This window comes from Streptomyces sp. TRM49041, from assembly GCF_008271805.1.
Lineage (GTDB): Bacteria > Actinomycetota > Actinomycetes > Streptomycetales > Streptomycetaceae > Streptomyces.
Genome location: NZ_VSRY01000152.1, coordinates 1 through 57671 on the forward strand (window position 1 = coordinate 1; position 57671 = coordinate 57671).

General features: G+C 70.3%; 47 protein-coding genes and 2 tRNA genes (1 of these 49 running past the window's edge). 39 read left to right on the top strand and 10 right to left on the bottom strand.

Going from position 1 to position 57671, the window contains the following annotated elements; all coding sequences use genetic code 11:
• Window positions 1-263 precede the first annotated feature (263 nt).
• Both FVS66_RS23035 and FVS66_RS23040 read left to right on the top strand, forming a co-directional pair.
• The gene (locus FVS66_RS23035; RefSeq protein ID WP_149180445.1) at window positions 264-1478 is read left to right on the top strand and encodes an IS110 family transposase; all 1215 of its coding nucleotides are present in this window, start codon (window positions 264-266) and stop codon (window positions 1476-1478) included.
• 86 nt (window positions 1479-1564) lie between these two features.
• Window positions 1565-2014: an HD domain-containing protein gene (locus FVS66_RS23040; protein ID WP_149183106.1), complete on the top strand. Its 450-nt coding sequence runs from the start codon at window positions 1565-1567 to the stop codon at window positions 2012-2014.
• Here the strand turns inward: FVS66_RS23040 and FVS66_RS23045 are convergent.
• Entirely contained in the window at window positions 2001-3134 is a 1134-nt protein-coding gene (locus FVS66_RS23045) for an acyltransferase family protein (RefSeq protein WP_399226103.1), read from the bottom strand. The genes FVS66_RS23040 and FVS66_RS23045 overlap by 14 nt on opposite strands.
• A 361-nt stretch (window positions 3135-3495) precedes the next feature.
• Between FVS66_RS23045 and FVS66_RS23050 the strand changes: the two genes are divergently transcribed.
• Window positions 3496-3690, top strand: coding sequence for a hypothetical protein (locus FVS66_RS23050; protein ID WP_149183108.1), 195 nt, complete (start codon window positions 3496-3498; stop codon window positions 3688-3690).
• Window positions 3691-3757: 67 nt separating this feature from the next.
• Here the strand turns inward: FVS66_RS23050 and FVS66_RS23055 are convergent.
• Window positions 3758-3828, bottom strand: a tRNA-Gly gene (locus tag FVS66_RS23055).
• A 138-nt stretch (window positions 3829-3966) separates the two neighbouring features.
• Between FVS66_RS23055 and FVS66_RS23060 the strand changes: the two genes are divergently transcribed.
• The 5 genes from FVS66_RS23060 (at window position 3967) to clpX (ending at window position 8607) form a co-directional block, all read left to right on the top strand.
• A tRNA-Pro gene (locus FVS66_RS23060) sits at window positions 3967-4043 on the top strand.
• Between the two features lie 175 nt (window positions 4044-4218).
• Complete coding sequence (tig, locus tag FVS66_RS23065; protein WP_187645657.1) at window positions 4219-5595, top strand: trigger factor; 1377 nt, start codon at window positions 4219-4221, stop codon at window positions 5593-5595.
• A gap of 237 nt (window positions 5596-5832) precedes the next feature.
• Window positions 5833-6438 (top strand): ATP-dependent Clp protease proteolytic subunit, encoded by a 606-nt coding sequence (locus tag FVS66_RS23070; protein WP_149183410.1) that lies wholly within the window; start codon window positions 5833-5835, stop codon window positions 6436-6438.
• A 66-nt stretch (window positions 6439-6504) separates the two neighbouring features.
• A complete protein-coding gene (locus FVS66_RS23075; RefSeq protein ID WP_149183109.1) occupies window positions 6505-7164 on the top strand; it encodes an ATP-dependent Clp protease proteolytic subunit in 660 nt (219 codons plus the stop codon).
• A gap of 159 nt (window positions 7165-7323) precedes the next feature.
• A complete protein-coding gene (gene clpX / locus FVS66_RS23080) occupies window positions 7324-8607 on the top strand; it encodes an ATP-dependent Clp protease ATP-binding subunit ClpX (RefSeq protein WP_031129255.1) in 1284 nt (427 codons plus the stop codon).
• A 73-nt stretch (window positions 8608-8680) separates the two neighbouring features.
• Here clpX and FVS66_RS23085 read toward each other — a convergent pair whose 3' ends face one another.
• Window positions 8681-9697, bottom strand: coding sequence for a hypothetical protein (locus FVS66_RS23085; protein ID WP_149183411.1), 1017 nt, complete (start codon window positions 9695-9697; stop codon window positions 8681-8683).
• Between the two features lie 137 nt (window positions 9698-9834).
• Between FVS66_RS23085 and FVS66_RS23090 the strand changes: the two genes are divergently transcribed.
• From FVS66_RS23090 to FVS66_RS23160, 15 genes are all read left to right on the top strand, one after another.
• Window positions 9835-12483: a valine--tRNA ligase gene (locus FVS66_RS23090; RefSeq protein ID WP_149183110.1), complete on the top strand. Its 2649-nt coding sequence runs from the start codon at window positions 9835-9837 to the stop codon at window positions 12481-12483.
• Window positions 12484-12594: 111 nt separating this feature from the next.
• Window positions 12595-14157, top strand: a complete 1563-nt coding sequence (locus tag FVS66_RS23095; RefSeq protein ID WP_149183111.1) for a folylpolyglutamate synthase/dihydrofolate synthase family protein — start codon at window positions 12595-12597, stop codon at window positions 14155-14157.
• 4 nt (window positions 14158-14161) lie between these two features.
• A complete protein-coding gene (locus FVS66_RS23100) occupies window positions 14162-14509 on the top strand; it encodes a DUF4233 domain-containing protein (RefSeq protein WP_149183112.1) in 348 nt (115 codons plus the stop codon).
• 88 nt (window positions 14510-14597) lie between these two features.
• Window positions 14598-15011: a nucleoside-diphosphate kinase gene (ndk, locus tag FVS66_RS23105; protein ID WP_149183113.1), complete on the top strand. Its 414-nt coding sequence runs from the start codon at window positions 14598-14600 to the stop codon at window positions 15009-15011.
• 261 nt (window positions 15012-15272) lie between these two features.
• Window positions 15273-16292, top strand: a complete 1020-nt coding sequence (locus FVS66_RS23110; RefSeq protein ID WP_149183114.1) for a rod shape-determining protein — start codon at window positions 15273-15275, stop codon at window positions 16290-16292.
• A 99-nt stretch (window positions 16293-16391) separates the two neighbouring features.
• Window positions 16392-17444, top strand: coding sequence for a rod shape-determining protein MreC (gene mreC / locus FVS66_RS23115; protein ID WP_149183115.1), 1053 nt, complete (start codon window positions 16392-16394; stop codon window positions 17442-17444).
• Between the two features lie 4 nt (window positions 17445-17448).
• Window positions 17449-18129 carry a rod shape-determining protein MreD gene (gene mreD / locus FVS66_RS23120; protein ID WP_149183116.1) on the top strand — a complete coding sequence of 227 codons (681 nt, stop codon included), beginning with the start codon at window positions 17449-17451 and terminating at the stop codon, window positions 18127-18129.
• Between the two features lie 52 nt (window positions 18130-18181).
• Window positions 18182-20374 (top strand): penicillin-binding protein 2, encoded by a 2193-nt coding sequence (gene mrdA / locus FVS66_RS23125; RefSeq protein ID WP_149183117.1) that lies wholly within the window; start codon window positions 18182-18184, stop codon window positions 20372-20374.
• Between the two features lie 11 nt (window positions 20375-20385).
• On the top strand, window positions 20386-21588 hold the full coding sequence (gene rodA, locus FVS66_RS23130) for a rod shape-determining protein RodA (protein ID WP_149183412.1): 1203 nt from the start codon (window positions 20386-20388) through the stop codon (window positions 21586-21588).
• A gap of 24 nt (window positions 21589-21612) precedes the next feature.
• A complete protein-coding gene (locus FVS66_RS23135) occupies window positions 21613-23115 on the top strand; it encodes a CYTH and CHAD domain-containing protein (RefSeq protein WP_149183118.1) in 1503 nt (500 codons plus the stop codon).
• Window positions 23116-23312: 197 nt separating this feature from the next.
• Window positions 23313-25238, top strand: coding sequence for a TIGR03960 family B12-binding radical SAM protein (locus FVS66_RS23140; RefSeq protein ID WP_149183119.1), 1926 nt, complete (start codon window positions 23313-23315; stop codon window positions 25236-25238).
• Window positions 25239-25240: 2 nt separating this feature from the next.
• Window positions 25241-25432: a hypothetical protein gene (locus FVS66_RS23145; protein WP_149183120.1), complete on the top strand. Its 192-nt coding sequence runs from the start codon at window positions 25241-25243 to the stop codon at window positions 25430-25432.
• 167 nt (window positions 25433-25599) lie between these two features.
• Window positions 25600-25809 (top strand): hypothetical protein, encoded by a 210-nt coding sequence (locus tag FVS66_RS23150; RefSeq protein WP_149183121.1) that lies wholly within the window; start codon window positions 25600-25602, stop codon window positions 25807-25809.
• Complete coding sequence (locus tag FVS66_RS23155) at window positions 25793-26290, top strand: DUF6879 family protein (protein WP_149183122.1); 498 nt, start codon at window positions 25793-25795, stop codon at window positions 26288-26290. The genes FVS66_RS23150 and FVS66_RS23155 overlap by 17 nt, the downstream gene beginning before the upstream one ends.
• On the top strand, window positions 26287-27120 hold the full coding sequence (locus FVS66_RS23160) for a helix-turn-helix transcriptional regulator (protein WP_149183123.1): 834 nt from the start codon (window positions 26287-26289) through the stop codon (window positions 27118-27120). The genes FVS66_RS23155 and FVS66_RS23160 overlap by 4 nt, the downstream gene beginning before the upstream one ends.
• A 607-nt stretch (window positions 27121-27727) precedes the next feature.
• Here the strand turns inward: FVS66_RS23160 and FVS66_RS23175 are convergent.
• Together FVS66_RS23175 and FVS66_RS23180 are read right to left on the bottom strand one after the other, a co-directional pair.
• Complete coding sequence (locus tag FVS66_RS23175; protein WP_262387158.1) at window positions 27728-28240, bottom strand: recombinase family protein; 513 nt, start codon at window positions 28238-28240, stop codon at window positions 27728-27730.
• A 302-nt stretch (window positions 28241-28542) separates the two neighbouring features.
• Window positions 28543-29145, bottom strand: coding sequence for a hypothetical protein (locus FVS66_RS23180; RefSeq protein WP_149183126.1), 603 nt, complete (start codon window positions 29143-29145; stop codon window positions 28543-28545).
• Window positions 29146-30023: 878 nt separating this feature from the next.
• Between FVS66_RS23180 and FVS66_RS36210 the strand changes: the two genes are divergently transcribed.
• Complete coding sequence (locus FVS66_RS36210) at window positions 30024-30152, top strand: hypothetical protein (RefSeq protein ID WP_262387159.1); 129 nt, start codon at window positions 30024-30026, stop codon at window positions 30150-30152.
• Between the two features lie 345 nt (window positions 30153-30497).
• Here FVS66_RS36210 and FVS66_RS23190 read toward each other — a convergent pair whose 3' ends face one another.
• A complete protein-coding gene (locus FVS66_RS23190) occupies window positions 30498-32072 on the bottom strand; it encodes a recombinase family protein (RefSeq protein ID WP_149183127.1) in 1575 nt (524 codons plus the stop codon).
• Window positions 32073-32366: 294 nt separating this feature from the next.
• Between FVS66_RS23190 and FVS66_RS23195 the strand changes: the two genes are divergently transcribed.
• The 11 genes from FVS66_RS23195 to galE all read left to right on the top strand — a co-directional run bounded on the left by FVS66_RS23195 (window position 32367) and on the right by galE (window position 47781).
• Window positions 32367-32927 (top strand): nitroreductase family protein, encoded by a 561-nt coding sequence (locus FVS66_RS23195; protein WP_149183128.1) that lies wholly within the window; start codon window positions 32367-32369, stop codon window positions 32925-32927.
• Between the two features lie 621 nt (window positions 32928-33548).
• A complete protein-coding gene (locus FVS66_RS23200; protein ID WP_149183129.1) occupies window positions 33549-33938 on the top strand; it encodes a hypothetical protein in 390 nt (129 codons plus the stop codon).
• Between the two features lie 180 nt (window positions 33939-34118).
• Window positions 34119-34946, top strand: coding sequence for an SAVMC3_10250 family protein (locus tag FVS66_RS23205; protein ID WP_187645658.1), 828 nt, complete (start codon window positions 34119-34121; stop codon window positions 34944-34946).
• A 181-nt stretch (window positions 34947-35127) separates the two neighbouring features.
• Window positions 35128-36051 carry a hypothetical protein gene (locus tag FVS66_RS23210; protein WP_149183130.1) on the top strand — a complete coding sequence of 308 codons (924 nt, stop codon included), beginning with the start codon at window positions 35128-35130 and terminating at the stop codon, window positions 36049-36051.
• Between the two features lie 125 nt (window positions 36052-36176).
• Entirely contained in the window at window positions 36177-36959 is a 783-nt protein-coding gene (locus FVS66_RS23215) for a TIGR03936 family radical SAM-associated protein (protein WP_149183131.1), read from the top strand.
• Window positions 36960-37193: 234 nt separating this feature from the next.
• On the top strand, window positions 37194-41345 hold the full coding sequence (locus FVS66_RS23220) for an Rne/Rng family ribonuclease (protein ID WP_149183132.1): 4152 nt from the start codon (window positions 37194-37196) through the stop codon (window positions 41343-41345).
• A gap of 334 nt (window positions 41346-41679) precedes the next feature.
• Entirely contained in the window at window positions 41680-42798 is a 1119-nt protein-coding gene (locus FVS66_RS23225; protein WP_149183133.1) for a DegT/DnrJ/EryC1/StrS family aminotransferase, read from the top strand.
• The gene (locus FVS66_RS23230; protein WP_149183134.1) at window positions 42795-43805 is read left to right on the top strand and encodes a Gfo/Idh/MocA family protein; all 1011 of its coding nucleotides are present in this window, start codon (window positions 42795-42797) and stop codon (window positions 43803-43805) included. The genes FVS66_RS23225 and FVS66_RS23230 overlap by 4 nt, the downstream gene beginning before the upstream one ends.
• A 12-nt stretch (window positions 43806-43817) precedes the next feature.
• Entirely contained in the window at window positions 43818-45446 is a 1629-nt protein-coding gene (locus tag FVS66_RS23235) for a glycosyltransferase family A protein (protein ID WP_149183135.1), read from the top strand.
• Window positions 45443-46726 (top strand): nucleotide sugar dehydrogenase, encoded by a 1284-nt coding sequence (locus tag FVS66_RS23240; RefSeq protein WP_149183136.1) that lies wholly within the window; start codon window positions 45443-45445, stop codon window positions 46724-46726. The genes FVS66_RS23235 and FVS66_RS23240 overlap by 4 nt, the downstream gene beginning before the upstream one ends.
• An 83-nt stretch (window positions 46727-46809) precedes the next feature.
• A complete protein-coding gene (galE, locus tag FVS66_RS23245) occupies window positions 46810-47781 on the top strand; it encodes a UDP-glucose 4-epimerase GalE (RefSeq protein ID WP_149183137.1) in 972 nt (323 codons plus the stop codon).
• A gap of 81 nt (window positions 47782-47862) precedes the next feature.
• Here the strand turns inward: galE and FVS66_RS23250 are convergent, their stop codons facing one another.
• Window positions 47863-49008, bottom strand: a complete 1146-nt coding sequence (locus tag FVS66_RS23250; RefSeq protein WP_262387160.1) for a hypothetical protein — start codon at window positions 49006-49008, stop codon at window positions 47863-47865.
• Between the two features lie 190 nt (window positions 49009-49198).
• Here FVS66_RS23250 and wecB point away from each other — a divergent pair, with 190 nt between their 5' ends.
• The 4 genes from wecB (at window position 49199) to FVS66_RS23270 (ending at window position 53692) form a co-directional block, all read left to right on the top strand.
• Entirely contained in the window at window positions 49199-50305 is a 1107-nt protein-coding gene (wecB, locus tag FVS66_RS23255) for a non-hydrolyzing UDP-N-acetylglucosamine 2-epimerase (RefSeq protein WP_149183138.1), read from the top strand.
• Between the two features lie 127 nt (window positions 50306-50432).
• Window positions 50433-51638, top strand: a complete 1206-nt coding sequence (locus tag FVS66_RS23260) for a glycosyltransferase (protein ID WP_262387161.1) — start codon at window positions 50433-50435, stop codon at window positions 51636-51638.
• A gap of 9 nt (window positions 51639-51647) precedes the next feature.
• Window positions 51648-52220: a hypothetical protein gene (locus FVS66_RS23265; protein ID WP_149183139.1), complete on the top strand. Its 573-nt coding sequence runs from the start codon at window positions 51648-51650 to the stop codon at window positions 52218-52220.
• Window positions 52221-52237: 17 nt separating this feature from the next.
• Window positions 52238-53692 carry a glycosyltransferase gene (locus tag FVS66_RS23270; protein WP_149183140.1) on the top strand — a complete coding sequence of 485 codons (1455 nt, stop codon included), beginning with the start codon at window positions 52238-52240 and terminating at the stop codon, window positions 53690-53692.
• Between the two features lie 70 nt (window positions 53693-53762).
• Here FVS66_RS23270 and FVS66_RS23275 read toward each other — a convergent pair whose 3' ends face one another.
• From FVS66_RS23275 to FVS66_RS23285, 3 genes are all read right to left on the bottom strand, one after another.
• Window positions 53763-56021: a glycosyltransferase family 4 protein gene (locus tag FVS66_RS23275; protein WP_149183141.1), complete on the bottom strand. Its 2259-nt coding sequence runs from the start codon at window positions 56019-56021 to the stop codon at window positions 53763-53765.
• A 141-nt stretch (window positions 56022-56162) separates the two neighbouring features.
• Window positions 56163-56765: an acyltransferase gene (locus tag FVS66_RS23280; protein WP_149183142.1), complete on the bottom strand. Its 603-nt coding sequence runs from the start codon at window positions 56763-56765 to the stop codon at window positions 56163-56165.
• Between the two features lie 82 nt (window positions 56766-56847).
• Window positions 56848-57671 carry the 3' portion of a glycosyltransferase family 39 protein gene (locus FVS66_RS23285; RefSeq protein ID WP_149183143.1) on the bottom strand. Its footprint extends 424 nt past the window's final position, so the window shows 824 of its 1248 coding nt (coding positions 425-1248); its start codon lies beyond the right edge, outside the window; it ends in the stop codon at window positions 56848-56850.

The window sequence follows — 57671 nt, forward strand, 5'->3', positions numbered from 1 at the left end:
GCCCCGTTATGTTTTTCGCGGTCCTGCAAGAGGGCCGCTGGCCTCCGGGCCCGGCATGACTTTTGCCCCCTGTCGCACGGATGACCGGGGGGGGTGGTGTCACCGGGCCCGGGAGGTGCCGTCGGAGACGCTGATGAGAGGTCCGACCACCGCCTGGCCGGGCGCAATGCCCAGCCATCCGCGGGCGGCAGGTCTGCATAACGTGGATGCGCGAGAACGGCCCCGATGCCCAGGCCAGCACGTAACGAACGAGTGGGGGCACAGTGATCGACACTGACGGCGTGGGCGTCTTCCTCGGCTTGGACGTCGGCAAGAGCACGCATCATGGGCACGGGCTGACCCCGGCCGGGAAGAAGGTCTTCGACAAGCCGCTGCCGAACAGCGAACCGAAACTGCGGGCCGTCTTTGACAAGCTGCGCGACAAGTTCGGCACTGTCCTCGTGGTCGTGGACCAGCCCGCCTCGATCGGCGCCCTCCCGCTCGCGGTGGCCCGTGACGCGGGCTGCCAGGTGGCCTACCTGCCCGGACTGGCCATGCGGCGGATCGCTGACCTCTACCCGGGCGAGGCCAAGACCGACGCGAAGGACGCCGCGGTGATCGCGGACGCCGCCCGCACCATGCCCCACACCCTGCGTTCGCTGGAACTGACCGACGAGATCACCGCCGAGCTGACCGTGCTCGCGGGCTTCGACCAGGACCTCGCAGCCGAGGCCACCCGCACCTCCAACCGGATACGCGGCCTGCTCACCCAGTTCCACCCCAGCCTGGAGCGCGTTCTCGGGCCCCGCCTCGACCACCAGGCCGTCACCTGGCTGCTGGAGCGCCACGGCTCTCCGGCCGCCCTGCGCAAGGCAGGCCGCCGCAGACTCGTCGAACTGATCCGCCCGAAGGCCCCGCGCATGGCCGCCCGGCTCATCGACGACGTATTCGACGCGCTCGACGAACAGACCGTCGTCGTCCCTGGCACCGGCACCCTCGACATCGTGGTCCCCTCCCTGGCCCGCTCGCTCGCGGCGGTCCACGAACAACGCCGGGCCCTGGAAACGCAGATCAACGAACTGCTGGAGGCTCACCCTCTTTCCCCGGTCCTGACGTCGTTGCCCGGCGTCGGCGTCAGGACCGCCGCAGTCCTCCTGGTCACCGTCGGCGACGGCAGCTCGTTCCCGAGCGCCGCCCACCTGGCCTCCTACGCCGGCCTCGCGCCGGCGACCAAGTCGTCCGGGACCTCGATCCACGGCGAACACGCACCCCGAAGCGGAAACCGGCAGCTCAAACGCGCGATGTTCCTCTCCGCGTTCGCCGCTCTGCATGATGCCGCCTCCCGCACCTACTACGACCGCTGCCGAGCCCGTGGCAAGACCCACACCCAGGCACTTCTGCGCCTCGCCCGCCATCGCATCAGCGTCCTGTTCGCCATGCTCCGCGACGGAACCTTCTACGAACCCCGCACACCCGACGACGTCGAACTCGCCGCATAACCTCAGCAAGCACCAACCACCCCAAACCCGACAGGGGCGCCTTGACGAAAGACATAGAGGCACCCCCGGCGGCGTACAGTCGGGCCATGCCGAACCTCTCGCTCGACCAGGTCGAAGCCATCGCTCGCCGGGCACACGCCGGGCAGACGGACAAAGCGGGGCGGCCCTACGTCGAGCACCTTCGGGCCGTGGCCGAAGGGGTGCGGGCGCGGGGCGGCAGCGACGAGCAGATCGCCGCGGCCTGGCTGCACGACGCGATCGAGGACGACGCCCTGTCGCCGCAGTGGCTCGCGGCCGCCGCGCTGCCCCAGCAGGTCAAGGACATCGTCCTCGCCCTGACCAAGCGCCCCGGCGAGGACCTCGCGGCCTACACCGCCCGCATCCTGGCCGTGCCGGGCGCCCGCCTCGTCAAGGAGGCCGATCTCGCGCACAACGCCGATCCGGACCGGCTCGCCGTGCTCGACGAGCCGACCCGGACCCGGCTGACCACCAAGTACGCGCACGTACGGGAGCTGCTGGGCCTCACGTCCGGCTGACGGCCCTCGCCGGCACCGTCTCCGCCGGAGGCTCCGCCCTCGCGGGTGCCGGGTCCGGGTCCGGGGCCGGGGCTGGTGCCGGGGCCGTCCGGCGGAACGCCCACTCCAGGCGAGGCTCCGTCACGCAACGCAGTGCGCGACGCACCGGCGGGGTGCACATCAGGGTCACCGCGACGGCCGCCACCACGGTCAGGCCGACCCGCCCGGCGGGCGTCGCCAGCACCGGGTACGCGTCTACGAGGTTCCAGTACTGGAGTGCCTTCGTCCCGAAGCCGTGCAGCAGATAGCCGCAGATGCTGCCCGCGCCCAGCACCGTGAACCAGGTGCGCCGCCCCGGCACCCACGCCAGGAACACCACCGTCAGCACCAGCGCGCACCCGCCGAGAGCGACCGTCGCGACGGGCCCGGCCCACCACGCGGCCTCCAACTCCTGGGCGCTCTTGTTCCGGTAGAACCAGCCCATCCGCAGTGTCGGCGTGATCGCGTACGCCCCCGCCAGCGCGGCCAGCGCGACCGGCACGGCGAGCACCCGCACTGCCCGCCGCCTGACCAGCTGGAAGTGCTCCTCGCGCAGCGAGAGGCCCAGTACGAAGAACGGCAGGAACTGCAGCACCCGCTGGAGATCCAGGTCCGCCGCGATGCGCGGTGTCAGCGAGGCCAGCGCCGCGACCGCCACCGCCACCGGCACGGGGTACCGCATGGCCTTCCAGAGCGGCGCGGACAGCCGCCACATGAACAGCGCCAGCAGGAACCAGGTCAGATAGAACGGGTCGGTGAGCGAGAAGGCCTGCCACGGCGCGTCCTCGGCCCACCGCCGGTACAGGGTGTACGCCACCTCGAAGGCCAGGTACGGGACGAGGACCCCGCTCACCAGCCGTCTCAGCTGCTCGGGCCGACCGGTGAAGCTCCGTGAGAAGTACCCGGAGATGATCACGAACGCCGGCATGTGGAAGGAGTAGACGACCATGTAGAGCGCCCGCGTGGCACGGCTGCCCTCCATGACCGGCTCCCACGCGTGGGCCACCGCGACGAGCACGATCGCCAGGTACTTGGCGTTGTCGAAGTAGGCGTCCCGCTGCCTCTGCTTTTCTTGGGGTGGGTGGAACATTCGAGGCACCATAGCCCCGCCCCGCGCCTTTCCGGAAACCCGGAAAACCACATCACAGCATTACTTACAGTGCCTGAAATGTAGCGATAAATCCGGGACAAAAGCCGCACATCGCATCGATCGTGCTGATCAATTACCGCCCGCGCGGCCGCCTTGAGAATTTTCTGTGACGGACATGCGCGCGCGGTGAAAGGATCAATGTGAATTCCGTTGCGGAATTACCGCTCGGGCCTCTCCGTTCGGCCCTCGGGCCGTCGGCGATGTGTCACGGGGCAGCACTGACGGGGCGGTTGATGGCACGATGGGCCGAGCGGGGGTGTGCTGGGCCGTGTGCCCCCGGCCGTCCGGGCGGACCGACCTAGAGGTGATCAGCGTGGCCATTTCGTTGTCCGTGGTGGTGCTGTTGGCGATCGTCCTGGTGGTGATGATCCGCGGCGGCTCGGTCAAGGCCGGGCCGGCGATCATCGCCGCCCTCTTCGGGTTCTTCCTGGCGTCCTCGGGTGTCGGCCCGACCCTCACCAAGGTCCTCAACGAGATAGCCGCGTCCATCAGCAAGATCAGCTTTTAAGGACCGAAAAACGACTCCGGCCCGTCCGGGTGAGCAGCTCACCCGGACGGGCCGGAGTCGATCGAAGAGCGGGCGACGGGAATCGAACCCGCGTAGCTAGTTTGGAAGACTAGGGCTCTACCATTGAGCTACGCCCGCGAGCGGCGCACCGCGCGCGTCACCAAGGAGCGACGACCGCGGTACGTGGAGCATCGTAGCGGGTCCGCGCCCCTGGTCGCACACCCCTTGATGTACCGACGCAGCGCCCGCGGCCATGTACCCTACGTGTCGCACCGACGGGGTGTGGCGCAGCTTGGTAGCGCGTCCGCTTTGGGAGCGGAAGGCCGTGGGTTCAAATCCCGCCACCCCGACCATCACAGACCTCCACACGCGCATCCGGCGCATCCAAGATCACGTTGTGGGGCGCGTACTCCTTGCGGTTACTATGCAAGCTACGTGCCCGTGTGTCTCTCGACCGGGCAGATCGGCCGGGCCGCCGCAGTTCGCGCCCCGGCAGAACCCAAGAATCAGCCACAAGGAGACCGAACCGTGAAGAGCGCCGTGGAGACCCTGAACCCGACCCGGGTTCGGCTCACTGTCGAGGTGCCCTTCGAGGAGCTCAAGGACAGCCTCGACGCGGCGTACAAGAAGATCAACCAGCAGGTCACGGTCAAGGGCTTCCGTAAGGGCAAGATCCCGGCCCGAGTGATCGACCAGCGGTTCGGCCGTGGTGCTGTGCTGGAGGAGGCCGTCAACGACGCCCTTCCCAAGCTCTACACCGAGGCGGTCAACGAGGCCGAGGTCAACCCGCTGGGCCAGCCGGAGGTCGACATCACCGAGCTGAAGGACGGCGAGCTGCTGGCCTTCACCGCGGAGGTCGACATCCGCCCGGCGATCGAGATCCCGGACTACTCCGGCATCGAGGTCACCGTCGACGCCGTCGAGGTCACCGACGAGGACGTCGAGAAGTCCGTGGAGCAGCTGCGCGAGCGCTTCGCCTCCACCGACCCGGTCGAGCGCGCCGCCGCCGAGGGCGACGTCGTGACGATCGACCTCGAGGCCAAGGTCGACGGCGAGGTCCTCCCGGACGGCGTCGCCGGCGGCGTGCAGTACACCATCGGCTCCGGCGAGCTGCTGGACGGCATCGACGAGGCCGTGACCGGCCTGGAGGCCGACGGCGAGGCCACCTTCACCTCCACGCTGAAGGGCGGCTCCGCCGAGGGCAAGGAGGCCGAGGTCACCGTCAAGGTCACCGCGGTCGCCGCCCGTGAGCTTCCCGAACTCGACGACGACTTCGCCCAGATGGCGTCCGAGTTCGACACCCTCGAGGAGCTGAAGGCCGACAGCCGCAAGCGCCTCGAGAACATGAAGCAGTACGACCAGGCCACCCAGGCCCAGGAGCGCGTCCTCGACGAGCTGCTGAAGCTGGCGGAGGTCCCGATCCCCGAGAAGCTTCTCGAGGACGAGATCAACACCCGCAAGCACAACCTGGTGAACCACCAGCTCGGCCAGATGGGCCTCGACCTCGCGAAGTACCTGGAGCTCCAGGGCAAGACCGAGGAGGAGTTCGACGCCGAGACCAAGGAGCAGGCCGAGAAGGGCATCAAGACCCAGTTCATCCTCGACGAGCTGGTCTCCACGGAGAAGCTCAACGTCAACCAGGACGAGCTGACCGAGCACCTGATGCGCCGCGCCCAGTCCTCCGGCATGAGCCCGGACCAGTTCGCGCAGGCCGTCGTCCAGGGCAACCAGGTCCCGATGCTCGTCGGCGAGGTCGCCCGCGGCAAGGCCCTGGCGCTGGTCGTCGAGGCCGCCAAGGTCGTCGACACCAACGGTGAGCCCGTCGTCATGGACGACATCGAGGACGAGACGGCCGAGACGGCCGAGGCCGCCGAGGCCGAGACCGAGGAGCGGACCGAGGCCTGATCAGCCTCGCCCTGAGCTCCGCGGCGGGCTCCGGACGCACTGCGCGCCCGGGGCCCGCCGCCGTACTCACGGAACCTTGCGCTCCCAGCGAACAGTTCGGGAACCGGGATGGCGCCCGCCCACCTGCGCGTTAGGGTCCATGAGTACGAGGGCAGGGGTAGTACCCGCCCCCAGTACGACAGACGCTGAGACGGCCGCAGCCGTCAGAGACGAGCAGGTGGATACGTGACGAATCTGATGCCTTACGCCGCGGGTGAGCCGTCCATCGGTGGTGGCCTCGGCGACCATGTGTACAACCGGCTGCTCGGCGAGCGCATCATCTTCCTCGGCCAGCAGGTCGACGACGATATCGCCAACAAGATCACCGCGCAGATGCTGCTCCTTGCCGCCGACCCGGACAAGGACATCTACCTGTACATCAACAGCCCCGGCGGCTCGGTGACGGCCGGCATGGCGATCTACGACACCATGCAGTACATCCCGAACGACGTGGTCACGATCGGCATGGGTATGGCGGCCTCCATGGGCCAGTTCCTGCTGACCGGCGGCTCCCCGGGCAAGCGCTTCGCCCTGCCCAACACCGACATCCTGATGCACCAGGGCTCCGCCGGCATCGGCGGTACCGCATCCGACATCAAGATCCAGGCCGAGTACCTCCTCCGTACGAAGCGGCGGATGGCCGAGATCACCGCGCGCCACTCCGGCCAGACCGTGGAAACGATCATCCGTGACGGTGACCGCGACCGCTGGTTCACCGCCGAGGAGGCCAAGGACTACGGCCTCCTCGACGAGATCATCTCCGCCGCTTCGGGCGTTCCGGGCGGTGGCGGCACCGGCGCCTGAGCCGATGCCCGCCCCCACCAGCCCTCCGCCCAGCCCGCCGAACGCCACCAGGATGGTGAACACCCCATGAGCAACTTCTCCGCGAGCGGCCTCTACACCGGCCCGCAGGTGGACAACCGGTATGTCGTCCCGCGCTTCGTCGAGCGCACCTCCCAGGGCGTGCGCGAGTACGACCCGTACGCGAAGCTCTTCGAGGAGCGTGTGATCTTCCTCGGCGTGCAGATCGACGACGCCTCCGCCAACGACGTCATGGCGCAGCTGCTGTGCCTGGAGTCGATGGACCCGGACCGCGACATCTCCGTCTACATCAACAGCCCCGGTGGTTCCTTCACCGCGCTCACGGCGATCTACGACACGATGCAGTTCGTGAAGCCGGACATCCAGACGGTCTGCATGGGCCAGGCGGCCTCCGCCGCGGCCGTGCTGCTCGCCGCCGGCACGCCCGGCAAGCGGATGGCCCTGCCCAACGCACGCGTGCTGATCCACCAGCCGTCCGGCGGCACCGGCCGTGAGCAGCTCTCCGACCTGGAGATCGCGGCCAACGAGATCCTCCGTATGCGCACGCAGCTGGAGGAGATGCTCGCCAAGCACTCCAACACCCCGATCGAGAAGATCCGCGACGACATCGAGCGCGACAAGATCCTCACGGCCGAGGACGCGCTCGCGTACGGCCTGATCGACCAGATCGTGTCGACCCGCAAGGGCGCGGCGGCCGTGGCGGCCTGACGCTCGACCTTCCCTTGGCACGGCCCACGTCATGGACTTCCGTCCGTGCGAACCGTGCCAAGGGGGGCCCGAACGGGGGGCCCGGCAAGGTACCGTCGGATATGAGGCACCAGGAGTCGGCTGCGAACAAGCCGCTCCCAGGCGAAGGGGAAGCACCTCGTGGCACGCATCGGTGATGGCGGCGACCTGCTCAAGTGCTCGTTCTGCGGAAAGAGCCAGAAGCAGGTGAAGAAGCTCATCGCAGGCCCCGGTGTGTACATCTGCGACGAGTGCATCGACCTCTGCAACGAGATCATCGAAGAGGAACTCGCGGAGACGAGCGAGGTGCGGTGGGAGGAACTCCCCAAGCCCCGCGAGATCTACGAGTTCCTCGAGGGCTATGTCGTCGGCCAGGAGCCGGCGAAGAAGGCCCTCTCCGTCGCGGTGTACAACCACTACAAGCGCGTCCAGGCCGGTGAGAACGGCGGCGCGCAGGGCCGGGACGACGCGATCGAACTCGCCAAGTCCAACATCCTGTTGCTGGGCCCCACGGGCTCCGGCAAGACGCTCCTGGCCCAGACCCTCGCCCGCATGCTGAACGTACCCTTCGCCATCGCCGACGCCACGGCGCTGACGGAGGCCGGCTATGTCGGCGAGGACGTCGAGAACATCCTGCTGAAGCTCATCCAGGCGGCCGACTACGACGTCAAGAAGGCCGAGACGGGCATCATCTACATCGACGAGATCGACAAGGTGGCCCGTAAGAGCGAAAACCCTTCCATCACACGCGATGTGAGCGGTGAGGGCGTCCAGCAGGCCCTGCTCAAGATCCTGGAGGGCACCACGGCGTCGGTCCCGCCCCAGGGCGGCCGTAAGCACCCGCACCAGGAGTTCATCCAGATCGACACGACGAACGTCCTGTTCATCGTGGGCGGTGCCTTCGCCGGCCTGGAGAAGATCATCGAGTCGCGGGCCGGTGCCAAGGGCATCGGCTTCGGCGCGACGATCCGCTCGAAGCGGGAGATCGAGGCGAGCGACCAGTTCCAGGAGGTCATGCCGGAGGACCTGGTGAAGTTCGGGATGATCCCCGAGTTCATCGGCCGCCTCCCGGTCATCACCAGCGTCCACAACCTCGACCGCGAGGCCCTGCTCAAGATCCTGGTGGAACCCCGCAACGCGCTGGTGAAGCAGTATCAGCGCCTCTTCGAACTCGACGGCGTGGAGCTGGACTTCGACCGCCCCGCCCTGGAGGCCATCGCCGACCAGGCCATCCTCCGCGGCACGGGCGCCCGCGGTCTGCGCGCCATCATGGAAGAGGTCCTGATGTCCGTGATGTACGAGGTCCCGTCCCGCAAGGACGTGGCCCGTGTCGTCATCACGGAGGACGTCGTCCACAACAACGTCAACCCGACCCTGGTCCCCAGGGTCGTCAAGGACCAGGGCCGCCACGAGAAGTCGGCCTGACCGCACGTAAGCGACAGGGCCCCCGCCCGGTTCCGTGAACCGGCCGGGGGCCCTGTCGTCGGCTCAGGGCGGCTCAGGCCTTGACGCGGATCTCCTTGCGGAGGTCGGCGGTGATCTTCGCCGCGCCGTCCTTGTCCAGACTCTTCGTCGCCTCGCCGGCGAAGACCGTGGCGATGGTGCTGTAGTCGGACCACACGCAGAACCAGTTGGTCTGCTGCTGCTTCGTCACGGCGTTCGGGCCCTCGATGGACTGGCACTTCATGACGCCGTTGAAGTCGTCCGGGGACACCGCCTCCGGAGACCCGATCAGCTTGAACTTGCTGTCGGTGTCCTTCTTCGCCTCCTCGTTCATCTTGGCGAAGTACGCGTCCAGCGTCTTCTCCGGGTCCGCGATCTTCCCGTACGCGCCGGTGAAAGTGACGGACTTGGCCGTCAGGAGCTCGGGCGAGGACGCGGGGTCGGACAGGTCGATCTTCTTCGGGTCGACCGTCGTGTACGTCCCCCGCACGGGCTTGGCGTCCTGGATACCGGCCTTCTCCATGTCGTCCGCATCGGACGAGTTGCCGGCACCCTCCTTGCTGGTCCGCTTGTACTCGCCGCCCAGCACCGCCTCCGGCGTCGCCAGCTTGTGCGGGCCGTCGTCCTCCAGGCCGCCGCCCAGGCCCGGGCCGAACACGAAGTACGCGCCGACCGCCAGCGCGACCACGCCCGCCGCGACGCCGATGATCAGGCCCGTCTTCTTCTTCGGGGGCTGCGGGGCGGGGGCGCCCGGGTAGCCGCCGGGGGCCGCGCCGTACGGCGGCTGCTGCGGGGGCTGGCCGTACGGGCCGGGCTGCGCGGGCTGGCCGTACGGGTTCGGCTGCTGGGGCTGCTGGGGCTGCTGGGGCTGCTGGGGCTGCTGGGGCTGCTGGGGGTAGCCGTAGCCCGGCTGCTGCTGCGGGGGCGGGGCCTGCTGCGGATAGCCGTAACCGGGCTGGGGCGCCTGCGGGGGCTGGCCGTAGGGGCCGGGCTGCCCGTAGGGACCCGGCTGACCGTACGGCCCGGGCTGCTGAGGCTGTCCGCCGTACGGGCCCGGCTGGTTGTAGCTCATTAAGGGTTCCCCCATCCAGACGTTTATGCGTTCCTCACATACTGGCCGAAGGAACGCTCCCGAGGCGCGGCGGGGGTCACACCATCACGGAAGATTCCCGTTTCAGTACGCGCCTGTGACACCTCTAAACTGGGCCCGTGACCGAGAACACTCAGCAGCAGCCAGCATCCGTCCCCGAACTGCCGACCCAGTACGCGCCGGCCGATGTAGAGGGGAAGCTGTACGAGCGCTGGGTAGAACGCGGTTACTTCACGGCCGACGCGACGAGCGCCAAGCCCCCGTACACCATCGTCATCCCGCCGCCGAACGTCACCGGCAGCCTCCACCTGGGCCACGCCTTCCAGCACACCCTCATGGACGCCCTCACCCGCCGCAAGCGGATGCAGGGCTACGAGGTGCTGTGGCTGCCCGGCATGGACCACGCCGGCATCGCCACCCAGAACAAGGTCGAGCAGCAGCTCGCCGAGGAGGGCAAGTCCCGTCACGACCTGGGCCGCGAGGAGTTCGTCCAGCGCGTCTGGCAGTGGAAGGAGGAGTACGGCGGCAAGATCCTCGGCCAGATGCGCCGCCTCGGCGACGGCGTCGACTGGAGCCGTGAGCGCTTCACCATGGACGAGGGCCTGTCCCGCGCCGTCCAGACCATCTTCAAGCGGCTCTACGACGACGAGCTGATCTACCGCGCCGAGCGCATCATCAACTGGTGCCCCCGCTGCCTCACCGCCATCTCCGACATCGAGGTGGAGTACCAGGAGGACGACGGCGAGCTCGTCTCCATCAAGTACGGCGAGGGCGAGGACACCCTGGTCGTCGCCACCACCCGCGCCGAGACGATGCTCGGTGACACGGCCGTCGCCGTCCACCCCGACGACCCGCGCTACCAGCACCTCGTCGGCAAGCGCATCAAGCTGCCCCTGACGGACCGTACGATCCCGGTCGTCGCCGACACGCACGTCGACCCGGAGTTCGGCACCGGCGCCGTCAAGGTGACCCCGGCCCACGACCCGAACGACTTCGCGATCGGCCGGCGGCACGGCCTCGAGTCCCTGACGATCATGGACGAGCGCGGTGTCATCACCGTCCACGGCCCGTTCCAGGGGCTCGACCGCTACGAGGCCCGCGACGCCGTCGTCGGCGCCCTGCGCTCCCAGGGCCGGATCGTCGCCGAGAAGCGCCCGTACGTCCACTCCGTCGGCCACTGCTCGCGCTGCAAGACGACGGTCGAGCCCCGGCTTTCACTGCAGTGGTGGGTCAACGTCCAGCCGCTGGCGCGGGCCGCCGGCGACGCCGTCCGCGAGGGCCGCGTCGCGATCCATCCCGAGGACATGTCGAAGCGCTACTTCGACTGGGTGGACAACATGCACGACTGGTGCATCTCGCGCCAGCTGTGGTGGGGCCACCGCATCCCCGTCTGGTACGGCCCGAACGGCGAGATCGTCTGTGTCGGACCCGACGAGGAGCCGCCGTCCGGTGAGGGCTGGACGCAGGAGACCGACGTCCTCGACACCTGGTTCTCGTCGGGCCTGTGGCCGTTCTCCACGCTCGGCTGGCCGGAGCAGACCCCGGACCTGCAGAAGTTCTACTCGACCGACGTTCTCCTCACCGGCCACGACATCATCTTCTTCTGGGTCGCCCGGATGATGATGTTCGGCCTGTACGCGATGGACGGCGAGGTCCCGTTCAAGACGATCGCCCTGACGGGCCTCGTCCGCGACGAGCGCGGCAAGAAGATGTCGAAGTCCTTCGGCAACGTCGTGGACCCGCTCGACTGGATGGACGCATACGGCTCCGACGCCGTCCGCTTCACCCTCGCCAAGGGCGCCAACCCCGGCACCGACGTGCCCATCGGCGAGGACTGGGTCCAGGCGTCCCGCAACTTCGCCAACAAGATCTGGAACGCCACCCGCTTCGCGCTGATGAACGGCGCCACCGTGGAGGGCCCGCTGCCGGACGCGTCCCGGCTGTCCGCCGCGGACCGCTGGATCCTGTCCCGCCTCGACAAGACGGTCGCCGAAGTCGACGCGTACTACGAGGACTTCCAGTTCGCCAAGCTCAGCGAGGCGCTCTACCACTTCGCGTGGGACGAGGTCTTCGACTGGTACGTCGAGCTGTCGAAGACCACGTTCTTCGAGGGCGGCGAGCAGGCCGAGGTCTCCGCCCGGGTCCTCGGCGAGGTCCTGGACGTCATGCTGCGGCTGCTGCACCCGGTCGTCCCGTTCGTCACCGACACGCTGTGGACCACCCTGACGGGCGGCGAGTCCCTCGTCGTCGCCGACTGGCCGAAGGCCGTGTCCGTTCCTGGGGCTCACGCCCCGGGCGGATTCCGCGACGACGCCGCCGAGCAGGAGATCGAGCTCGTCCAGCGTGTCGTCACCGAGGTCCGCCGCTTCCGCTCCGACCAGGGCCTCCAGCCCGGCCAGAAGGTCCCGGCCCGCCTGGACCTGGCCGGCACGGCGCTGGCCCCGCACGAGCCGGCCATCCGCCAGCTACTGCGTCTCCAGCCGGAGGGCGAGGGCTTCCACGCCACCGCCTCCCTCCCGGTCGCCGGCGCCACGGTCGCCCTGGACCTGTCGGGCACGATCGACGTCGAGGCGGAGCGCAAGCGCCTGACGAAGGACCTGTCCGTGGCCGAGAAGGAGAAGGCCCAGGCCCAGGCCAAGCTCGGCAACGAGGCGTTCCTGGCCAAGGCGCCCGACCACGTCGTGGAGAAGATCCGCACGCGCCTCACCAAGGCGGACGAGGACATCGCCCGTATCCAGGCGCAGCTCGCGAACCTTCCGCAGGGCTGAGCACACCCGTACGACGTACGACACCCCGAAGGCCCCGGAACCGCCTGGTTCCGGGGCCTTCGGGCCCTCCTGCGCCCGGCCGTGTCAGTGGCGCTCCGTAGACTGGACGGCGTGAGTGAGCAGCCCTCGTCCAGCGACCACAGCGACCACCCAGACAGCGACGGCTTCGACGACCTCGTCGAGGCCGAAACCGACCTCCCCCAAGCTCTCGACTCCGCTCGAGCGGGAGAGACCCCTGCCCCCGACCTGGCGGTGATCGAGGCGGGCAGCCGCACCCTGCGCGCCCAGGCCAGGCCGCCGCAGGCCGACCCCGTGCCGTCGCGGCCCGCCGACCCGGAGGTCGACAAGGCGCTGCGGGAGGTCGAGCAGGAGCTCGCGACCCGCTGGGGCGAGACCAAGCTGGAGCCGTCCGTGCAGCGCATCGCCGCGCTCATGGACGTCCTGGGCGAGCCGCAGCGCGCCTACCCCTCCATCCACATCACCGGCACCAACGGCAAGACCTCCACCGCGCGCATGATCGAGGCGCTGTTCGGCGCGTTCGAGCTGCGCACCGGCCGGTACACCTCGCCGCACGTCCAGACGATCACCGAGCGGATCAGCCTGGACGGCGCCCCGATCAGCGCCGAGCGGTTCATCGAGACGTACCACGACATCAAGCCGTACGTGGAGATGGTCGACACGACGCAGGAATACCGCCTGTCGTTCTTCGAGGTCCTCACCGGCATGGCGTACGCGGCGTTCGCCGACGCGCCGGTCGACGTCGCCGTCGTCGAGGTCGGCATGGGCGGCAGCTGGGACGCGACGAATGTCATCGACGCCTCCGTCGCCGTGATCACGCCCATCTCCCTCGACCACACCGACCGGCTCGGCACGACACCCGCCGAGATCGCCGGCGAGAAGGCCGGGGTCGTCAAGGACGGCGCCACGGTCATCCTGGCGCAGCAGCCGGTGGACGCGGCGCAGGTACTGCTGAAGAAGGCCGTCGAGAAGGACGCGACCGTGGCCCGCGAGGGCATGGAGTTCGGCGTCGTCGCGCGTGAGGTCGCGGTCGGCGGGCAGCTCCTGACGCTGCGCGGCCTCGGCGGCGAGTACGAGGGCGTCTTCCTGCCGCTGTACGGCGCGCACCAGGCGCACAACGCGGCGGTGGCGCTCGCGGCGGTGGAGGCGTTCTTCGGGATCGGCGCCCAGCACGCGCGGCCGCTGGATCTGGACACCGTCCGCAAGGCGTTCGCGACGGTCGCGTCACCGGGCCGCCTGGAGGTCGTACGGCGCAGCCCGACCGTCGTCCTGGACGCCGCGCACAACCCGGCCGGGGCGCGGGCCGCGGCCGAGGGCGTCCAGGAGGCGTTCGACTTCTCGCGGCTGATCGGCGTGGTCGGCGCGAGCGGAGACAAGGACGTGCGAGGTCTCCTGGAGGCGTTCGAGCCGATCTTCGCGGAGGTCGTCGTCACGGCGAACTCCACGCACCGCGCCATGGACCCCGACGAGCTCGCGGCGGTCGCGGTGGAGGTCTTCGGCGACGAGCGCGTGGTCGTCGAGCCGCGCCTCGACGACGCCCTGGAGGCGGCCATCACGCTCGCCGAGGAGGAGGGCGAGTACGGCGGCGCGGGTGTGCTGGTGACAGGTTCGGTGATCACGGTCGGCGAGGCCCGGCTGCTCCTCCGGAAGGGCTGACACGATGCGTACGCTCTGCGCCTCGACACTGATCGGCGAGTTCTTCGTGATCGGCTTCGCCGGTCTTGTCGCGATGAAGGACGACAGCCTGTCCATGGGCACGGTGTGGACGGTCTGCGGCATCGCGATGGCGCTGTCCGTCCTGCTGTGCGGGATGATCACCCGGCCGGGCGGCGTCCAGATGGGCTGGGCGCTCCAGATCGCCCTGATCGCCAGCGGCTTCGTCGTACCGGTGATGTTCTTCCTGGGCGCGGTCTTCGCGGCCCTGTGGTGGGCGTCGATCCACTACGGCCGCAAGATCGACGAGGCCAAGGCGAGGTGGGCGGCCGAGGCCGAGGCCCCGTCCCGGTAGTTCACGGGAGGCGGGTGCCGCGGCGCCCGTCACACCCGGTAACCTCTGGCGGAACCGCACACCCCGGGCCTGCAAGGAGCCGTTCACCATGACCCAGCGCACCCTCGTCCTCCTCAAGCCGGACGCCGTCCGCCGCGGCTTGGTCGGCGAGATCATCGGCCGAATCGAGCGCAAGGCCGGGTGGACCGTCTCCGCGCTGGAGATGCGCACGCTGGACCGGAGCCTGCTGGAGCAGCACTACGCCGAGCACGTCGGGCGCCCCTTCTACGAGCCGCTCGTCGAGTTCATGTCGTCCGGCCCCGTCGTCGCGCTCGTCGTAGAGGGCGAGCGGGTCATCGAGGGTGTGCGCCGGCTCGCCGGCCCGACGGACCCGATCGCCGCGGCCCCCGGCTCCATCCGGGGCGACTACGGCACCATCGTCCGGGAGAACCTGATCCACGCATCGGACTCGGAGGAGTCCGCCATTCGGGAACTGAAAATTTTCTTCCCCGGCCTTTCCTGACCTCATGTCAGCCAAACAGCGCTCTTGACCTGGGGCGACCGATGGAATTTCGGTCGCCCTGCGGCATATGGCGAGGGTCGGCGGGAACGCATCCGTCCGACACCTCGTCACCTATACAGAGGCGGACCACCGCGCCGTGTTCGCGTAGGCGGCACTACGATGGAATCCTCCGCTCCACACGATCCAGCGCGCCGTCCTGAGAAGCCGTCAACGCTCTATTGGGAAGGCCCGACGCTCCTCATGGGAAACAAGGGGAACTCAATGTCGTTCATCGGCCGTGACATGGCTGTCGACCTCGGGACCGCCAACACGCTGGTGTACGTCAGGGGTCGCGGCATCGTCCTCAACGAACCGTCGGTCGTCGCCATCAACACCAACACCGGTGGAATCCTGGCGGTCGGCGCAGAGGCAAAGAAGATGATCGGACGGACCCCCGGCAACATCGTCGCCGTACGGCCGCTGAAGGACGGCGTCATCGCCGACTTCGAGATCACCGAGCGGATGCTCCGCTACTTCATCCTGAAGATCCATAAACGCCGATATCTGGCCCGCCCCCGGGTCGTCGTCTGTGTGCCCTCCGGCATCACCGGCGTCGAGCGCCGCGCCGTCATCGAGGCGTCCACCCAGGCCGGTGCCCGCCAGGTGCACATCATCGAAGAGCCGATGGCGGCGGCGATCGGCTCCGGACTGCCCGTCCACGAGGCCACCGGAAACATGGTGGTCGACATCGGCGGCGGCACCACGGAGGTCGCCGTCATCTCCCTCGGGGGAATCGTCACGGCACAGTCCATCCGCGTCGCCGGCGACGAGCTGGACAACGCGATCATCCAGCACATCAAGAAGGAGTACAGCCTCCTCCTCGGTGAGCGCACCGCCGAACAAATCAAGATCACCATCGGGTCGGCATACGACCACGGCGAGGACGAGCACACCGAGATCCGCGGCCGCGACCTCGTATCCGGTCTCCCCAAGACCGTCGTCATCTCGGCCGCCGAGGTCCGCAAGGCCATCGAGGAGCCCGTCAACGCCATCGTCGACGCCGTCAAGACCACCCTCGACAAGTGCCCGCCGGAGCTGTCCGGCGACGTCATGGACCGCGGCATCGTCCTCACCGGCGGCGGCGCCCTGCTGCGCGGCCTCGACGAGCGGCTGCGGCTCGAGACGGGCATGCCCATCCACATCGCCGAGGACCCGCTCGACTCCGTCGCCCTCGGCTCCGGCAAGTGCGTCGAGGAGTTCGAGGCGCTCCAGCAGGTCCTGGACGCCCAGCCCCGCAGATAGCGCGCATACGATCAGCCGTACGGGTGCTGTCATACCCGTACGGCTGATCGTTGGTATATCGGCACAGACATTCCTACGAGGAAGGCACGGCCGCCCCACGTGAGGGACACGAAAGAGAGCCGGCTGCTCCTGGCGCTGCTGGTCGCCGTGGCGTTCGCGCTGATCACGGTGGACATCCGCGGCGGTGAGGGGTCACCGGTCGACGGAGCCAGGCGGGTCGCCGCCACCGTCTTCGGCCCGGTCGAGAACGGTGTCGCGTCCGCGATCGACCCGATCGGCAACGCGATCGGAGCCGTACGCGACTCGGGCGAGCGCCACAGCCGCATCGCGCAGCTGGAGCGGGAGAACGCCGAGCTGAAGTCCAGGCTCGGCAGCGACGACCGGAACCGCAACCGCGTCCGCGAACTCGACGACCTGCTGAAGAAGGCGGGCGCCGGACAGTACGGCATCAAGGCGGCCGAGGTCATCGCCATAGGAGCCGCGCAGAGCTTCTCCTGGACCATCACCATCGACGCCGGCTCCGACGACGGTATCCGCCGCGACATGACCGTCATCAACGGCGACGGGCTCGTCGGCCGGGTCACCACCGTCGGCCCCTCCACCGCCACGGTGCTCCTCGCCAACGACCCCGACTTCACGGTCGGTACCCGGATAGAGCGGACCAACGAGCTCGGCTTCGCCACCGGCCAGGGTGCCCGCCCGCTCTCCGTGCAGCTCCTCAACGGCAAGGCCAAGGTCAAGCCCGGCGACCGGCTCGTCACCTTCGGCTCCCAGGCGAACCGGCCCTTCGTGCCCGGCGTCCCCGTCGGCGAGGTCATCCGTGTCGACCCGTCCAGCGGCGACCTGACCCGCCGGCTCTTCGTCCGCCCGTACGCCGCGTTCAGCCGCCTCGACATCGTGGGCGTCGTCGTCCAGCCGCCCCGCACGGACCCGCGCGACATGGTCCTGCCCGCCAAGCCCCAGCCCGCCCCGACCGTCACCGTCACCGTCACCCCGTCCCCGGACGCCGACGCGCCGCAGGGCGAGGAGCCCCAGGTCGGACAGCGGGAGCAACTGGCCCCGGGCGAGCCGGTCGAGCAGGGCGAGCGGGAAGGGCAGGCCACGGCCCAGCCCGGCGTGACCGGACGCACCGACGAGCAGGAGCAGGAGTAGTCCCATGCGCTTCAACCGGATCCTGCTCTCCACCACCCTCGTCGTCGTCGCCCTCGTGCTCCAGGTCGCCGTCCTCGCCCGCCTCCAGCTGCCCGGCGCCGTCCCCGACCTGCTCCTGCTGACCGTCCTCGGCCTGGCCTTCGTGTACGGACATGTCAGCGGCGCCCTCATCGGCTTCGGCGCCGGCCTCCTCGCCGACCTCGCCCCGCCCGCCGACCACGCCGTCGGACGCTACGCCCTCGTGCTCTGCGTCATCGGCTACGTCGCCGGGCTCACCAAGCCCGAGAACGGCCGGCTCCGCTCCGCCACCGGCCCCATGGCCATGGTCGTCGCCTCCGCGATCGGCTCCACCCTGCTGTACGCGGGCGTCGGCGCCCTCGTCGGCGACACCGGCGCCCGCCACGTCGGCCTCGTCTCGCTCATCCTCACCGCGGTCGTCTACGACCTGCTGCTCGCGCCCTTCACCGTGCCCTGGATCATGGCCCTGGCCCGGCGCGCCGACCACGACCCGGTCGCCGAGACCGCCGGCTCCGGCGGCGACGTCTCCTCCGGATGGGCGCCCTCCGGCACCGGCCTGCGCGTCGGCAGCCCGCGCGGCGGCGGACTGCGCGGCGGGCTGCGCGCCAAGGCCGCCCGCAGCAGGGCCGCCCGCGCGGTCCGCATCAAGGGGGTCAAGCGCCTGTGAGGCCGACCGGAGCGACCGTCAGCCGCACCCGAGCTACCCAGGGGAGGGCATCGTGAGCAACATTCCCGAGACCGGCCGGACCCCACGCGTCCAGATCCGGCTCATCGCCATCCAGGTACTCGTCTTCTCCCTCCTCCTCACTCTCCTCGGCCGCCTCTGGTACCTCCAGGTCCGCAACGGCGAGGAGTACACGAACGAGGCGAAGAACAACCACGTCCAGCGAGTCGTCCAGCCCGCCGTCCGCGGCGCCATCCTCGACGCCCGCGGCGTCCCCCTCGCCGACAACGAGACCCGCCTCGTCGTCTCCGCCTCCCGCACCGAGCTCATGCGCATGAAGGACCGGGGCGAAGGCGTCCTCACCCGCCTCGCCGGCGTCCTCGGCATGACGCCCAAGGAGGTCATGGACAAGGTCCGGCTCTGCGACTCCAAGACCCCCCAGCCCTGCTGGAACGGCTCCCCCTACCAGCCGATCCCCGTCACCGACGAGGCCACCACCCAGCAGGCCCTGCAGATCCGCGAGCGGGCGGAGGACTTCCCCGGCATCACCGCCGAACCCACCGCCGTACGCCGCTACCCCGCGCCCGGCGACGCGCGGACCTCGCAGGTCCTCGGCTACCTCTCACCCGTCACCGACGAGGAGATCGAGAAGGCCAAGGACACCGACTCGCCGTTCCTCCGCTCCGACCAGGTGGGACGTTCCGGCCTGGAGCGCACCTACGACAAGGTGCTGCGCGGCAAGGCGGGCGTCACGCGCTACGAGGTCGACAACCTCGGCCGTGTCCTCGGCCAGGCCGAGAACGACCCGGCGCGGCCCGGCTCCACCGTCGTCACCAGCATCGACGCCCGGGTCCAGGCCGTCGCCGAGTACGAGCTCCACCAGGCGATGGAGAACGTCCGGAAGGAGACCGACAGGGTCACCGGCCGCCCGTACGAGGCCGACGCGGGCGCCGTCGTCGTCATGGAGTCCAAGACCGGCCGCGTCGTCGCGATGGCCTCCCAGCCCGACTACGACCCCAACGCCTGGGTCGGCGGCATCTCCGCGAAGGAGTACGCCAGGCTCACCGGCAAGAACTCCAACTTCCCGCTCCTCAACCGGGCGATCCAGGGCCAGTCACCCGCCGGCTCCGTCTTCAAGGTGGTGTCGGCGAGCGCGGCCGTGCGGGCCGGCTACCCCTTCGACGGCCGCTACAACTGCAGCAGCTCCTACAGCCTCGGCGGCCGCAGCTTCGCGAACTTCGAGTCCAAGGGGCACGGCCCCATCACCCTCGGAGACGCCCTCAAGTACTCCTGCAACACCGTCTTCTACCGTCTCGGCCACCAGGAGTGGCAGCGCGACGGCGGCCTCAAGCCGAAGAAGAACGCCCACGACTGGTTCTACCGCACCGCCCGTGACTTCGGATTCGGCTCCGAGACCGGCATCGACCTGCCGAACGAGGTCAGCGGCCGCATCCCCGACCGCCAGTGGAAGCAGAGGTTCTGGGAGGCCAACAAGGACTCCTGGTGCAAACAGGGCAAGAAGGGCGGCAGCTACGTCGAGCAGATCGCGTACGAGAGCTGTCTGGAGGGCAACCAGCTGAAGGCGTTCGACAGCATCAACTTCGCCATCGGCCAGGGCGACGTCCTCATCACCCCCATCCAGCTGGCCACCGCCTACGCCGCCATCAGCAACGGCGGCACCCTCTACGAACCCACCATCGGCAAGGCCGTGATCAGCCCCGACGGCAAGAAGGTCGAGAGGATCAACCCCAAGGCCCGCGGCAGGCTGCCGGTCGACGCCGAAACCATCAAGGACCTCGACAAGGGCCTGCGTTCCGTCGTCGAGCCCGGTGGCACCGCCGCCTGGCGGTTCACCCAGGTCGGCTGGCCGAACGACAAGATCCCGATGCGGGCCAAGACCGGCACCGCCCAGGTCTACGGCAAGCAGACCAAGTCCTGGTTCGCCACCTACACCGACGACTTCACCATCGTCATGACCATCTCCCAGGGCGGCACCGGCTCCGGCGCCTCGGGCCCCGCAGTGCGCAACATCTACGACGCCATCTACGGCCTCGACGACGCGGGCAACCAGGACCTCAAGCGGGCCCTGCTGCCCAAGCCGCAGAAGGACCTGCCGAAGATCCACCCGGACGGCTCCATCGAAGCGCCCGCCATCAAGCCGTACGACCCCGAGTCGCAGAAGCCCGAAGAGGACGCCGCCGAGGACCCGCAACAAGGGCTCGCGGGCCCGCCGGCATGGAGGGACTGACCGACACCACCATGCCCGGAAACAACACCTTCTCCGTCCCCCGGTACGCCCCTCAGCCCGGCGGCCTGTGGGCCAGGCTCAGCGCCCGCGACTCACTCGTCCGCAGGCTCGACTGGCCGCTGCTGTTCTCGGCCCTCGCCCTGTCCCTCATCGGCGCGCTGCTCGTCTGGTCCGCGACCCGCAACCGCACCGAACTCACCCAGGGCGACCCGACCTCCTTCCTCTTCAAGCACCTGCTCAACACCAGCATCGGGTTCGCCCTCATGGTCGGCACGATCTGGCTCGGCCACCGCACTCTGCGCGGCGCCGTGCCGGTCCTCTACGGCATCTCCGTCGTGCTCGTGATACTGGTCCTCACCCCGCTCGGCGCCACCATCAACGGCGCCCACGCGTGGATCGTGATCGGCGGCGGCTTCTCCCTCCAGCCGTCCGAGTTCGTGAAGGTCACGATCATCCTGAGCATGGCGATGATGCTCGCGGCCCGGGTCGACGCCGGGGACCAGCTCCATCCCGACCACCGCACGGTCGCCAAGTCCCTCGTGCTCGCCGTCGTCCCCATGGCCATCGTCATGCTGATGCCGGACCTCGGCTCCGTGATGGTCATGGGCGTGATCGTCCTCGGTGTGCTCCTCGCCTCCGGCGCCTCCAACCGCTGGGTCCTCGGCCTCATCGGCACCGGCGTCGGCGGCGCCGTCCTCGTCGCCCTGCTCGGCGTGCTCGACGAGTACCAGATCAACCGCTTCGCCGCGTTCGCCAACCCCGAACTCGACCCGGCAGGCGTCGGCTACAACACCAACCAGGCCCGCATCGCCGTCGGCTCCGGCGGCCTCTACGGCGCCGGACTCTTCAACGGCCACCAGACCACCGGGCGGTTCGTCCCCGAACAGCAGACCGACTTCATCTTCACCGTCGCCGGTGAGGAACTCGGCTTCCTCGGCGCAGGCACGATCATCGTCCTCCTCGGCGTCGTGCTGTGGCGCGCCTGCCGCATCGCCCGCGAGACCACCGAGCTCTACGGCACCGTCGTCGCCGCCGGCATCATCGCCTGGTTCGCCTTCCAGTCCTTCGAGAACATCGGCATGACCCTCGGCATCATGCCCGTGGCCGGGCTGCCCCTGCCGTTCGTCTCCTACGGCGGCTCGTCGATGTTCGCCGTGTGGGTGGCCATCGGCCTCCTCCAGTCGATCCGGGCACAGCGCCCCATAACGGCATAGGGGCTCGTGGACTAGATTCGATTCATGGCGGATACGAAACGCGAGATCGAGCGGAAGTACGAAGCCACCACCGACACCCGAGTGCCGGACCTCACCCGGGTCCGCGGCGTGTCCCGCGTCGTCGACGCGGGCACCGCCGACCTGGACGCCGTCTACTACGACACCCCCGACCTGCGCCTCGCCGCGCACTCCCTCACCCTGCGCCGCCGCACCGGCGGCGGCGACGCGGGATGGCACCTCAAACTGCCCGTCGCCCCCGGCGTACGGGACGAGATCCAGGCCCCGCTCGCCGACGGCGTCCCGCGCGGCCTGGCGAACCTCGTCCGCGCGAGAACCCGCGGCGAGGACCTCGTCCCGGTGGTCCGCCTCCGCTCCTCGCGGGGCGTCCGCCACCTCGTCGACGCCGACGGCGCCCTCCTCGCCGAGCTGAGCACCGACACGGTCCGCGCGGAACGCCTCACCGACGGCGGGGGCACGGCCGAGTGGGCCGAGATCGAGGTCGAACTGGCCGACGGCGGTGACCCGGCCCTGCTGGACGCGGTCGACAAACGCCTCCGCAAGGCGGGCCTGCGCCCGGCCGAGCTGCCGTCGAAACTGGCGAGAGCCCTGGAGGAGACCGGCACACCGCCCCGCACCGCCGAGCCGCCCGGGCGCGAGACGGCAGGCGACCACGTCCTCGCCCATGTGCGCGAACAGATGGCCGCACTGCTCGACTACGACGCCGCCGTACGCCGCGACCAGCCCGACTCGGTCCACCAGATGCGCGTCGCGACCCGCCGTCTGCGCAGCGCGTTCCGCAGCTGCCGCAAGGTCCTGGACCGTTCGGCGACGGACCCGGTCGCGGGCGAGCTGAGATGGCTCGCGGGCGAACTGGGGATCGACCGCGACCAGGAGGTCCTGGAGGAGCGGCTGCGCACGGCCCTCGACACGGTCCCGCGCACACTCCGGCTCGGCCCCGTACGCGGCCGCCTCCGCCGCTGGTCGGCGTCGCGCCGGGCAGGCTCGCGCGGCCGCACGCTGAAGGTCCTGGACAGCACGCGCTACCTGGCCCTCCTCGGCGCCCTGGACGCCCTACTCGCGGACCCGCCGCTGCGCCCCGCGGCGGCGAAGGACCCGTCCCGCGTCCTGGCCAAGGCGGTCCTCAAGGACTACGCGCGCGTAGCGGCCCGCGTGGAGCGCGCCCTGTCGATGGACCCCGGCCAGGACAGGGACGTGGCCCTCCACGAGGCGCGCAAGGCCGCCAAGCGGGCCCGCTACGCCGCCGAACTGGCCCGCCCCGCCCTGGGCAGGCCCGCGAAACGCCTCGCCAAGCGGATGAAGGCGGTCCAGCGGGTCCTCGGCGACCACCAGGACAGCGTCGTCGCCCGCGAGGCCCTACGGGACCTCGCGATCCAGTCCCACGCCGCCGGCGAGTCCGCCTTCGTCTGGGGCCTGCTGTACGGCAGGGAGGAGGCCGCGGGCGCCGCCCGCGAGCGTGAGTTGCCGGAGGTGTGGGGGCGCGTGTCGGTCCGTGGACTGGAGGCGTGACCGAACGGTGGCCGCTCGTCGGTACCGACGCACGGCTTCCCCGCGCGAGCGGGCGATCCGGCCTTCACGGGACGGTGTGTGTCCACGGTCGAGTCGTCCCCGCCGCTGCGGGGGCGCCGTTCGCCGGGCCGGGGGCGACTCGCGAGCGGGTTACGCTAGAGAGTCGCCCCTGCCAGACGATGAAGGTTTTCCTCCACATGCCTGCCGAATCGGTCTTCCCACAGCTTGAGGCCCTGCTCCCGCACGTGCAGAAGCCGATCCAGTATGTCGGCGGTGAGCTCAACTCCACCGTCAAGCCCTGGGACTCCTGCGACGTGCGCTGGGCGCTCATGTACCCGGACGCGTACGAGGTCGGTCTGCCCAACCAGGGCGTCATGATCCTCTACGAGGTACTGAACGAGCGCGAGGGCGTCCTCGCCGAGCGCACGTACAGTGTGTGGCCGGACCTCGAGAAGCTGATGCGCGAGCACAACGTGCCGCAGTTCACGGTCGACTCGCACCGCCCGGTCCGTGCTTTCGACGTCTTCGGCCTCAGCTTCTCCACCGAGCTGGGCTACACCAACATGCTCACGGCCCTCGACCTCGCGGGTATCCCGCTGGAGGCCGCGGACCGCGGGCTCGACGACCCGATCGTGCTTGCCGGCGGGCACGCCGCGTTCAACCCCGAGCCGATCGCGGACTTCATCGACTGCGCGGTCATCGGCGACGGCGAGCAGGCGGTCCTGGAGATCACCGAGATCATCCGCGCCTGGAAGGCCGAGGGCCGTCCGGGCGGGCGCGAGGAGGTGCTGTTCCGGCTCGCCCGCACCGGCGGGGTGTACGTGCCCCGCTTCTACGACGTGGAGTACCTGTCCGACGGGCGCATCAGCCGTGTCGTGCCCAACCGCTCCGGCGTGCCGTGGCGCGTGTCCAAGCACACCGTCATGGACCTCGACGAGTGGCCCTACCCGAAGCAGCCGCTGGTCCCGCTCGCCGAGACCGTCCACGAGCGGATGTCCGTCGAGATCTTCCGCGGCTGCACCCGCGGCTGCCGTTTCTGCCAGGCCGGCATGATCACGCGCCCCGTGCGGGAGCGAAGCATCACCGGCATCGGCGAAATGGTGGAGAAGGGGCTCGACGCGACCGGCTTCGAAGAGGTCGGCCTGCTCTCCCTCTCCTCCGCCGACCACTCCGAGATCGGCGACATCGCCAAGGGCCTCGCGGACCGGTACGAGGAAGACAAGATCGGCCTCTCCCTGCCCTCCACCCGCGTCGACGCGTTCAACGTCGACCTGGCCAACGAGCTGACCCGCAACGGCCGTCGCTCCGGCCTCACCTTCGCCCCCGAGGGCGGCTCGGAGCGCATGCGCAAGGTCATCAACAAGATGGTCTCGGAGGAGGACCTGATCCGCACGGTCTCCACGGCGTACGGCAACGGCTGGCGCCAGGTGAAGCTGTACTTCATGTGCGGCCTGCCCACCGAGACCGACGAGGACGTCCTCCAGATCGGTGACATGGCGGTCAAGGTCATCGCCGAGGGGCGCAAGGTCTCCGGCCAGAACGACATCCGCTGCACCGTCTCGATCGGCGGGTTCGTGCCCAAGCCGCACACCCCGTTCCAGTGGGCGCCGCAGCTCTCCGCCGAGGAGACCGACGCCCGCCTGCAGAAGCTCCGCGACAAGATCCGCGGCGACAAGAAGTACGGCCGCTCCATCGGCTTCCGCTACCACGACGGCAAGCCCGGCATCGTCGAAGGCCTGCTGTCGCGCGGCGACCGGCGCGTCGGCGCGGTCATCCGCGCGGTCTACGAGGACGGCGGCCGCTTCGACGGCTGGCGTGAGCACTTCTCGTACGACCGCTGGATGGAGTGCGCCGAGAAGACGCTGCCCGCGTACGGCGTGGACGTCGACTGGTACACCACCCGCGAGCGCACCTACGAGGAGGTCCTGCCCTGGGACCACCTGGACTCGGGCCTGGACAAGGACTGGCTCTGGGAGGACTGGCAGGACGCCCTCGACGAGACCGAGGTCGAGGACTGCCGCTGGACTCCGTGCTTCGACTGCGGTGTCTGCCCTCAGATGGATACGGCTATACAAATTGGCCCCACGGGCAAGAAGCTGCTCCCGCTCACGGTCAAGAAGTAGCCGTGACCAGCGGCGACGCCATCCATCGGATGGCTGAGGCGCTTGCCGACATGCCCGAGGCGGACCGCGCCGAAGCCCTTCGACGAGGGCTCGGAGCGAAGGAGCGCGAGCAGGCTCCCCGCCCTGAGCGGCGCACGCCGCTTCCCGCCCCTCGGCAGGACTCGGGCATCGTCTCGGCGGTCGAGTGGGTGTAGGGCGTAGAGAGGCGTTCGGACGATCCTGTCCGGGCGCCTCTCGGCGTTCCAGAGGCCCGGTTTATGCGACAACGCGCATAGTCGCGTTTCCGCATAGACGGCACATCGGCCTCGCTCGTACGGTCGTGGCGACCGGCCCGCAGAGGGCCCGCAAGAGGGGGGTCAGCATGGCGTGCGAAGAACTTACACGGCTCACCGGCAACACCAACGGAGGCAACTGCGGGCAGGGAGACTGCCCCAACGTCTACCGCACCACCTCCGGCTCGTTCGTCTTTCAGGGCGACGTGTCCACCGCCTTCACCCCGCCCGCCGGGGAAGGACTCGTCGAGATCCCCGAGGAAGTCCTGAGGGAGGCCGTCCGTGCTCTTGGATGGTGAAGCCTGGGCGGACAAGTTCAAGACGTTCCAGATCGAAGCCTGGCGGCTGGAGACCCTGCCGCAGTACCTCGTACCGCAGGAAGCGGAAGAGTTCGCCGCCTTCAAGGCAGGGGCCCGCTTTCCGGGCCCGTACGAGGACGCGTGGACGGCCATGGTCCGAACCCGCAACGTGGGCCGCGTCCACATCGTCACCCGGCCGCTCACGGACTACCTGCGGTTCGAGTTCGAGCGCTACTACCAGCACCAGGCCCCGGCGGGGGAAGACATCCGCATCCTCGACATCACCGACCGGCCGAACCCGCTCCCCGACGTCCGGGACTTCTGGATGTTCGACCGCTCGACGGTCGTCCTGATGAAGTACGAGGCCGACGGTACGCAGATCGAGCGGGAGCTGTACGAGGGTGACCCCGCCCCGTTCCTCGAATACCAGCGCATCGCCGTCGCGGAATCGGTCCCGTTCCTGGAGTACGTGACCGAGTGACGTTCGAGCCCGAGCAGCTCGGCCAGTCCTCCCAGGAACTCGCCGCCACACTGCGCAAGCTGCGGAAGCAGGCCGGTCTCTCCGGGGACCGGCTTGCCGCGCGCTGCAACGTGTCGCAGTCGAAGGTGAGCCGGATCGAGAGCGGGAAGGTGCGCCCGTCTCTGGTGGACATAGAGCGCATCCTCAGGGCCTTGGACGCCCCGCCGGCCTTGGTCGCAGAGGTGTCCGCGCTGGCCCGCATCGCCGCTACGGAGTGGCAGGACGCAAGGTCGATGCGGCGGAAGGGTCTGGATAAGAAGCAGCTAGAGCTGGCCGGGCTCGAAGCGTCTTCGGCGGAGTTCCGGTTCTTCCTGCTGTCGATGCTCACGGCCCTGCTCTCCACCCCGGAGTACATCAGGGCCAGCCTCGCTCACATCCCCGGGGACCACAGCAAGGCCGTGGCGAGGAAGCTGGAGCGGCAGGAGGTCCTGTACGACCGCCGGAAGAAGTTCACCTTCATCGTCACCGAACAGGCGGCCCGCTCCCCGTTCGTCTCCCCGGATGCCATGGCGGTACAGCTCGACCGGCTGGCGTCGCTGACCCACCTGCCGAACGTGCGTCTTGGCGTGCTCCCGATCGAGACGCGCCTGCCGGGGTGTCCGCTGAACACGTTCACCGTGTACGACGAGCGGCTGGCCACGGTGGAGACGACGGCCGGGGTCATGGTGTTCCGCGACCCGAGGGACGTCCGGATGTACCTCGATGAATTCGCCGGTTACGACGAGCACGCCCTCATCGGCGAAGACGCGCGGGAACGGCTGGCCGAGTGGGCGACGGCGTTCCGTTCCTGATCTTTAGTCCAGTACGCGACTGAACCTCGAATCGCCCCCTGCCAGCGGGCAAGGATGCCGTGCCATCGGAGAACGCACGGGAGGCGTACGAGATGAGCAGCGAGCAGACCACCATGTCGGGACCCGTGCACCTGTCCCTTCCGTCTCCACCTCCAGACCCCGTATCGGGTTGTCGTGAGTGCCTCGGCTTCGCGGTGAGCAGAGCGAATGCCACCTCTGTAGGCGACTACTCGAAGGCTTCGGATATGAACGTGGCCCTCCATGCTCACCTGCGGAGCAACCACGGGGGACGCTGATGGCGCGTGCCACCCTTCGGTTCGTGGCTCACCGGATCACGCAGCATCCGGACACGGACGTGACCTTTGAAGCGGAGTGCCTGCACTGCAAGTGGAAGGCGGAGCCGTCGACGGATAGCGCGGCGGTTGATGTCGAGTGCATGAGTCACACCGGCCTGAGTAACCATCGTGGCTTCAGGCGGATGTGTACGTCGTTCGCCATGGTGGTGCGGGCCGAGCCGGACAGACCCCCAGCGCACTGAGAGACGGCGAGCAACACAGACCAGAGGCGCGCTGGAAGGGGCGCGGCGTGAGCGACGTGCGCCCCTGTCTCAGGCGCTCTCTCCCAGGTGTCGGTACAGCGTGGCTCGGGAGACTCCGAGGGCCTTGGCGATGGCGCTGACGCTCTCGCCCTCGGCCTTCCTGGCGCGGGCCACGGTCAGTACGTCCTCGTCCACCACAGACGGCCGGCCGTCGGTACGGCCCTGCGTCTTGGCCGCTTCCAGTCCGGCCCGCGTGCGGTCCTTGATGAGCGAGCGCTCAAACTCCGCCATGGCCGCGATGATCTGGAAGAACAGGCGGCCATCGGCCGACGTGGTGTCGACAGAGGAGAGCGCACCGTCGAGCACGCGGAACCCTATGCCGCGCTCGCGCAGGCCGTCGACGATGGACACAAGGTCGATGAGCGACCGGCCGAGCCGGTCAAGCTTCCACACGCACAGCACGTCGCTCGGTCGGGCGTAGTCCAGTACGGCCGTGAGCTGCGGCCGGTCGATGTTCTTCCCGCTGGCCGTGTCCTCGAAGATGCGAGCGCACCCTGCGCCCGTCAGTGCGTCGCGCTGCAACTGCGCTTCCTGGTCGTCGGTGGAGACGCGGGCGTAACCGATGAGCTGGGCCGGTGGTGGTGTTCGTCGTCATGACGCGGACTGTCTCAGAACTCGTCTCAAAAGATCAAGTCCGAAGTGGGGTTCCGAGACGGGTTTTGAACAGATCTGCGTCCCTCGTGGGGGCGCGCTGCCTCGCGTCTCACAAACCTTGGTTATTGAGACGATCTTCAGCGGTCACCCCCTGTGCCGATCGCGAGCTGGTGCTCCATGGCGTTGTTGGCCCGAGTGGAGTCGCACGTCATCGTTCGCTGGCGCATACGTCAGGCCGTGTCTCCCCCGGCCGTGAACGCCTCGGTCTCATGGCGCGCCATCGCCTCTCGGCGTTCCTTCGCATATTGGGCTTCAACGGCCTCGGCCGTGATGCCCATGCTCTCCATGAGGGGGTCCAAGACCCTACGGCTGAAGCGTTCATCTGTCTGCGTGAGAAGTCGACAGTCCGCTTTCAGGTCTCTGCACAGCCTGGTCCGGCCAGCCTCGCTGATCATTTCTTGGATGCGCTCGCGCCAGAAGTTGTGAACCAGGTCGTTACGCCGCTTCAGGCTTCGGGTGAGGTCGTCGACGACCTCTGGGTAGGCGCTGGTGTACGGCTCGACGCGTTTGATGAGCTTGCCCATCATATCCTTGAAGCCTTGAGCCCAAGGGTCGCGGATGAGCTGTTCCCCCTGCTCCCTCGCCGTGGTGATCTTGGTGAGCGCGAGGGTGTTGACCAACGAGTGCTCAAGGCAGTTGGCCTTGTAGATGGCCAACCCGAAGAGGGCGTACACGGTCTTGTGGTCCGTGTCGTTGTCGTACTCGTTGTCCGGCTCAGGCTCCGGCTCCTCGCGCCAGGTCGGCTCATGCCTGACCACATACAGTCCATCCATGCCTTCCAGTGTGCTGGCGAGGCGAGCCGACTCGTAGCGAATTCTGGGCACTTGGCTACTGGCCCCTGAGCCGACCTTTGGGGGTGGGGGATGACCCCTTGAGCCCCTCAACGGCGACCGCTGTGTCTGAGCAGCCAAGATTCCGCCACGGTTCCAGGGTTCGTCTGCCCTGTTCGCAGACTGCCAGGGCAGGGGCGTATGACCAGTTCATAGCCCTGCCGTACTGGCAGCGGCGTAGGACTGTAAGGAGCAGGGCCTTACGGCGGAGACAGTGGGGCGCGGCAGCGCCCCCCTTGGTCTTGCTGGCTTGCTCCTATTGGCCCCGATGGGGCCCCACTGTCGTAGACCGCTTGCGACCGTGGCGGCCGGTAGGTCGCCCCCTGCCGTTTTTCTTGCGCCGTTGCTCTTGTCCCTGAGGGCGCTGCCGCGCCCCTGCTGTTTGTTGCCGCTGGGAAGGCAGCTTGCGTCTGTCGGCCCCGATGGGGCCGCACTGCACTGGGGCTAAATAGATAAGAGAGCACGCGAACGTTTCCGCAGGTCGGGTGCCATGCCGGTATACGCCAGACGTGCTCTGACTACACGTACCGCGTGTGCTCACCGGTCCTGATGGAGTCGGCAGGGGACCTGCGCCCTTGCCCTTCTGGAACAGGTGGGGAGGAAGGACGAGGCAGGCGGCCCCGGAACGGGGCGATACAAGGTCCAGTTCCTTGGCGCGGGTCACCGCGTTGCGGGTGCTCTGGTCGGACAGTGGCTTGCCGTTCTTGCCCAGCAGGGTGGCCAGCCGGCCAGGCTCGAAGCCTGCGTGTCCCTGCCTGTCCGCCCATCCGATGGCGGCGAAGTGCACGCGGTAGGCGAGAGGGTGTCCTGGGTTCTGCGCCATGCGTCGGTACTCGTGCTGGGAGATCGCGCCCCACGAGCGGTCATGGCCGAAGCTGATAGCCACCGGTCGCACCCCCTTCCTGCGGGGCGTGGCCGCAGTCGTGCGTCTCTCCCTCGACGAGGGGTGAGGTGCAGACCTCACAAGTCCAGACGACTTCGATCGTGATGTTCAAGGCTGGCGACTCCTGGCGCTGGCCGAGGACAGCACGGAGCCGCGCCTCGGCGTTGGGTGGAAGTCACGCAGTACCGTCCTACGCTTCGGGATGTCCTCGACGTCCCTGCGAGCCCCCTCGGGATCGCGGCCCCTCACGGAGTGGCCAGCTCTACCGCCGTTGAACGGCGGGAGCTACGGTGTCCGCTCCCAGAAGGAGCGGGAGAGTCTTCCTATCCGGAGCCCGGGCCGGCCGTCAAGCCGGAACACCTCCGGGTCTGGCTGACCGAGCCGCCCGGAGATGTCTGTCCCTGCTCCCTCGTCAGAGCCTTGCGGCGAAGTCGTCACCCTTGATGACCAGGCGTTCGCGGACGTCGCGCGGGATCTTGAGCCGCAGGTGTACGGACGGCGCGCGCACCCCCTTCACCTTCGTGCGGGTCACCTCGCACGTGACGCCCACGCGGCGCAGGTCCTCTGCCATGGCCTCCATGCCGCCCGCTTCCCATGTCTCCCGGAAGGTCTTGCCGTTGTGGACAAGGACCCACCGGTCCTGCGTGGTCTCGGGATCGATGGCGTTCAGTTCTTCCGTAAGCTTGTCGAGGGTCTCCTCCGCTCGCTCGCGAGTGAACCGCGTCTTCGAGAAGCGGCCCTCTGGTTCGAGCTCCGCCATGTAGTAGGAGATGGCGTCTTCGAGCCGCTTCACTTCGGCGCGTGCCTCGGCTCCCTTCGCGTACTCCCGGACCTGGACGGGGAAGTCGCCGAGGACGCGCAGCACGTCGCCCACGAGGACGTCGTAGACGTCCTGCGGGTTGGGCGCGCCGAGGCCGCCGCCCTTGCACTTGCCGCAGCGCAGGTACGTGTAGCTCCGGCCGTTGCTCATGTTCTTCTGCACGGTCATGTTGGTCGAGCAGTCGACGCAGATGAGTACGCCGAGGAACTGGGTCGCTCCGCCCGCCTGCCGGGTCGGCTGGCTCTTACCTCGTCGGTCGAGTGCCGCTTGGAGGGTGTCGAACTCCTCCTCGGTGAAGATCGGGGGGCCGACCCGTATCGGCTTGCCGTCGTTGCCGAGGACGAGCTTGCTCCGTCGCTTCCCGCCCTGCTTGTTCTCCTCGACCCGGTAGCCCATGAGCGCGGGGTTACGTAGGCGTCGGAGGAGAGTCGACGTGGTGAGTCCTGTCGACATGAGCCGGGAGCGGACGAGACAGAGGGCCATGCGGCGGGCGGAGACGCCTCGGAGCGCCATGCGTCGGGCCCAGTGCAGCGCCCTGTGTGCGCTCGGCTCGACGGCGAGTGCCGGCTTGCCGTCCACCTTCGTCGTTACGTAGCCGTACGTCGGTTTGCCCACGAGCCATGAGTCCTGCGTGCGCGCGTAGTCCCACAGTGATGTGACGCGGGTCGACGTGTTCGCCGCTTCGATCTCGGCGATGCCACCGATGAGCGTGACCATGATCCGGCCCACGGTCGTGCTGAGGTCGATCGCGTCGTTCTTCGACACGAGGTTCTTCCCGTACCGCTCGCACCACTCGATCATCGTGGACAGGTCCGTCATGCGACGGATGAAGCGGTCGAGCTTCCAGAAGAGCAGAGCGTCGAACTCCGGAGCCCGGTTGTTGAGCCACTCCCCGAGCTCCTTCCGCTTCCACGGCGGAACCTTCGTCGCCGACACGTTGAGATCGGAGGCGACGCCGACGACGCGGTACCCCTTCTCTCTGGCCAGGAGACGCAGGTCGAGTTCCTGCCGCACCGGCGAGGTCGTGTCTTCCGTAAGTACGGACAGGCGGACGGAGAGGAGTGCGCGAGGGGCGTCCTCGGGGAGCAGGGCCTCCGCCCGCTTCAGGTCCTCCAGGAGGGCCAGGTCCGAGGCGGTCCACTCGCTCTCGATGTCGTACGTCTTCATGGCTACGGAGAGTACAGATTGGATGTGGTCTTGTCTCGTTATTTCTCACGTAGAAACACACATCAGGGTGTTTGATCATGGTGAACCGTCCAACCGGTTGCGTCCGGCGCGTGTCCGGGAATGCTCACCAACCCCGTCTGCCTGGTGGGCTGGTTCTAGGGCGCGTATCGAGTCGTGATCAATCGGAGGGTTTCGCTCTCGTTGATCTTCGTCCTGGTGGATCGTCCGGTGTGGGTGGTGCCTGTGTTCGCACCGGCCGGAATACGCTCTCGCGGTGGCCGGTTGCAGCGGAACATGCACCATCCTCAGGAGCCGCCCAGCGGCATACACCCACTGCTTGCCGGGCGCTTCAGCCCCTACCGGTTCGATCCGTCGGCGGTTGTCGACGACCACGCCCTCGGGCTGCTGCTGGAAGCCGCGCGGTGGGCACCGTCGGCGGGGAACTCCCAGCCGTGGGGCTTCTTCGTCGGCAGGCCCGGTGAGCCGGAACACGACCGGGTGATCCCTCACCTCGCGCCGAGCTCGGCCCGCTGGGCGACGGATGCGGCCCTGCTCGTCGTCACGCTGACGCGTCGGCACGTCGATGACACCCAACTGCTCTACTCCGAGTTCGCGGACTACGACCTCGGCCAGGCCATCGCCCACATGACTGTTCAGGCCCAGGCCATGGGACTGGCCACGCACCAGTTCCGGGCCTTCGACCTGGAAGGGCTCACCAAGGAGCTGGACCCGAACCCAGGCTGGATGATCGTCTCCATGGTCGCGGTGGGCAAGGCGGCCGGCGGACCTCCGGAGGGCCGTGACCGGCGCAGCGTCGCGCATCTGCGCTCCGCTCCCTGGGCACCGGCGGAGTAACAGCCAACACCGTTGCGTTCACGTCTGTGAGCGGTTCGAGAGTCTGTGTTCGAAGAACGCGACGGTGGTGTGGACGGTGTAGTCCTGACTGGTCGCGGGGTGTTGTCCGGGTTCGGTCCGTACTTGCTGGTCGGGTTCATGCGGGTGACGGGCCTTGACGCGCTGCCGGTGGCGGGCGGGTACAGGGCGTCAAGAACGGCCCGGCCTTGGTGCCCCGGCACGGCCACCCCGCCAAGCCCGCCACCGGCCTGCCCATACGACGCCCGATCCGCCGGGAACCTCACACTTCTGGCGGCGTTCCCGAAAACCCACACCAGCCCCCTACGAACCAGCCCCGCCAGGGTTCACGCGACGCGCTCACCGACGCGTTGGACGCGGTGAGTCCGCCGAGCGGCACCCCGCCGCGGGCACTTGCGACTCACGGATGAGCGTGACGCCCGACGCCGCTGGCGGTCGTACGGTCGGTGAGCCGGACGGCGAAGCGGGCCGTCTCCTCCTCGGCCGGGCTCGCCGGCCTTGCCGCCGCGCCTTGGTGGAGGCGCGTGTCAGTGGCGTGGGAGACGATGGTGGCACCATGGCGGGCAACCTGTCCGGGCTCGCCGATGACCGTTGGGGGGATCGATGGGATCGCGCAGTGACGAGCTGGTGCTGAAGCTCGGGGCGGAGATTCTCACGGACAAGAAGTACGCGGACGACCGGTGGCAGGGGATTGCGCTGGTCGGTCAGGTCACCGGGGGAACCGAGAGTATGAACGGCTATGTGTACTTCGCGGACGGGGATTTCGAGGCTCGCACGCCCGCGACCATGGATGTTCTGTGCACGATCGGCATGTTGCACGGCGAAATGAAGAAGGAGGGGAAGGGAGCCTGGCATCAGTGTTTGATCCACATCACCAGGCCGGACCTCCGGATACGGATCCGGTTCGAGTACGACGACCCGAAGCGCTGGTCACCGAAGAAGCTCTCCCGTGACATGAGCGAGTACGCGGACTCGCTCAAACCGGAGAGCTGAAAGAGGCCGCCGACTCGGCAAGGGGCCGGTGGGGAGGCTCGCCGGCCGCGAGAGGCTATTCCGGCCGGTGCGAGCACAGGCACCACCCACACCGGACGATCCACCGGAACGAAGATCAACGAGAGGGAAACCCTCCGATTGATCACGACTCGATACGCGCCCTAGGGCCCTGGAGGCGGCATGAGGGAGCTGTTGTACCTGTCCAGTGCGAAGCTCGCAGACTTCCTGCCCGAGAAGGGCGGTGGGTTCTCCGGTCGGGCAGTGGAGGCGGAAGTGTCGGCGCTCGGCGCGGGTATGCGCCTGGCAGTGGGTGAATCCACGTCCGTTGAAGACTCACTGGGGGAGCGCTTACAGCAGGTGCTTGATCACGTCAGTGCCAAGTGTGAGGCGCACACGAACATCCCGGACTCCTGCGAGTCGCTCACCGCCTATGACTGGCTTGAGTTCACAGGGTTCTTCCGCCATGGGCCCAGGGTGAGGGACTGGGGACTCATCGACAGAGGTGTGTACACGTTCATGTCGATTGAAGATCCGTCGTGCGCGCTGAGGCACAGTGACGACAGCTGCGCCGGTGTTCAGGTCATCCTCTGTGGTTCACGGCATCATGTCCTGACCGAGACTGAGGCTCCACCGACGCGAATGGGGTCCGGGTCTGACTGGTTGCATGATCTGGCCGCTGCCTTGGTCGAGAGGGAAGGGCAAGGAGATACGTTGTTGCCGGATGACCTTGATTCCACGAGCCGGCGCGACAAAGAGTTCGCTGCGCGTTCTGCCTACGACATGCTTTTGACCGAGTACGAAGGGCCCGCGTACCTTCACGGCCACGCCCGAGTGTTGTGCAACTTCCCTCCTGGGGTGTGGCAGCACAGGTTGATCGTGGCGACCCCCTTGTATGTGGAGGCTGTACCGCGTCCCCGGCGCGGAGCCATCGCGATCGCTGGGCAGTCGGCTCCTGTCGGCGTGTGGCAGCGATTGCGGCGGGCCATGCGTCGAGAGGCGCGAAGGTGAAAAGCTAATGTAGCCCTGTATGGGTATAGCCGCAGATGGATACGGCTATTTAGGTCGGCCCCACCGGCAAGAAGCTGCTACCGCTGACGGTCGTCAAGTAGGGAGCGGGCGCCGCGTAACGTCCGGGCAACGGCCTGTCCTCGGAGAAACCCCGAGGGCGGGCCGTCGCGTCATGTCCGGCATGGACCTGGAGAAACACCCGCCGCCCGCGCCCGACGGCTGCCTCGTCGCGGCCGTGAGGATCCCGGTGCGGATCGTCGTGGTGGCCGTCGTCGTACCCGTACGGATGGTCTGGGACGTCCTCGCCCTGTGCGCCCGCACCTTCGACCGCACCGTGCTCCGCCCGCTGGGCCGTGCCCTCTTCGTGATTCCGCTCACCTGGCTGTGGCACCGGGTGCTGGCACCGCTGGGGTACGGGGTCGCGTGGCTGGCGGCGGCGCTGGTCACATACGGGCTCGTACGCCCCGGGGGATGGCTGTGGCGCCGGGTCCTCGTGCCGCTCGGGCGGGGTCTGGCGTGGCTGGTCGCGTACGGCGTGGTGGTGCCCGCCCGGTGGCTGTGGCGGTGGGTGCTCGTGCCGCTGGGCGCCGTGGTGGTGTGGCCGGCCCGTGTGCTGGGCGCCGTGGTGGTGTGGCTGGTCGGGGCCCTGGTCGTGGCGCCCGCCGGCGCGCTGTACCGGTGGGTGCTCACGCCCCTCGGGCGGGCGCTGGTGGTCGTCGGCCGGGAGGTCGCCGACGCGTTCGGCGTCGCCTGGCGTGTCGCCGGGTACGTGTCGCGGGCCTTCGGGCGGGCGGTCAAGTGGCTGGCCCGGCAGCTGGTCGGCCGTCCGGCCGCCTGGTTCTACCGTGAGGTGTGCACGCCCGTCGGGCACCGGCTCCGGGACGGCCTCTGGCTCCCGGCCCGCGACGCCGCCCGCGGCGCGCTCACGGCCGCCCGTGAGACCCTGCACCGGGCCCGCCGCGACGCGTGGCGCGCCCTGGTCGGCGGGGAAGCGGGCGTGCGGCCCGTGGGGGAAGGTTCCGTTCCGGCGCGTACCCTGGGCAGTACGACGACTGTTCCCGGCGCGGCGCCCGCCCCCGAGGTCTCCCCGCACCAGCGGGGATGATCCGGGCAGGACCCCCGGGGCTGCCACCCGCATCCGGTGGGCGGCGCGCCACCGCGCCCGCCCCGCACCGAGGAGAAGAACCACTGGGCAAGCGACAGCCCGAAGGCCCGCCGCCCGCACCGGCGGTGCAGCGCATCCGACTGCGCTACACCAAGCGCGGCCGCCTCCGGTTCACCAGCCACCGAGACTTCCAGCGCGCGTTCGAGCGCGCGCTGCGCCGCGCCGAGGTGCCCATGGCGTACTCGGCCGGCTTCACGCCCCACCCCAAGGTCTCCTACGCCAACGCCGCGCCGACCGGCACCGGCTCCGAGGCCGAGTACCTGGAGATCGCACTCACCGAGCCCCGCGACCCCGCGAAGCTGCGGGAGCTGCTCGACGCGTCCCTGCCGGACGGTCTCGACGTCACCGACGCGGTCGAGGCCCGTACCTCCGGCCTCGCCGACCGGCTCACCGCCTCCGTGTGGGAGATCCGGCTCGACGGGGTCGAGCCTGAGGACGTGGAGAAGGCCGTCGGCGCGTTCCTCGCGGCCGGTACCGTGGACGTCCAGCGGAAGACGAAGAACGGCCTGCGTACCTTCGACGCCCGCGCCGCCGTGGCCGGGCTCGAGACCGTTCCCGTCCCGGCTGATAGGCCCGCGGACGGCCGCTGTGCGATACTGCGGCTGGTTGTTCGGCACGTGACACCTGCCGTCCGACCCGACGACGTCCTGTCCGGTCTCCGAGCTGTGGCCGACCTGGCGCCGCCGGTCCCCGCAGCGGTGACCAGGCTGGCGCAGGGGCTCTTCGACGAGGAGTCCGGCACGGTGACCGACCCGCTCGCGCCCGACCGCGAGGCAGTCACGGCCGCCCCATCCAAGGCCGCCGGACCCGCCGTCGCGACGGCGCCGGAAGGTGCAGGTTCCGCGTAGGAGCGGTCGTCGAAGCGCGGCCCTGGTACTGGGAACCCATCTGGGCCGGGCCGCGTGCAGACACAACAGACTTTCGCCAGGCCGTGCGCAGAAGGTGTACGGAACCGGCGAGCCAGACATACAGCTCCCGTGCGGCGCCCGCGCCCCGGACGGCGGCCATCGCGCATCGCGCGGTGCGGCGGCCGGACCGGAAACAGACGCGGCGCCCGGGAGCGTGACGGGAGAACCGCCCGCATGCTCGAGCCGAACGAAACCGGCACCGCCGGTATCAGCGAAGAGAACGACAACAACTCACCCAGCGACACGCTGCCCCCGCGCCGTCGGCGCCGTGCCGCGTCGCGCCCCGCCGGGCCGCCCACCGGCGCGGCCGAGACCGCCGCGGAGACCGTGACGGTGACCGCCGCCGCGGCGCCGGTGGAGGCCACCGCGTCCGTCGTCGCCGACGGGCTCGCGGAGGAGCCCGCCGAGACCGCTGCCGCACCGGCACGCCCGCGCCGCCGCGCCACCCGTAAGACCGCCGCGCCCGCGCCTGCCTCCGTCGAGGCCCAGGAGCCCGCTGTGGCCGCCGAGGCCGCCGCGTCCGAGGCGGCCGCGTCCGTCGAGGAGCCGGCTGCCCCGGCCCGTACGCGTCGCCGTGCCACCCGCAAGGCGACGGCGCCCGCCGCCGAGAGCGCCGAGACCGCCGCGACGACTCAGACCCCGGAGTCCCGGGAGCCCGCCGAGGCGGCCGCGCCCGTCGAGGAGCCGGCCGCCCCGGCCCGTACGCGTCGCCGCGCCACCCGCAAGGCGGCCGCGCCCGCCGCGGAGGTCACCGGGACCACCGGGACGCAGGAAGCCGCGGAAGCCGTGGAGGCCGTCGAGGCCGAGGCCCCGGCCGCCGAGGAGGCCCAGCCGGCCGCCGCCCCCGCGCGTACGCGTCGCCGTGCCACCCGTAAGGCGGCCGCGCCCGCCGCGCCGGTGGAGCCCGAGGCCGTCGCGGAGGCCGAGGAGGAGGCCGAGGCGGGCGAGACCCTGCCCGCCGACACCGTCGCGCAGATCACCGCCCCCGACGAGGCGGGCGATGTCGCGGCCGCCGAGCAGGCCGCCGTCCGTGGCCGTACACGCCGTCGCGTGGCCGCCCCGAAGTTCACCGCCGAGCGGGCGGAGGCGCCCGAGCGCGGCCGCCGCCCCTCGCGCCCCGCCGTCCCGGTATTCCAGGCTCCGGTCTTCGCCGAGCCCATGTTCCAGACTCCGGAGACCGCCGCCGCCGCGGCCGCAGCGGAAGCCGCCGCCGAGTCCGCGGAGGCCGTGGAGGCCGAGGAGGAGACGGCCGGTACCGCCCCGGTGGCCGAGCCGGCCGTCGAGCGACCGGAGACCGGTGGCCGCCGTCGCCGCCGCCGTCGCGGCGAGCCCGCGGAGGCCGCCCAGCCGGTGGAGCCCGCCCCGCCCGTGGAGGCCGTCGAGGCCGTCGAGGCCGAGCCCGCCGAGGCGGAGGCCGAGCAGGCCGTCGCCGAGGGCGAGGAGCAGGACGAGTTCGAGGAGCGCCCGTCGCGCCGCCGCCGCAGGGGTGGCCGCCGTCGCCGCCGTGGTGAGTCCGCCGAGGCCGAGGAGGCGGAGGAGACCACCGGAGCCGAGGCCGAGGCGGAACGCGCCGAGGCGGAGTACGAGGCCGAGGAGCCCGAGGAGGAGACCGCCGAGGGCGAAGCCACCCCGTCGGCCGCCGGTACGAGCAGCTCGCGCCGCCGTCGCCGCCGTCGCCGCCGCACCGGCGAGCCCGCGGGCGAGGCCGAGGCGCCGGCCGAGGAGGACGGCGTCCGTACGGTCGTCAAGGTCCGCGAGCCGCGCCCCGCGCGGGAGAAGGCCGAGCCGTCCGACGAGGTGCAGTCCATCAAGGGCTCCACCCGCCTGGAGGCGAAGAAGCAGCGCCGCCGCGAGGGCCGTGAGCAGGGCCGCCGCCGTGTGCCGATCATCACCGAGGCCGAGTTCCTGGCCCGCCGCGAGGCCGTCGAGCGGGTCATGGTGGTCCGCCAGAGCGGCGAGCGCACCCAGATCGGCGTCCTCGAGGACAATGTGCTCGTCGAGCACTACGTCAACAAGGAACAGGCCACCAGCTACGTCGGCAACGTCTACCTGGGCAAGGTCCAGAACGTCCTGCCGTCCATGGAGGCCGCGTTCGTCGACATCGGCAAGGGCCGCAACGCGGTCCTGTACGCCGGTGAGGTCAACTTCGAGGCGCTCGGCATGGCCAACGGGCCGCGCCGGATCGAGACCGCGCTCAAGTCCGGCCAGTCGGTCCTCGTCCAGGTGACGAAGGACCCGATCGGCCACAAGGGCGCCCGCCTCACCAGCCAGGTGTCCCTGCCCGGCCGCTACCTGGTGTACGTGCCCGAGGGCTCGATGACCGGAATCAGCCGCAAGCTGCCCGACACCGAGCGCGCCCGTCTGAAGACCATCCTCAAGAAGATCGTCCCCGAGGACGCGGGCGTCATCGTGCGCACCGCCGCCGAGGGCGCGAGCGAGGACGAGCTGCGCCGTGACGTCGAGCGGCTCCAGGCGCAGTGGGAGGAGATCCAGAAGAAGGCGAAGAACGGCAACGCTCCCACCCTTCTCTACGGCGAGCCGGACATGACCGTCCGGGTCGTCCGCGACATCTTCAACGAGGACTTCTCGAAGGTCATCGTCAGCGGCGACGACGCGTGGGAGACCATCCACGGCTATGTCTCGCACGTGGCGCCCGACCTGGCGGACCGGCTGCAGCGCTGGACGTCCGAGGTCGACGTCTTCGCGACGTACCGGATCGACGAGCAGCTGATGAAGGCGCTGGACCGCAAGGTCTGGCTGCCGTCCGGCGGCTCGCTGGTGATCGACAAGACCGAGGCCATGGTCGTGGTCGATGTCAACACCGGCAAGTTCACGGGCCAGGGCGGCAACCTCGAGGAGACCGTGACGAGGAACAACCTCGAAGCGGCCGAGGAGATCGTCCGCCAGCTGCGGCTGCGCGACCTCGGCGGCATCGTCGTCATCGACTTCATCGACATGGTGCTGGAGTCCAACCGGGACCTGGTGCTGCGGCGCCTGCTGGAGTGCCTGGGCCGGGACCGTACGAAGCACCAGGTCGCCGAGGTCACGTCGCTGGGCCTGGTCCAGATGACCCGTAAGCGGGTCGGCCAGGGCCTGCTGGAGTCGTTCTCGGAGACCTGCGTGCACTGCAACGGGCGCGGTGTCATCGTCCACATGGAGCAGCCGAGCACCGCGGGCGGCGGCGGCAAGCGTGCGCGTAAGCGCGGCCGCGGCGGTGCCGAGCAGGCCGAACCCGTGGAGGCGCCGGCGGCCGTCGAGGCGCCCGTGGCCGTGGAGGCCCCGGCCGAGACCGCCCGGGTCGCCGAGCCGGAGCCCGCGTTCGCCCCGGACGAGGAGCTGTACTCCAGCGCCGCCGAGGCCGAGGCCGCCGCGTCCCGTGGCCGTACGCGCCGCCGGGCGACCCGCAGGGCTTCGGCCCCGTCCGGTGCCCCGAAGGCCGCTGAGCCCGTCACGGTCACGGAGCCGGAGGCCGTCCCGGTCGCCGAGCCCGAGTCCGTCGCGGTCACGCCCGAGGCGGCCGCCGCCGAGCCGGCTCCGCAGGGCCGTGCGCGTCGCCGGGCGACCCGTAAGGTGTCGGCCCCGGCCGGCCCGCCGAAGGCCGCCGAGGCCGCCGAGGCACCCGAGGCACCCGAGGCACCCGAGGCCGTGGAGGCCCCGGTGACCCCGGCCGCCGAGCCGGAGCCCGCGCCGGTCGCGGAGCCCGAGACGCCCGCCGCCGAGCCTGCCCCCGAGAGCGCCCCGCAGGGCCGTACGCGTCGCCGGGCGACCCGTAAGGTATCGGCCCCGGCCGGTCCGCCGAAGGCCGCCGAGGCCCCGGCCGCCGTCACGCCCGCCGCCCCCGCGCCGGCCGCCGTCGAGGAGCCGGGGGCCGAGGAGCCGGGGGCCGAGGAGCCGGTCGCTCCGGAGCCGGCCGCCGAGGCGCCCGCCCCCGTGGCGGCCCCGCCGAGGGCGCGCCGCCGGGCGGTCCGTAAGGTCACCGCTCCCGCCGGTTCCCCGGCGGGCGCCGAGGAGGCCGCGGTCGTCGTCGTGAGCAGCGCCGCGGCGGAGCCCACAGAGGCGGCCGAGGCGGAGGCCGAGGCCGAGGCACCGGCCGACGCCAAGAAGGCGGCCCGCAAGACCGCCAAGAAGGCCACGGCCAAGAAGGCCGCCACCAAGAAGACGGCGGCCAAGAAGACCGCGGCGAAGAAGACGACCGCCAAGAAGGCCACGGCCACCAAGGCGGCGTCGAAGACGGCGAAGACCGCCAAGTCGGCCAAGCCGGCCAAGAAGACCGCGGCGGCCGAGCAGTCGGCGGCGCCCTCCGTCACGGCGGTCACGGAGAGCTGAACGCCCGGCGAAGACTGGCTGAAATGATCTGTGTCCCGCCTCGCATTCCCGCGAGGCGGGACTCGGGTTTTGTTTCGGAATCGATGCTTGAAGGCGTTAACGGCCCGGAAATTGGCAGAGCCATTCCTGATAATGTGACGCCGGTCGATGCCGCCCACCGCTCCCCACGGAGTGTCCGGGCGGCGCGACTCGGTTCCGGGCCGGACCCGTCCCGGCCATCATCGGTAGGGCGTCGGCATCGCGCCGGAGGGGTTGACGCGCGCTCTCGACGAGACGTACGCACACCCCGGACCTCTGCCACAAAGAGCTCTCGCGGTGTTCAAGGAGGACGTCCATGCCGAGCGTCAACGAGCAGCCCATCCCTGCTGCCCGCCCGGTCATCGGTGAAGAAGAGATCGAGGCCGCGGTACGCGTACTGCGCAGCGGTCGCGTCGTACAGGGCCCCGAGGTGGCCGCGTTCGAGGAGAGCTTCGGCGACCTGGTCGACGGCCGCCACTGCGTCGCTGTCAACTCCGGCACCTCGGCGCTGCATCTCCTTCTGATGGCGCTGAACATCGGGCCCGGTGACGAGGTCATCGTCCCGTCCTTCTCCTTCGCCGCTTCGGCCAACGCGATCCGTCTGGTGGGCGCCGACGCCGTGTTCGTCGACATCGACCCGGACACCTACTGCGTGGACCCGGCGGCCGTCGAGGCCGCCGTGACCCCGCGCACGGTCGCCGTCATGCCGGTGCACCTGTACGGCCACCCGGCCGCGATGGACAAGATCATGGCCATCGCCGACAAGCACAAGCTGGCCGTCGTCGAGGACGCCTGCCAGGCCCACGCCGCGGCGCTCAACGGCACCCCGGTCGGCGCGTTCGGCGACGGCGGCACCTTCAGCTTCTACCCGACCAAGAACATGCACTCCCTCGAGGGCGGCATGATCTCGGTCGCGGACGCCGAGATCGCCCGCACCCTGCGTCTGCTGCGCAACCAGGGCATGGAGCAGCGGTACGCCAACGAGATCGTCGGCGCCAACATGCGCATGACCGACGTGGCCGCCGCCGTCGGCCGCGTCCAGCTGGCCAAGCTGAACGGCTGGACCGAGCAGCGCATCGCCAACGCCGCGTACCTCACCGAGCACATCACCGCGACGGACGTCGTCACCCCGGTGATCGCCGAGGGTGCGCGCCACATCTACCACCAGTACACGATCCGGGTCCGTGGTGACCGCGACGCCGCCATGGCGAAGCTCACCGAGGCGGGCATCGGCAACGCCGTGTACTACCCGACGCCGATCCACCGCCTGAAGCCCTACTGGGAGCCGGACCAGAAGGCCGGCCGGAACTGGGACCTGCCGGAGACGGAGAAGGCGGCCGCCGAGGTCGTCTCCCTGCCGGTGCACCCGTCCCTGTCCCGGAACGACCTGGAGCGGATCGTGACCGCCGTGAACGCGCTGGGAGAGAACCTGTGACCGCCAGTGGACTGCGGGCCGGCCTCGTCGGCCTCGGCTCGATGGGCCGCCACCACGCCCGTGTGCTCGCCGGGCTCGACGGCGTGGAGCTCGTCGGTGTCGTCGACCCGATGGGCGACAAGAACGGCTGGGCGCAGGGCGCGCCCGTCCTGTCGACCGTCGAGGAACTGCTCGCCCTGGGCGTGGACTACGCCGTCGTCGCCTGCCCGACCGCGCTGCACGAGGAGGTCGGCCTCAAGCTCGCCGAGGCCGGGGTGTGCGCTCTCGTCGAGAAGCCCGTCGCGGACACCGTCGACGGCGCCCGCCGCCTCGTCGAGGCGTTCGAGACCCGCGGCCTGGTCGCCGGTGTGGGCCACATCGAGCGCTGCAACCCGGCGCTGCGCTCCCTGCGCACCCGCCTGGAGGCCGGCGAACTGGGCGACGTCTACCAGGTCGTCACCCGCCGTCAGGGTCCCTTCCCGCACCGCATCGCGGACGTCGGCGTCGTCAAGGACCTCGCCACCCACGACATCGACCTGACCGGCTGGGTCACGGGCCAGACGTACACGTCGATCTCCGCCCACACGGTGTCCAAGTCGGGCCGCGCGCACGAGGACATGGTGTCCGCCGTCGGCCAGCTCTCCGACGGCACGATGGTCAGCCACCTCGTCAACTGGCTGAGCCCGCTCAAGGAGCGGTTCACCTCGGTCACCGGTGAGCGCGGCTGCTTCATCGCCGACACCCTCACCGCCGACCTGACGTTCTACTCCAACGCCGCCGTCGCCACCGAATGGGAGGCCCTGCGCGCCTTCCGCGGCGTCGCCGAGGGCGACATGGTCCGATATGCGATCCCCAAGCGCGAGCCGCTCCTCGTGGAGCACGAGCTGTTCCGCGACGCGGTCCTCGGCGAGTCGGACGACATCTGCACGCTGCGGCAGGGTCTGCGGACCGTGGAGGTCGCCGCGGCCGTCCTGGAGTCGGCTGCCAGCGGCGACACCGTCCGGCTCAACGGCGCGGCGCAGGGGTAGGGGCAGTCTCCCTTGACCAGACCTGATGTCACCGTCGTCGTGGCGGTCTACAACACCATGCCGTACCTGACCGAGTGTCTGAACTCGCTCGTCGGACAGAGCATCGGCAAGGACCGTCTGGAGATCGTGGCCGTCGACGACGGCTCCACCGACGACAGCGGCCGGGAGCTCGACCGCTTCGCGGAGCGGTACCCCGGCGTCGTGAAGGTCATCCACCAGGCCAACTCCGGTGGCCCGGCCGCTCCCAGCAACCGGGCCCTGGAGGTGGCCACCGGCCGTTTCGTGTACTTCATCGGCTCCGACGACCACCTCGGCGACGAGGCGCTGGAGCGTATGGTGAAGTGCGCCGACCAGCACGACTCCGACGTCGTCGTCGGCAAGATGGTCGGCACGAACGGCCGCTACGTCCACCAGGCGCTCTACAGGACGAGCGACCCCGACGTCAGCCTGTACGACTCTGCGCTGCCCTTCACGCTGGCCAACACCAAGCTGTTCCGGCGCGATCTCGTCGAGCAGTACAAGCTGCGCTTCCCCGAGGACATGCCGGTCGGCTCGGACCAGCCGTTCACCATCGAGGCGTGTGTCCGCGCCCGGAAGATCTCCGTCGTCGCCGACTACACGTGCTACTACGCGGTGAAGCGCGGCGACGCGTCCAACATCACCTACCGGGCCGACCACCTCGCCCGGCTCCGCTGCGCCGCGCAGATCATGGAGCACGCGGCCGGGCTCATCGAAGCGGGCCCGGGGCGTGACGCGGTCTTCAAGCGCCACTTCACCTGGGAGCTCGCGAAACTGGTCCAGGACGACTTCCCGTCGCTGGACCGGGCCACGCAGGCCGAGGTGTGCGCCGGTATCGCCGAGCTCGCCGACGCGTACTTCACGGAGGCGCTGCGCGACTCCATGGACGTCACGCGGCGGGTGCGGATCGCCCTCGCCCAGCGCGGCGCCGTCGACCTGCTCGTCCGTGCCATCGAGGACGAGGCGGAGCACGGCGCCCCGCCGTTCCTGCTGGAGGACGGCCGCGCGTATCTGCGCTACCCCGGCTTCCGGGACTCGTCCCTGGGCCTGCCCGACCGGCTCTTCGAGGTGATCGGCGAGGCCGTGCCCCGACAGCTCGCCGACGGCACCGGCCTGGTCTCGGCCGACTGGCTGCAGGACGGCGACGACATGGCCGTCTCCCTCGCCGTCCGCGTCCCCGTCACCGGGGAGACGGAGACCGCGTCCGTACGCCTGGCGGGCAGGGCACTGCCGAAGAGCGCCGACAAGCCGGGCGGCCGCCGCGTCCCGGTCGGCACCGAACTGCCCGCCCTCCCGGGCGAGTCGCGCCAGGAGCCGTCGGCCGACGGCACCGGGACCGTGCTGCTCGCCCGCATCCCCGTCCAGCCGAACCGGGCGAAGCTCGGCGTCCGCGCCTACGTGGATGTGGCAGGCTCGACGTACGAGATCCCGGTGCGGACCCAGGGGGTGCCGCTGCCCCTGGCCAGGCGCTGGCGCGAGCGGATCCCGTACCGCGTCTCCGCCACCGCCAACGCCAAGGGGCGGCTGGTCATCACCACGGCTCCGCTCTGGGAGCCATCGCCCGGCGTCAGCCTGCGACTGCGCCGCGTCCTGTCCCGTGTGAAGAGGAAACTGACCCGATGAACATCTGTGTAGTCGCGCTCGGCAAGATCGGTCTGCCGCTCGCCGTGCAGTTCGCCGACAAGGGCCACAAGGTCATCGGCGCCGACGTCAACGAGAAGGTCGTGGAGCTGGTCAACGCCGGCACCGAGCCCTTCCCCGGCGAGCACGACCTGGACGTCAAGCTGAAGAAGGCCGTCGACGCCGGGCTGCTCACCGCCACGACCGACACCGCCGCGGCCGTCGCCGAGTCCGACGCCGTCGTCGTGGTCGTCCCGCTGTTCGTGGACGCCGAGGGCACTCCCGACTTCGGCTGGATGGACAACGCCACGAAGGCCATCGCCAAGGGCCTCAAGCCGGGCACCCTCGTCTCGTACGAGACGACCCTCCCGGTCGGCACCACCCGCACCCGCTGGGCCCCGATGCTGGAGGAGGGCTCCGGCCTCACCGCCGGGAAGGACTTCCACCTCGTCTTCTCGCCGGAGCGCGTCCTCACCGGCCGCGTCTTCGCCGATCTGCGCCGCTACCCGAAGCTCGTCGGCGGCATCGACGAGGCGTCCACACGGCGGGGCGTCGAGTTCTACGAGCAGGTCCTCGACTTCGACGAGCGCGCCGACCTGCCGCGGCCGAACGGCGTGTGGGACCTCGGCACCGCCGAGGCGTCCGAGCTGGCCAAGCTCGCCGAGACCACCTACCGCGACGTCAACATCGGCCTGGCGAACCAGTTCGCCCGGTTCGCCGACAAGAACGACATCGACGTCAAGAAGGTCATCGAGGCCTGCAACTCGCAGCCCTACAGCCACATCCACCAGCCGGGCATCGCCGTCGGCGGCCACTGCATCCCGATCTACCCGCGGATGTACCTGTGGAACGACCCGGAGGCCACCGTCGTCCGCTCGGCCCGCGAGGCCAACGCCGCGATGCCGGACTACGCCGTCGACCTGCTGGCCGCCGCCTACGGCGACCTGAAGGGCGTGGGCGTGCTGGTGCTGGGCGCCGCCTACCGCGGTGGCGTCAAGGAGACGGCCTTCTCCGGCGTCTTCCCGACCGTCGAGGCGCTCAAGGCGCGCGGCGCGGTCCCGTACGTCTCCGACCCGATGTACACGGACGAGGAGCTCGCCGCGCACGGCCTGACCCCGCACCAGGGTGAGAAGGTCACCGCGGCGATCCTCCAGGCCGACCACGCCGAGTACCGTGAACTGGCGGCCTCCGACCTGCCGGACGTCACCGTCCTGGTGGACGGCCGCCGCACCACCGACCCGGCCCGCTGGGAGGGTGTCCGCCGCGTGGTCATCGGCGGCTGAGGAACAGTGCCACGCAACCACTGAAGTCCAGGCCCTGCCCCGCCCCGTCCGGCGGGGCAGGGCCGCTCTCAAGAGGTTCCACGATGAACTGGATGATCACCGGAGGCGCCGGATACATCGGCTCGCACGTGGTGCGGGCCATGACCGGTGCGGGAGAGCGTGTCGTCGTCGTCGACGACCTCAGCACCGGGCACGCCGACCGGCTGCCCGCCGACGTCCCCCTGGAGACCGGCACGGTCCTCGACCGGGACTTCCTCGACCGCGTCCTGCGCGAGCACGCCGTCACCGGCATCGTGCACATCGCGGCGAAGAAGCAGGTCGCCGAGTCCGTGGCCGAGCCCCTCCACTACTACCGGGAGAACGTGGAGGGCCTGCGCGTCCTCCTCGACGCGGCCGTCGCCGCGGGCGTCACCCGCTTCCTCTTCTCCTCCTCGGCCGCCGTGTACGGCATGCCCGACGTCGATCCGGTCACCGAGAAGACCCCGTGCGCGCCGATCAACCCGTACGGCGAGACCAAGCTCGCGGGGGAGTGGATGGTCGGCGCCGTCGGCCGCACCCACGGCATGGCGACCGCCGCGCTGCGCTACTTCAACGTGGCGGGCGCGGCGACGCCGCAGCTCGCCGACGACGGCGTGTACAACCTCGTCCCGATGGTCTTCGAGCGCCTCACGGAGGGCCGGGCGCCCCTGGTCTTCGGCGACGACTACCCGACGCCCGACGGCACCTGCGTCCGCGACTACATCCATATCGAGGACGTCGCGTCCGCCCACCTCGCGGCTGCCCGGCGGCTCGTCGCGGACCCGGAGGCGTCGCTGGTCCTCAACATCGGCCGCGGCGAGGGGGTCTCGGTGACCGAGATGATCCGCGTCATCCAGGACGTCACCGGCCACACCGACCTCACCCCCGAGATCACCGCCCGCCGCCCCGGCGACCCGGCCCGCGTCGTCGCCTCCGCGGACCTGATCCACCGGGAACTCTCCTGGACGGCCCGCCACGACCTCCGAGAAATGATCACCTCGGCCTGGCAGGGCTGGACCCTCCGCCACCCGGACTGACTGCCCGCCGGTTCGCCCGTTGACCGACCGGGCCGCCGGGCCACCGGGCGTCGGCTCCGTGCCCCGTCCAGCTCGCCCCGCTCAGGCGCCCACGCGCTCCCACATGCCCAGCGCCAGCCCCGGCTCGGGCTTCTGGCGGGCGACCCACAGCGCGCCGTCCGTGCCGATCACGGCCATGACCAGCCGCCCCCGTCCGTCCAGCGCCAGCGAGGGCGCGCCCACGCACGGGCTGCCGGAGAGCGTCCAGGCGGCCCCCGCGGCCTCGTCCTCCGTCGGGTAAGCGGCCAGCGCCGGCCGCCCGGTGGCCCCGTCCCGGTGCGCGAGGACCGTGCAGTCGTGGCCGTCGACGGCGGTACGCAGCAGGGCCACCGGCCCCGTACCGGCGCTGTCCCCGAGCGTGGCGGCCTCCGCCGAGGCCGGGCGCCAGGCGCGTACCGTGCCGTCCTCGGCGTCGTGCCAGAAGTGCGTGAGACCACCGGTCCCGCCGGTCGGCGTGGCCGTCGCCGAGCCGGGCGCGACCCTCAGCGGCACATCGTCGCCCCGCTCGAACCGGGCACCCGGCTTCTCCCGCTCCCAGCGCAGCAGCCGGTCCGACGCGGGGGCCAGCACCTCCACGACACCGTCCCCGGCGAGCGCCGCGGACACCGTGCCCCGGACGTCCGAACCCTTCAGGTCCGCCCAGGCGTTCCAGGCGCCCGTCTTGGCCTGACTGCGGGCGCACACCCCGCCGCCCGCGTTACGGATGACGACGGTGAGGGAGCCCTCGGCGTCGACCACGGCCGAAGGGAGACCTATCTGCTCGGCGAGCGCCGGGTCCGCCGGGTAGGGGGAGCCCAGCGGACGCCAGTCCCGCACCGGACGGCCCGACTGGTACTGGAGGGCGTACACCACGTCCGTGCCGGTCCGTCCGTCCGGGAGCGGCGAGCGGCGCACGCCGACGAGGTGCACATACCCGTCGGCACCCTGCGCGACCGCGAGGTACGGCAGCAGTCCGGACGCCGGGATCACCTCGGGCCCCGACCACTCGGGGCCGCCGGGGACGGTCTCGGTCCAGCGCAGTACGCCCTCGTCCCCCGGGGCGTACGCCGTGAGACGGCCGTCCTTGCCGCGGACCAGCCAGCCGGTGGTAGCAGGCACCGAGGGGTCCACGACCGGCAGCGGCGTCTCCTCTGCTGGTGCGGGCCCGTCGGCCCGACGCTTGGCTTTCCGCATGAACAAGACCGCCATGGGTGACCGTCGACCTTTCCCTGTGCCTGTACCGCGAGTGAGTGATCCTCTTTCCGCGGGCGCGCGCGACCTTAGCATCTCGCATCCTGGCGGGCCCGGTGGCGGCGAAGGGGCGGTAACCGAGCACTGCGGCGCCGGGCATACCATTGCCGTGCCCCTCATCGACCTGACCCCAGAAGAAGAGCGTGCAGTGAAAGTCATCAGCATCGTCGGCGCCCGCCCCCAACTGGTGAAGCTCGCGCCCATCGCGGCCGCGTTCGCAGGGACGGAACACGAGCACTTCATTGTGCACACCGGGCAGCACTATGACGCCGACCTCTCCGACGTCTTCTTCCAGGGCCTCGGCATCCCCGACCCGGACGTCCACCTCGGTGTCGGCTCCGGCAGCCACGGCACCCAGACCGGCGCCGTGCTCTCCGCGCTCGACCCGGTCCTGGAGCGGGAGAAGCCCGACTGGGTCCTCGTCTACGGCGACACCAACTCCACGATCGCCGGCGCGCTCTCCGCGGTGAAGATGCACCTGCCGGTCGCGCACCTGGAGGCGGGCCTGCGCTCCTTCAACCGCCGCATGCCGGAGGAGCACAACCGGGTCCTCACCGACCACTGCGCCGACGTGCTGCTCGCCCCGACCGAGGAGGCCATGCGCCACCTCGCCGACGAGGGCCTGAAGGAGCGCGCGGTGCTGGCGGGCGACGTCATGGTCGACATCTGCCTGCGCATCCGCGACGCCGTCCTCGCCGGCGAGCACCCGGCCCCGGCGCTGCCCGAGGGCATCGACCCGGAGCAGCCGTTCCTGCTGGCCACGATCCACCGGCCGGACAACACCGACGACCCCGAGCGGCTCGCCGCGATCGTCGACTCGCTGGCCGCGCTGCCGCTGCCGGTCGCGCTGCTCGCCCACCCGCGCCTGGTCGCCCGCGCCAAGGAGCACGGCATCGAACTGGCGAAGGGCTCCGTCCACGTCGGCCGCCCGCTGCCGTACGCCGGTCTGGTCGCCGCCGTCCTGGCCTCGTCCGGTGTCGTCACCGACTCCGGCGGCCTGCAGAAGGAGGCGTTCCTGCTGGAGCGCATCACGACCACGATCCGTCCGGAGACGGAGTGGGTCGAGACCGTCGAGACCGGCTGGAACGTCCTCGTCCCCGACCCGCACACGCTGTCCGCCGAAGAGTGGGCCGCCACGGTCACCCGCGCCGTGCCCACCGTCGACAAGGGCACCCCGTACGGCGACGGGCGCGCCGCGCACAACGTCGTCCGCATCCTCGAGGAGTGGCAGGGCACCGTCCGCAACGACGGTTGACCGGCCACGGCCGGCCACCCGGAACCCGACCGTCACGGGCGGGTTCCGGGCCGGTCGTGCCGACCGGCCCGGAACAGGGCCGGTGATAAAGTGGCGCGTCGCCGCGCAATCTCGTAAGGAAGTCGACATGAAGCAGGCAGCATCGAGGGATGCGGCCGTGGTCACGCCGTGGTATCCGACACGGGAGTTGCCTTTCCGGGGATCGTTCGTCTACGACATGGTGGCCGCGACGGCGCCCGGCTGCGACAGCCTCACGGTCTACCACGGCGACCCCTGGGTCGCCGCGATGGACGCGGGCACCGCGCAGACGGTCGAGGAGGCCAACGCCAAGCTGATGGTCCGCGCCGCGCACCGCGTACCCACCGTCGGCGGCGCCGAACTCGTCCACTACCCCGTCACGACACCGCGCGGCCAGCTCTACGGCGCCCAGGCCCGCAACCACGAACGGCACCTGCGCAACGTGCTCGGCGGCAAGCCCATCGACGCGCCCGTGGTCCACGCCCATGTGGGACTGCCCAGCGGCTGGGCGGCGGTCCAGAACGCCCGTCCCGACGCCAGGGTCTTCGTGACCGAACACTCGTCGTTCCTGGACAAGGTCTTCCAGGACCCCGAGGCCGTCGAGCTGTACGACGAACTCGTGGACAGGGTGACCGGCTTCCTGGTCGTCGGCGACCCCGTCACCGAAATCGTCGAGCGGCAGTTCCCGCACCACGCCGGGAAGATACTGCGCATCCCGAACCCGGTCTCCTTCGACCTCCCGCGCAGCGAGCCCGTGAAGGACCTGCGCAGCTGGCTGTATCTGGGCGGCATCCTGGAGAACAAGGGCGTTCACTGGCTCGTCGAGGCGTTCGCCCAGTGCCACGCGGAAGACCCCTCCCTCACCCTCACGATGGCGGGCGAGGGTGCGCTGCGCCGCCCGCTCACCGAGCGTGTCGCCGAACTCGGGCTGAGCGACGCCGTGAAGCTGCCCGGTTCCATTCCGCACGATCAGGCGCTGGAACTGATGCGCAGCCACGACCTGATGGTGCACCCTAGCCGCTACGAGACGTTCGGCATGACCATCGTCGAGGGTGTCGCCGCCGGTATGCCGGTACTGGTGACCCGCTGCGGCGGTCCCGAGAAGACGCTCGCCGGGATTGAGGACGCGGCGGGCGAACTCATCGACGTGGAAGAGAACGCGGAGTCGATCAGCGAGGGCTTCCGGCGTCTGCGCGCCCGCTTCCTCGACGGCGGACTGGACCTCGACCACGCCCAGGCGAAGCTGGCGGCCGAATACGGCTACGAGGCCGTGGCCCAGGCGCACCACCGACTCTGGTTCCCCGACTCCCTGTGATGGAGTGACATGCAGGTACTGTTCCTGGCCCTTGGCGCCTCGCGCAAGCGGGCCGTGGTCGAAGAGTCCGGCGCCGTCGCGGCGGCCGGCGGCCGGGCGGTCGTCCTGGTCGGCCAGAAGCAGCCCTGGGCGGCCCAGTCGTTCGCGCCGGGCGTCGAGCTGATGACGCTCGCGGACCTGGAGGCCCGGCACCTGCCACGCCGCCTCGAACGCGCAGTGCTCTACCAGGGCCCCCGCCGCGTCGCGGGCGTGGTCGGCCGCGGCCGGCTCGGCGCCAGGACGAAGAAGGCCCTCAAGGCGTACGAGAAGCGGGTCGCCGGCCGGGTGCACCGCAGGCTGTTCATGCCGCTGCACCGCAGGGTGTGGCCCACGGCGGCGGCCCGGATGGTCGGCCGCTGCTTCGGCGAGCGGGGCGGCCCCGAACTCGTCGTCGTCGCCGACGCCCTGTCGATGCGCCGCGCGGTGGAGCTCATGGAGGCCTGGCACGCGGACGGCCGGGGAACCCCGCGCGTCTGCTACAGCGTCGACTCCGTCGTACCGTCCCCCGCCGCCGTGTCTCCGCAGCCCTCAGCCGCTCGCTGACCAACCGAGGAAGACTGATGAAGAACCGTAGCGAACGGCGCCCCCGTGTGCTCTACCTGGCGTTCTACTTCCCCCCGTCGCGGGCGAGCGGTGTCTACCGCGCGCGGGCGACGGCCAACCACCTGGTGGAGAAGGGCTGGGACGTCACGGTCTGTGCCGCCCCGCTCGACTTCCTCTACAACGTGATCGGCTCCGTCGACGAGGAGCTTTCGAAGACCGTCGACCCGAGCATCCGTGTCGAGCGCCCGTCGCTCAACCAGTACACGTGGCAGCAGGACCTGCGCGACTACAGCTGGCTGCGCCGCAGCTTCCCGCTGATGGCCAAGCGTGTCTACCAGTTCAGCCAGACGAAGCTCTTCCCCGAGCGCTACTCGTCCTGGGCCTGGGCCTCCGTCACGCGTGCGCTGAAGCTGCACGCCAAGGAGCGCTTCGATGTCGTGATCGCCACCGGCAACCCGTTCGCCTCGTTCGGTGCCGCCTGGCTGTTCAACAAGCTCACAGGCGTCCCGTACGTCATGGACTACCGCGACTCCTGGACGCTGGACCTCTTCCACGACGAGCCGGCCTTCCCCGAGGGGCACATCGCCTGGGCGTGGGAGAAGCGCATGCTGGGCAAGGCGTCCGCGTCCGTCTTCGTCAACGAGGCCCTGCGCGGCTGGCACGCCGAGCGGTACCCGGAGGTGGCCGACCGCATGATGGTCGTGCCCAACGGGTGGGACGCGGACGTGCTGCCGAAGGTGGTCGAGGAGGTGGCGGGTGAGGCCGCCGCGGACTCCGCCGCCGAGGCCCCCGAGACCGCCGAGGCCCTCGCGACCGCTGAGGGCGCCGAGGCCCCGGAGACCGCTGATGCCGCCGAGTCGTCGGGGCAGCGCGCCCCGCTGAAGTTCACATACCTCGGCACGCTCACGGCCAAGCAGCCGGTGGAGGAGATGGCCGAGGCGTTCAGGATCGCCAGGCGCCACCCGGACCTCGCCGACGCCGAGCTGCAGATCCATGGCCACCTGGGCTTCTTCAAGAACAGCCCGGGCACCCTCAAGGCCCGTCTCGGCCTCCAGGACGGCCCGCGCGCCGAGGGCGTCGAGGACACCGGTCTGCGCTACTGCGGCCCAGTCTCCAAGACCGAGGTCGGCCGGGTCTACGAGGACGCCGACGTCCTGGTCTTCCTGGCGGGCGGCGGCAAGTACGTCACGTCCGGAAAGATCTTCGAGTACATGGCGTTCGGGCACCCGATCGTCTCCGTGCACCAGCCGGGCATCGCCGCGCAGGACGTGCTCGACGGGTACCCGCTGTGGTTCAACGCCGACAGCCTCGACGTCGAGGAGCTGGCCGCGTCGATGGTCGCCGCGGGCAAGGCGGCGCGCGATCTGACTCCGGACCAGCGGGAGACGGCGCGGCGCCACGCGGACACGTACACGCGCGAGGCGACGCTGATCCCGTTCGAGCAGCGCCTGCGGGAGATCGTCGGCCGCTGAGGCGGCGCGCGTACCGGGGCATGAGCAAGGGCCCTGACCGGGGAACCGGTCAGGGCCCTTGCTCATGGCATCACTTGGGCTCGTAGACGCTGCGGTCCAGGCTCGCGGTGACCTTGAGGTGCGGGTGGGACTTGGCCCACTTCCAGCCGGTCACCGTGGAGTTGATGTCGCTGACGAAGACGTGGTCCACCAGGTCCAGGCGCAGCTCCGGAAGTACCCGGCGCTTGGCGATCCGGGCGAACAGCTGCGGCCTGACCTCCTTGTAGCCGCGGTTGAAGACCTTCTTGTGGAAGGCGTTGGCGACCTTGGTGTGGGCTCGCTGCACGGTCGCGACGGCCAGCTCGGGGCCGATCGCCTCACGGTTCTTCGCGGCGATCCGGCGCGCGCGGCGCAGTACGGCGCGGGGGGCGCGGTAGACGAGGAACCGCTCGGCACGCGGGATACGGAGCTTCTTCTCGGCGTCCCCGACGCTGACGACGGGCACGCTCGCGTCGAGATCCAGGCGCTCCCAGAGCGCGGGGGCCTGGGCGGTGACGAGGGTGACCTCGACGCCCTTCTCGACCAGGTGGTTCGTGAAGTCGACGATGCGGCGCGGCTTCGCCGGGGTGAGCGCGAGGACGACGGCACGGCCGACGGGCTCGCCCTGCTCGCGCGCGGTGGTCTCCGCCACGCTGACCGGCCGGGCCTCCGGCTCGCCCTCGGGGACGACTGCCTCGTCGGGCCGGTCGACGTCATCCGCTTCGGCGGCCGGCGCGGACGGTACGGGCGGCAGGGCACCCCCGTACACGGCGAGGAGCTGCTTGGCGACGGCCTCGTAGCCGACCCGGTCCTCGATGACCTTGCGGGCGTGCGGCAGGTCCAGCTCACCGGTGTGCTCGCGGAGCCTCCGGTACGCGTCGGCGATGACCTGCGGGTCGTCGCTGACGTCCATAAGCGCTCCGGCGACCGACTCGAGGCCGGCCATCGTCTCCTCGGGGCCGCCACTGCGGGTGGCGAGCACGGGGAGACCGGACGCGATCGCCTCGACGACCGTCATCCCGAACGTCTCCTGCTTGCTCGCGTGCACCAGCAGGTCGTACTCGTGCATCAGCGGACCGACGGCCTCGGGCGCGACGGGCGGGAGGATACGGAAGCGGTCGCCCAGGCCCAGTTCGGCACCGCGGGCGCGCAGCTCCTCCTCGCAGGCGCCGTGCCCGACCATGGTGAGCGTGGCGCGGGGCTCCTCGGCGGCGATGAGCGCGAAGCCCTCCAGGAGCTCCTTGACGCCCTTCGGCTGGAGGAGCCGGCCGATGTACAGCCAGCGCAGCAGCTCGGGGGAGCGCTCGGGGCCGGGTGTGAAACGGTCGAGGGCGATCGCGTTGGGCACGACGCCGACCTTGTCCGCGTGCTCCGGGTAGCGCTGGACGATCTGCTCGCGCAGCACCGAGCTGACGCACATGACCGCGTCGACGCGCTCCAGCATCTCGGCGTAGAGCCGCTCGGCGGGGCCCTGCGCGAACACCTTGTCGAGGAAGGAGGAGTGCTCGGTCACCACGATGCGGGCGTCGGGGCGGGCGAGCCGGGTGGCCAGCACACCGCCGTAGACACCGGTGTGGGCGTGCACGACCGGCGCCTCGATCCGCCCGGTGGGCAGGGCGCTGCGCAGCGCGTCGGTCTGGGCGTCCACCCAGGGCGCGTAGTACTTGCGGTGGACGAGCGGCACGGCGACGCGGAGGAGGGTGCCCTCGTCGGTGTCCAGGACATGGCCCAGGGCGGCGCGCTCCTGGAGGCGGTCGACGGTGACCCGGATCGCGTCGTTGAGCGGGGCGGACGCGCGGCCGGACCAGTCCTCGGTGTGGAGGACCGTGACGCGGTCGAAGTGCCCGGCCACGGCGGAGGTCGCCGCCTGGACGAACGACCCGGCGTACGGGTTGTTCGGAGAGGGGTACCAAGGGGTGAGGACGGCCAGGTCGGCGGGCTCGACGGCGCGCCCGGCGCCGTGCGGCTCCAGCCGCAGCTCGATGCCCGGCCGGCGGCGCTGCGCGATCCAGGCCACCGGCAGCGCCTGGGCGTCACCCGCGATGACCGTGTCCGCCTGGGCGAACGGCCCGGACCTGGCGCCGGCGAGCTTCTTGGCCGGGGCCCACGCGGAGCCGTCCTTGTCCGGGGCGATGCGGACGACGTCCACGCCGTCCAGCCGGCCCAGCTCCTCCAGCGCCTCGCGCCACTCGGGAGCGTCCAGCACCACCAGGGAGACCCGGGACCCCGAGGACGCGAGCTCCTTCACCTGCTCGCGTGCCGCCCGTACTCGGTATGTGCCAAGCGCGAGATAGAGCACGTGGCTGTTCATCTGGATCCCTTCGCCCTTTCACCTGCACGCCGCGCACCCGTGCGGCGGAAGATTCCCCACGGGGTTCGTACGGAGATACAGCGCGGCGGCACCACCCTACCGAAGGGGGTGCGCCCTCCCGGCACACGGCCGGGTCCGCCGTCAGCCCTCGCGTTCGGCGAGCACGCCGTCCTTCTCGTCGTACAGGGCACCCGTCTGCGGGCACTCCCAGACACCCTCTTCACCGGCCCGCTCGACCAGCCGCACACCGGCCCGGCCGACCCAGCCGATCCGGCGCGCCGGAACACCCACGACGAGCGCGAAGTCCGGCACGTCCCGGGTGACGACGGCACCCGCGGCGACCATCGCCCAGCGCCCGACGCGCACGGGCGCCACACACACGGACCGCGCCCCGAGCGACGCGCCCTCGGCGACCCTGACGCCCACGGCCTCCCAGTCGCCACCGCGCTTCTGCTTGCCCTCGGGGTCGACGGAGCGCGGGTTGTGGTCGTTGGTGAGCACCACGGCGGGCCCGACGAACACCCCGTCACCCAGCTCCGCGGGCTCGTAGACGAGTGCGTAGTTCTGCAGCTTGACGTTGTCGCCGATCCGCACCCCGGTACCGACGTACGCGCCGCGCCCGACCACGCACCCTTCCCCGAGCCGGGCGTTCTCCCGGATCTGCGCGAGCTCCCAGACGCTGCTCCCGGCCCCGATCTCGGCGGTCTCGTCGACCTGGGCGGTGGGCTGGACCCTGTAGTTCACTCTGCTGTCTCTTTCGGGGGACGGCGGAAGTCTTCGACGGCTGAGCATACGCGGACGGGGGACGCGGTTCCCGCCGCCCGGCTCACGGGGAGTGGGGCCAGACGAGCATGAGGTGGACACCGTACGCGGTGGAGAGGGCGACCGCGGTCCCGAGCAGCGTGTACATGGTCGACGGCCGGGCCGCCGCGAGGGCGCGCGCCGCGGGTATGAGCAGGGGGAAGGCGGGCAGCAGGAAGCGGGCCTTGGAGTGGAAGTACCCGGCGCCGCCCACGGCGATGAGCAGCAGCACACCGGCGTAGATCAGCAGGACGGCGGGCTGGCGCTGCTGCACGCAGATGACGAACATCACCACGGCGGCGACGACGGTCGCGGCGCCGACGACGCTGTTGAGGTTGACCGGCAGCTTCAGGAAGATGTCCGCGATCCGGTGGAGGGTGAAGCTGCCGCCGTCGAAGGTGCTGCCCCACTTCTCCTGCACCTCGAAGTAGCCGCGCCAGTCACCCGCGCGGTGACCGACCCACGCGAACCAGGCGAACCATCCCAGCGGCGCGACGAGAATCGCGGCCAGGAGCGGCCCCGTACGGTCGAGGCGTCGCTCCGGGCCCGGCGTCGCGCGGCGGGAGGCGAACAGCGCCCAGAGGGCGGCGATGACCACGGCGGCGACGACGGCCGACCCGGAGGGCCGGGTGAGGCCCGCGAGTGACGCCAGCACTCCGGCGGCGGCCCAGCGGTGGCTGAGCGCCGCGTACAGCGACCAGGCGCACAGGGCGGTGAAGACCGGCTCGGTGTACGCCATCGACTCGACCATGGCGTGCGGGGCGATACCCCACAGGACGGTGGCGACGACGGCCGCGCGGTGCCCGGCCACCCGCTCCACGACGGCGTAGACGCCCCACGCGGCCAGCA

What these genes read in the sequence shown, in the direction of transcription:
- FVS66_RS23040 (WP_149183106.1), top strand. Translation starts at nt 1,565, where the DNA reads ATGCCGAACCTCTCGCTCGACCAGGTCGAAGCCATCGCTCGCCGGGCA.
- FVS66_RS23045 (WP_399226103.1), bottom strand. Translation starts at nt 3,134, where the DNA reads ATGGTGCCTCGAATGTTCCACCCACCCCAAGAAAAGCAGAGGCAGCGG.
- FVS66_RS23070 (WP_149183410.1), top strand. Translation starts at nt 5,833, where the DNA reads ATGCCTTACGCCGCGGGTGAGCCGTCCATCGGTGGTGGCCTCGGCGAC.
- FVS66_RS23075 (WP_149183109.1), top strand. Translation starts at nt 6,505, where the DNA reads ATGAGCAACTTCTCCGCGAGCGGCCTCTACACCGGCCCGCAGGTGGAC.
- FVS66_RS23085 (WP_149183411.1), bottom strand. Translation starts at nt 9,697, where the DNA reads ATGAGCTACAACCAGCCGGGCCCGTACGGCGGACAGCCTCAGCAGCCC.
- FVS66_RS23100 (WP_149183112.1), top strand. Translation starts at nt 14,162, where the DNA reads ATGCGTACGCTCTGCGCCTCGACACTGATCGGCGAGTTCTTCGTGATC.
- ndk (WP_149183113.1), top strand. Translation starts at nt 14,598, where the DNA reads ATGACCCAGCGCACCCTCGTCCTCCTCAAGCCGGACGCCGTCCGCCGC.
- FVS66_RS23110 (WP_149183114.1), top strand. Translation starts at nt 15,273, where the DNA reads ATGTCGTTCATCGGCCGTGACATGGCTGTCGACCTCGGGACCGCCAAC.
- mreD (WP_149183116.1), top strand. Translation starts at nt 17,449, where the DNA reads ATGCGCTTCAACCGGATCCTGCTCTCCACCACCCTCGTCGTCGTCGCC.
- rodA (WP_149183412.1), top strand. Translation starts at nt 20,386, where the DNA reads ATGCCCGGAAACAACACCTTCTCCGTCCCCCGGTACGCCCCTCAGCCC.
- FVS66_RS23135 (WP_149183118.1), top strand. Translation starts at nt 21,613, where the DNA reads ATGGCGGATACGAAACGCGAGATCGAGCGGAAGTACGAAGCCACCACC.
- FVS66_RS23140 (WP_149183119.1), top strand. Translation starts at nt 23,313, where the DNA reads ATGCCTGCCGAATCGGTCTTCCCACAGCTTGAGGCCCTGCTCCCGCAC.
- FVS66_RS23150 (WP_149183121.1), top strand. Translation starts at nt 25,600, where the DNA reads ATGGCGTGCGAAGAACTTACACGGCTCACCGGCAACACCAACGGAGGC.
- FVS66_RS23180 (WP_149183126.1), bottom strand. Translation starts at nt 29,145, where the DNA reads ATGGATGGACTGTATGTGGTCAGGCATGAGCCGACCTGGCGCGAGGAG.
- FVS66_RS36210 (WP_262387159.1), top strand. Translation starts at nt 30,024, where the DNA reads ATGCGTCGGTACTCGTGCTGGGAGATCGCGCCCCACGAGCGGTCATGG.
- FVS66_RS23190 (WP_149183127.1), bottom strand. Translation starts at nt 32,072, where the DNA reads ATGAAGACGTACGACATCGAGAGCGAGTGGACCGCCTCGGACCTGGCC.
- FVS66_RS23195 (WP_149183128.1), top strand. Translation starts at nt 32,367, where the DNA reads ATGCACCATCCTCAGGAGCCGCCCAGCGGCATACACCCACTGCTTGCC.
- FVS66_RS23200 (WP_149183129.1), top strand. Translation starts at nt 33,549, where the DNA reads ATGGGATCGCGCAGTGACGAGCTGGTGCTGAAGCTCGGGGCGGAGATT.
- FVS66_RS23205 (WP_187645658.1), top strand. Translation starts at nt 34,119, where the DNA reads ATGAGGGAGCTGTTGTACCTGTCCAGTGCGAAGCTCGCAGACTTCCTG.
- FVS66_RS23210 (WP_149183130.1), top strand. Translation starts at nt 35,128, where the DNA reads ATGGACCTGGAGAAACACCCGCCGCCCGCGCCCGACGGCTGCCTCGTC.
- FVS66_RS23220 (WP_149183132.1), top strand. Translation starts at nt 37,194, where the DNA reads ATGCTCGAGCCGAACGAAACCGGCACCGCCGGTATCAGCGAAGAGAAC.
- FVS66_RS23225 (WP_149183133.1), top strand. Translation starts at nt 41,680, where the DNA reads ATGCCGAGCGTCAACGAGCAGCCCATCCCTGCTGCCCGCCCGGTCATC.
- FVS66_RS23240 (WP_149183136.1), top strand. Translation starts at nt 45,443, where the DNA reads ATGAACATCTGTGTAGTCGCGCTCGGCAAGATCGGTCTGCCGCTCGCC.
- galE (WP_149183137.1), top strand. Translation starts at nt 46,810, where the DNA reads ATGAACTGGATGATCACCGGAGGCGCCGGATACATCGGCTCGCACGTG.
- FVS66_RS23250 (WP_262387160.1), bottom strand. Translation starts at nt 49,008, where the DNA reads ATGGCGGTCTTGTTCATGCGGAAAGCCAAGCGTCGGGCCGACGGGCCC.
- FVS66_RS23260 (WP_262387161.1), top strand. Translation starts at nt 50,433, where the DNA reads ATGAAGCAGGCAGCATCGAGGGATGCGGCCGTGGTCACGCCGTGGTAT.
- FVS66_RS23265 (WP_149183139.1), top strand. Translation starts at nt 51,648, where the DNA reads ATGCAGGTACTGTTCCTGGCCCTTGGCGCCTCGCGCAAGCGGGCCGTG.
- FVS66_RS23270 (WP_149183140.1), top strand. Translation starts at nt 52,238, where the DNA reads ATGAAGAACCGTAGCGAACGGCGCCCCCGTGTGCTCTACCTGGCGTTC.
- FVS66_RS23275 (WP_149183141.1), bottom strand. Translation starts at nt 56,021, where the DNA reads ATGAACAGCCACGTGCTCTATCTCGCGCTTGGCACATACCGAGTACGG.